Origin of the sequence: Saccharospirillum sp. HFRX-2, assembly GCF_043196805.1 — a bacterium.
GTDB lineage: Bacteria > Pseudomonadota > Gammaproteobacteria > Pseudomonadales > Natronospirillaceae > Saccharospirillum.
Window position 1 is genome coordinate 56,529 of record NZ_JBEBMU010000008.1, and the last position, 56,773, is coordinate 113,301.

The following is a 56,773-nucleotide window of genomic DNA, read 5'->3' on the forward strand; positions in this document are numbered from 1 at the left end:
GCGTCAGCGCCGCGAAGCGGGTGGTTCCATGCGAACAGCATGGAAACGAGCCCATCCTCTACTGAACAAACCAGAGGATGATGCCCGAGCAAGACAAGGTTTGTTCAAACGTTATCCGCCCGTAGCTCAGCTGGATAGAGCGCTGCCCTCCGGAGGCAGAGGTCTGAGGTTCGAATCCTCTCGGGCGGGCCAAACATAAAAAAGCCCCGCCATGTGCGGGGCTTTTTTATGTTCGCTCGTCCCGAGTCGGACGACAAAGCTGTCGGGAACAGCTTTGCGCGAAGCCCGAAGGGTGAGCATCAGGACGATGCGAACAGAACCTCAGCCAGGTTCAATAAAAGAGCACCTATCTAGCCCATCACTCAATTATGCGGCCGAATCAGAATCTTCCCCCGAGCGTGACCAGCAGCAATCTTCTCCAACGCCATACGTGCATCAGACAATTTAAAGCTGGAATCAATAACGGTTTGCAGTCGACCAGCGCTGAACTGCTGGATGGCCTCGGGCAGATAAGGCGTCGCCGTTGCGAAAAACACAAATTCACCAGGGTGGCCGTCCTGTGCTGCGATATTGAAATCCACCAGCGAGACAATGCGACCACCCGGACGCAGCGTCGACCAGGATGCGGCCAGGGTATCGCCGCCAATGGTGTCGAGTACCAGGTCGATATCGTGAACGCCATCCAGCGTCTGGGTGCGGTAATCAATCACCTCATCCGCGCCCAGGCTTTTTACCAATTCAGTGTTGTGCGCCGAGGCGGTCGCTATGACATGGCAACCTTGGTGATGAGCCAACTGAACTGCCATGCTGCCAACCCCACCCGCTCCGGCATGAATCAACACCCGTTGCTTGGCTTGTAACTGGCCGACATCGAACAGCGCCTGCTGTGCCGTGCCAAAGGAAGTTGGCAAGGTCGCGGCCTGCTCAAAACTCATCTGTGCCGGAATAACGCTGAGTTCTGCCGCGGCAATGATGAGGTTTCGGGCGAAGGCACCGCCGTTGTTCGGGCTGGTGCGTCCGACGACGCGATCACCAGGTTTCAGGTGATCCACCTGGTGACCAACGGCTTCGATTACACCGCTGAAATCGGTACCGGGAATGTATGGCAAGGTGACCGGAAAAACCGATTGCATATAGCCGGCGATGATTTTGACATCCAGCGGATTGACGCCGGCCGCTTCGACACGCACCAGCACTTCCTCGGCTTGTGGGGCGGGCAACGCAACGGCCTCGTAGGTCATCATATCGGCGCCGCCAAATTCATTAATCAAGATAGCTTGCATAAGAAACTCCAGAGTAATTTGGCTGTGGATCAGGCTTGGGCAGGGAATTGGCCGAGCTGGTTGAACAGGCCGAACCAGTCTTCCAGGTGCCAGGTGGTGGTTATTTTTCCGTCGTTGAGTGTGTGGAACTCATGAATGCGGAAACTGACCGCTTTGCCGGTGGCGGCAATGCCAAAAAATTCGCCTTGATGGGTGCCGGTTATGTCTGCGCGAACGCTGACCTTGCCGGGTTCCTGAATGATGTCATTGATGACGATCTGAACATCGGGAAAGCCTTGGGCAACGCTCTGGATGATCGGTTTTATGCCATTCGGGCCGGGTTCCTGCCCCGGACCGAGCGGAATATTATCCCAGTTCGTGGCCAGTACTTGATCGACCAGTTCAGGGTTCTTGTCACTGAAGGCCTGGTAGAACGTTTCGACGACTTGGCGTTCGTTGCGTAACTGTTGTTCACGATTAATGGTTGTCGCTGTCATGAATAATCTCGCGCTCCGTTGAGTGGGATTGCGATTATTCGGCCGCGAGATAGAATCCGTCTAACAAATAAACGATATAGATGATTATTTGATATATGGATTTTCATGGCATCGACCTGAACTTGCTAGTGGCCTTTGACGCCCTGATGAATGAACGCAATGTCACCCGTGCGGCAGCCCGGGTGGGGGTCAGCCAACCGGCCATGAGCGCTGCCTTAGCGCGGCTGCGCAAGCTCTTCGGTGATGTGCTTTTTGCTCGCAGCGCCGACGGTTTGTTGCCGACACCACGAGCCCGGGATCTGGCCTTGCCGATCTCACAAGCGCTGCGTCAGTTAGAAACCAGTCTGGTGGACAAGCCCGAGTTCGAGCCTGAGCAGGCGTCGGTGGTGTTCAAGCTGGGTTTATCCGATTACCCGGCCCATGTGCTGCTGCCGCCTTTGTTGCAGGCGCTGGCCGAGCAAGCGCCCGGCGTATCCTTGAATGTCTATGCTTTTAACGATCGCGACGATGCCGTGGCGATGCTCGACAGTGGCCAGATCGACGTCGCCGTCGGTGTGCCACCGACTCACGCTGACGGCCGAATTCTGCATCGCACTGTATTGACCGACGACTTCGTTACCCTGATTGCTCAGGATCATCCCGCCGCCCGACACGCTCTGACCCTGGAGTCCTATTTGCAGCTGCGCCACGTTCTGGTTTCTCCAGAAGGTGAATTGCACGGCCATGTTGATCACGCTCTGGTACAGCAGGGGCAACGTCGGGACCTGGCGATGACGCTGCCGCATATGTTTGCCGTGCCAGCTGTTATTGCCCGCACCCAACTGACCGCCACACTGTTGAAACGGGTTGTTACCGGCGCTTCAGACAGCCACAAACTGGTGCTGTTCCCCCCGCCGGTCACCCTGCCGCAGATTGCCTTTGATCTGATCTGGCATCGACGCGGCGATACCCATAGCGCCCAGCAGTGGTTCAGAGGTTTGATCGATAAAATTGCCGCTGCAGTGTGAGCGGCAGGTCAGGTGTAAACGCTGTCGTAATTCTTAGTCTCCAGCCAACACATCCTGCCATTCCCGATGCCGCCCAATCTGCGCTTTGGCAAAGGGACACAGCGGAATAATCGACACCCCTTCAGCCCGCGCATCCTCGACCGCTCTTTGTACCAGCCGTACGCCAACTTTCTGGCCGCGCAAAGCGTCGGGCACTTCGGTGTGATCGATGATGATCATGGTGTCGCTGACGCGGCTGTAGGTCAGTTCGGCTTCAACGCCTTCGACCACGACAAAATAGCGCCCTTTGGTTTCGCCCACCTGGCGTTGAATGGGTTCATTGCCTGTAGCCATTTTTGTTCCCTCATCAGTTGTGTTGGTTGTTATTCCGGCAGTGGAATGAATTCGTCGCGATCATCGACCGGCAGATCAAAACGGCCCTGACCCCAGTTCGCGGCTTGCCAGTCGGCCTTGGCCTGCTCGATGCGTTCTTGCGATGACGCCACAAAATTCCACCAGATATAACGCGGGCCGGGCAGGGTCGCGCCGCCGAGGATCATGATGCGCGCGCCAGCCGGGCCTGCAGCAACGCTGATGGCATCGCCAGGTCGGAACACCATCATCTGGCCTTCGCTGTAATCCTGGCCGGCCACGGAGACGGAGCCTTCAACAATATAGAGGCCGCGGTCTTCGTGGTTATCGGGCATCGGCAGGCGACTGCCGGGGCTGAGAATGGCGTCGGCGTAAAAGGTTTCCGAGAGCATCTTCGCCGGCGCCGATTCGCCGTAAGCGTCGCCCAGAATCAGCCGCACGGTAACGCCGCTGTCTTCAATCAAGGGCAGCAAGGCTTTGCCGTAATGCTCGAAGCTGGGTGCTGCATCTTCAAATTCTTCCGGCAGGGCCAGCCAGGTCTGAATGCCGAACAGGCTGTTCGGGCCGCTGCGGGCGGCTTCGCTGGTGCGTTCGGAATGAGTGACGCCACGGCCGGCGACCATCCAGTTCAGTTCGCCCGGATGAATAATTTGATCGGCGCCAGTGCTGTCGCGATGGTGAAAATCGCCCTGGAACAGATAGGTCACAGTACCTAATCCAATGTGCGGGTGCGGCCGCACGTCGACGCCCTGGCCGGTTAAGAACTCAGCCGGTCCGGCCTGATCGAAAAAAATAAAAGGCCCGACCATTTGTCGTTTCGGCGCGGGCAAGGCGCGCCGCACTTCGAAATCACCCAGATCCCGGGCGCGTGGAATGATCAGGGTTTCGATGGCGTCAGCGCCAACCTTGTCGGGGCAGCCAGGCGTTAAAGCAGGGTTCCAGCTCATAGCGGCATCCTTTGCGTCAGGGTGATAGCCGTGTCCATTGGCGTACGCTTGAGCGTGCGCCCGGACGCTAAGCCATCATCATGGAACCTGGCGGGTGCAGCCGCTAGTCCCGCAATGCGCTTATCGGTGTCGCTGAAACGGGAACGCTCAGAGCGTGCGTCCCCAGAGTTCCGGGTTGTTGTTGAAGTGTTCGATCAGCAGTTCGGTGAGCACCCGCACCTTGCGTGGCGAATGCTGGCCAGGCGGGCGTACCACATAGGCACCACCGGACCGCACCGAGTACTGCGTCAAAACCGGAACCAGAGCGCCCGTCGCCAAATGGTCGTGAGTCAGGCAGTCGGGCAGGCTGGCGATGCCCAGTCCAGCGGCCGCCGCAGCGGTAAGGGCGACGCCATTGTCGGCCTTGAAGCGCCCTTGCGGTTGCACCGTGATCAGCTTGTCGCCATCCAGTAAGTGCCAGCTTTCGGTGCCCTGCAACAAGGCTTGGTGCTGGGCAAGCTCGGCCAGGGTTTGGGGGACGCCATGCGCTTCAATATAGCTGGGGCTCGCGACCAGTTTGCCGGTAATAGGCCCAATGCGCCGGGCCACCAGGTCGGAATCCGGCAGGTGGCCGACGCGAATGGCGCAGTCGAAACCTTCGGCGATCAGATCCGCAAAGCGGTCGCTGTAGGAGGCCTGCACCTGAAGTTGCGGATGTTGATGTGCCAGCTCAGCCAACACCGGCGCAAAATGCGTCGGGCCGAACGATAACGGCATGGCGATTCTCAACCGGCCGCGCAGCTCACCGCTGGGCGAAAGGGTGTCTTTCGCTATTTCCAGCTCGGCACCAATGCGCGCCGCATGTTCGCGAAAGGTGACCCCGGCTTCGCTCAGGGCTGCGCCTCTAGTGGTCCGCACCAACAGCTGCACACCGAGTTCTGCCTCGAGTTTGAACAGCCGGCGACTGACGATCGACTTCGACACATCCAGCCGTCGCGCGGCCGCTGAAATACCCCCGGCGTCGGCCACTTCGACAAAGGTTTGCAGGTCTTCGATATCCAATTGGGTGTTCCCTGTTGCGGCACGCAGACAGTTAATAAGGTGCGCTATCGTAGCGGATTCCGGAACGGTGAAGTAGCCAAGGGTCAATCCGTCAACACCGCCGGGCAAAGCCCCGCAGATAGCAGGGCTTTCTTAGTGGGCGTTCCTCTGTGTTAGCAGCGCCTCGCCGCCGGCGGTCTTATTGATCCGTCTGCTTATCCAGAAACTCTTTATCCAGAAATTCCCGAATCACCGGAATAATCTCATCGCCGTGGGTCTCCAGCGCAAAATGGCCAGTGTCGTAAAAACGGATGTCTGCCTGCGGAATATCACGCTTCCAGGCTTCGGCACCAGGCGGCAGGAAGAACGGATCGTGCTTGCCCCAAACGGCCAGCAGTGGTGGCTGGTAGTTACGGAAATAAGTCTGAAATTCCGGATACTTCTCTACGTTGGTGGCATAGGTGAGCAGCAGGTCGAGCTGAATGTCGGCCATACCCGGCTGCGAAATCTGCGCGCCTTCCAGAGTGTAGGCATCGGGCGATACCAGGCGGGTGTCCGGTACGCCTTCAACATACTGCCATTTGATGGATTCGGGCGTCGGAAAGTCGTTTAGGGCCGCACGATTTTCCGCGCTCGGGTCGTTCCAGTATTTCTGAATCGGCTTCCAACCATCGGATAAACCTTCTTCATAGGCATTACCGTTCTGCGAAATGATGGCGGTGATTTTCTCCGGGTGATTCACCGCCAAACGCCAGCCCACGGGCGCACCATAGTCGTGCACGGCGATGGCGAAGCGATCGAGTTTTTTCTGCGCAATAAATTGTTCAACCGTTTTGGTGAGGTTGGCGAAGCTGTATTCGTAGTCACCACGCTTGGGTGATTTGGTAAAGCCGAAGGCGGGCAAATCCAGCGCAATCAGATGGTACTTGTCGGCCAGTGCCGCTATGACATCGCGCCACATATAAGAAGAAGCCGCAAAGCCGTGCAGCAGCAGAACGGTGGGCGCTGAGGGGTTACCGGCTTCACGATAAAACAGCTCTACCTCGCCGACGGTTTCAAACTGATAACGGACGGTGGTCATATCTGGGTCCTTGGTAACCATTAAAAATGAGTTTTGAAGGTTATCAAGGTTTGGAGTAACCTGTCAAAAGTGAAATTAAAGGTTACTTTTATGAGTACTGACACGACCCCTTATTTTATCGCCAGTAACCTGGCGCTCGACTTCATCAATACCCGCTTTGGCGTCGGCGATGAGCAGCAGGAATGCCTGATCGATGACGACAGCGTTGTCGATTGGCTGCAACAAGCCGGCGTGCTGGAAGCCGATTTTGCGCAAGCGCCTGCCCCGGGCCTGGTTCGGCTGGCCCGCGAATTGCGCGACAACCTGCGTGATCTGCTCGATGCAGCCCGCCGTGGTGAAGCGGCCGAGGCATCGGTGGTGAATCAGATATTGGAACGAGGTAATCCACTGGAGTCGTTGGTCTGGCAGGCACAGCAAAAGGCATTCGTACGCCAGCAACATCGGCGTGATGACCATGCCGAAAGCCTGTTACAGCCGGTGGCGCAAGCCGCGGTTCAGTTACTGACGGAAGAGAATTTACAGCTGGTGAAAGAATGCGAAGCGCCGGATTGCGTGTTGCTGTTTCACGATCAAACCAAGTCGCATCGCCGCCGCTGGTGCAGTATGGCGACCTGTGGGAATCGTATGAAGGCGGCCTCGCATCGAGCCAGAATGAACGCCGGTTGAATTTGAGCTTTTTATTTCAGGATGAGACAAGTTGTCTAGGTTATATGGCTCATAGCAGGGTTGAGAACAGAGAACGCTTGAGTGAACGTTGGGTAGCAGCCATGGGCGAAAATTTGCGCGACAGCTGAGCGATCAGGCTGGGGAAATATTTTTTTCTATGATCAATGTCTTCTCAGCCCAACGACTGTAATTGATGTAAGAACGTTAGCTCCTTACCGTTTTTACTGAGCCAGTGCCATTGGCTCTGAGTTGAGTCGATCCAACGCCAACCCAACACTGCGTTTGTCAAATATCTTCAGCTTGCGTTGGGCCGCGCTTGAGTCGCTGGGCCATTGGCTAATACCCATCATGACCGAATCGGGTTCAGCTTTGGTATCTGTGCGAACCAATAACCAATCTACAGTCGCCAGCAGTTCCATGCCAAAAGGTGATTCGAATCCATCAATCAAGTGAGTGGCTTTATCCAGTGCTGGTAAGTAATTCTTTGCTTCTGTTTTAAGGTACAATGCCAAGGTGTCGCGTTTGGAATCGTTGAACCAGATAGTATCGAAAGCATCGCAGTCGCTGATGCGTTTATTGCATTTCAAATAGCTGCCATCGAGTTTGTCGATGAGATGACGCAAGCGGTCCGCATAGGGGCCGTAGCGATTGGCTTGAAAGTCTAACCGCAGCGGATTCTCCAACCCTTCTGATTCAATAGCTCGTTCTAAAAACCAAGCCAGTTTTTGAATTTCCACCAAGCTGCATTCCATACCCAACACCCAGTAGCGACGAACCAGCTCTGCTATAAGGGCACGGGCGGGTGTAAGTTTTTCGACGCCTTTTGGCTTAGCCACGTTTTGGTATTTTTCGGTAGGCTCATAAACGATGATTTCAACACCATCAAGATCGGATAAGGCTTGCTCGATGTGCGGTTTTACTTCGCTCCAGTTAAGCCCACCGTTACCGGCGCCTAAAGGTGGCAAGGCGATGGACCGAATGTTGTTTGCTTGAATAACTTGGCGCAGGTCGTTTAGCCCGTCGATAATCCAAGACATCTTGGATTTAGTACGCCAATGCTGCTTGGTCGGGAAGTTGATGATCCAGCGTGGCCCCATTAGTTCACCAGTACTGGTAGCAAACATCTTGCCAGTGACTACCTCTCCGGCTTTACAGGCTTTGCTATAGGCATCCGTATTGGCAGGAAAGCGGTCTTTGAACATCAGCGCGATGCCCTTGCCCATAACACCAACGGTATTGACCGTATTTACCAGGGCTTCTACCTCTGCTTCCAGCAGATTGCCTTTTGTATAGGTGATCATGGTTGGTTCCTCAGAAATACCATTGCGGAATGCTACGGATATCCAGCGTAACACCTGTTTGACGGGCTTGCTGCCTTACAGCCTGTTCAATTCCTTTGGTGTAACAGACTACGCCGATTAGGGCATCTATGGGCAACTGCCGGTGTATCAACGCCTCAGCCTGATAGCGCTCGACTTTCTCCGGGTCATCCGGGTCACGCCGGAAATCGCGCTGTTGCAGCAATGGCCAGTCAATCTCGCTAAGGCAGTCTACCCTATTGTAATAGTGGGCGGTGACTGGGTAAGCATGCCGGTCTGTAAAGACAAAGGGCAGGCCCAGTGCCGAGATCTTATGCAGGCTGGATACCAAAATGACAATGTCATCATTCATCACCTGACGAACGCCACCTTGCCCGGTGTGTATGTTATACAGCATGGGCGAAAAAGGGGTGAAGTAGAACGGGACATAGTCGTTCAGGACGCCACCCGGTGCGATGGGGACGCCCCGATGAGCGCGGCGGTTAATCAGCTCTTCATTGCCAATGGTCACCCAGCTGGATGAGCGTGTAGTGGTGTTCCCAGCATGCAGGCCGTTAGCAAGAATCCACGGCAGGTTCTGGCGGTGGGTGATCCGCCAAATTAGGGCTTTATTTGGGTTTAAGTTCCTATAGACCGTCAACAGAACATTCCCCTGTTTGTAACAACATCGATGACCAGGTCTTGATCCGATACCGCAGCGGCAATGGTTGCTCTAATATTTTCTGTAGGTACAAAAAATTTGAAAAAGTCTCTTACGGAGACGACCTCGGGCGAAATACACTCAGCCATACAAACGCTTTTGCAGTTAGCATCACTGTAATCGCGGCACTGCATGGTATCCCAATCGATCAAAGCAAAACCTTCGTCGTAATCATAGACTTCTGGTGAATGGCCGGATAGTGGGTGCCTGGGAATGACTTTCCAGTTTCTCGCTTTTGCGATTGATCTTCTGACGGAGATTAAAACGAACTCTTCATCGGGTCGATCCCTTTGTACCCGCCCATCGAAAGGATTTTTGGCAAACCAGTGAAAAGGTACGTAATCCTGTAAGTGATGTATTTCTCGGCCCTGCAGAATTTCTACATTGGCAACATCGTGAAAGGTCTCAAGGGCCGATCGAGGGAGTAAACCACCCTCTAATATGGAGCTTACGTTGTTCAAACTAGTAAGATGGTAAATCAGTTTTTGTTCTTTAATTGATGGCATATCGAAAATCCTTTCTTGAGTTTTTATTGCGAAAGGTTTCTATGTCGATACTTCTTGATCATCGCTTATATCATCTACCTAAGCTTTCATCTTGCTGGCAAGTGGGTCATGCATTAGTCCGCATTTTTTCTTATTTGGTTTTTTTTCTAATATAGAACTTTTTAATCCGAAATTTCAGTTCTCGCCTATGATTTTTTGCTAGCTAACATCAAACGCTCAAACCTTTTCAGGGTTCCAGGCTTTAACGTACAGGCCTACCACTTCCCAAGGTTCGTTCCATGGGGCTCTAGGCGGTACGCAGAAACACTGCCGGAGTGTTGTCTGAATCGTTTAGTTCGATGGCGATATCGTCTTCGCTTATACCCAGAGCCGTGAATTGCTGACGTAAGGCTTCACGGTATTCGTCGAACAAGTCACTGATACGTTTCAAAAACAATATGCCAAAGATGTATTCTTTGTAGTCGCTAGCGTCCATGCTGCCACATAGGTCGTCGCCGGTGCGCAGTAGTAAGTTTTCAAGATGAAAGAGTGTGCGCCTCATTGAATGGCCTTAAGACGCGCAATGGCGGTGAGTCTCAAGCACTTGCTAGGCATCCAGACCGGTCACCCCACCCCCAAAACATCCACCTCAACCTCCAACTGATGCGCCCCACCCCCATTCATCACACCCTTCAACGGCGTGACATCACCATAGTCCCGTCCCCAGCCCAGCGTTAAATAGCGTTCGTCCGGCAAACTGCCGTTAGTCGGGTCAATATCGAGCCAGCCCCAGCCGGGAATAAAGACACTGAGCCAGGCGTGGCTGGCGTCAGCGCCGAGCAGTTTTTGCTGGCCCGGCGGTGGCAGGGTTTCCAGGTAACCGCTGACGTAACGCGCCGGTAAGCCGATGGAGCGCAGCGCGCCGATGGCAAGGTGGGCGAAGTCCTGGCAGACGCCTTTCTTTTGCTGCAACACTTCAGCGACGGGCGTCGCCAGGGTGCTGAAGCCAGGGTCATATTGGAAGTCGTTAAAGATGCGTTCATTAAAATCGAGCACGGCGTCGAGCAGCGGTCGTTGTGTAGTAAAGGATTCCAGCGCGAAGTTCTTCAGTTCCGGGCTGTGACGAACGAAAGGCGAGTCGAGCGTGTACAGTCGCGCTTCCTGGCAATCGGCGTCGCCCGCGTCGCTGGCCTGGGATTGGGGGGTTAATTGCTCGACGGCGCCTTCCCAAGGCACTTCGCAGGCGTCGCCGCCGGGCTTGGGTCGCGCTTCGGTGGTGACCAGACTGTGGGCGGTTACTTCCAGGCTGTCGTGAATATCCTGGATGGCGAAATAGGCAACGCGGTTGCCAAAAAAATCGCGCCGTTCGTGTTGGCGCAGCGGCGCTGGGCTAATGGTCAGTCGCGTCTGGGTGCAACGTTGCCAGTCGAGGTTGCGCGGCAATAGACGAGCTTCGTTATGGCTCAGGGTGACCGAGCTGCTGTAGCGATAGCGCGTGGTGTGGCGGAGTTGATATTTCACGAGGCACTTCCTTGCACGGCCACCAATTGCTTGGGTTGTTCGGCATGGCTGAAATAGCTGTTGGAAATCGCATCGGTTAACGCATAGAGCGGTGCGACCACTTCATTCAATAAATTCTCCAGCGCCCGGCGTGCTTTGGCGCTTTGTTCCAGATCGCTCAGGCTGTCTAAATCGACCAGATGCAAATGGCTGTTGGCCTGAATAATCAGCCGCGTTTCGCGCGAACGGAAGGGCGTATTTTCCGGGTGCGGCAGTTGCTCGATCTGGCGTTGCAAACGGCCCAGCATATAGCCGACGGAGCGCGGGTTGGTTTCGTCGAACAGCAGTAAATCGAGGATCGCCGTTGGGTAGAGTTGCGAACGATAACGACGCCGATAGACGGTTAAATTATCGGTTGCCGAGAGCACTCTTTCCCACAACTCGGGGCCAGGGTTTTGCGCATGTATCATCGACAGTTTCAGTAGCTCGACAGTGGCAATGCAGCGCTCGGTGATGCGCCCGATGTCCATAAAACGCCAGCCAAAATGATGCGGCATGGTTTCGTTGCACAAGCCAAACACCGCCGCCACCAGGGTGATGATTTCTTCCAGGCTGTGTTGCGCCGCACTGGCGCCTTGCAGCGTCGGCAGGTTGTGCACTTTCTGGCGCAGGGTGTTGAGGGTGCGCCAGGCATCGTCACCTAAATGATCACGTACCGCGCGGCCATTGTGCAGCAGCGAGTGAAACAGCCAGGGCAGATCGGCATCGGTTCGCGCGACATCGAGCAGCGCGGTGCGCAACGCGCTGAATTGACGAATGCCGCCGGCGGGATCCTCTGCTTCCGGTTCCTGATTGGGGTTTACATCGGTTGGCAGCGGTAGTTTTAAAGCGGTGAATAAATCCGGTAATAAGGTTTCATCAAGCCGCCACTGGCCTTGTTCGACCAGGCACACCAGACTTTCGCGTAACAACCGGGAACGGTTGTCGAGGCGTTCGCCATAGCGACCAATCCAGAATAAATTCTCAGCAACCCGGCTGGGCAAATCGGAGCCATCGCGCGTGACCAATAAACTTTTTTGGGCGCGTTGCAACAAACTGATGTGTGGCTGTACCACCGGTGACAATACCCAGACATCTTTCACCGTTCGGCTGTCCATCGGTGCGGTGCCCGGCTCGGCCACCCAGGCCAGGCCGCCGGGCATAATGCGGTGGCGTTGCGTCGAATCGGCATCGTCGCCGGGGTCGGCCAGGGCGAAGAAACGCAGACAGACGGGCTGGGGTTTAATGCTGTTGGATGTTTGGTCGTAACTGGGTGAGGTGGCCGAGATCAACGGTTGTTCGGCGACAAAAAAATGCGGCGCGTCGGTTATCGTCTGACGCAGTTGCTCACGTTCGCTGTCGTTCAAAAGATCGGGCCGGATAACAGCTTCGGCATCGCGCACATCGCGAATGCGCCAGGGCGATAAATCGCCTAGTACGGCTTCGCGCGCCTGGGCTAAACCACACCACAACAGAGGTCGTCCGGCTAGCTTCAAGGGCTCGCCTAACAGGTGACGACACAGCGCCGGCAGGAAGGCAGCGAGCGCCGGATGTTCGAGCACACCCACACCCAAACCATTGGCGATGGCGACTTCGCCGCGTCGTGCCGCCTGCATTAAACCGGGTACACCGAGCAGCGAATCACCGCGTAATTCGAGTGGGTCACACCAGGGATCGGTGATCTGCCGGACGATGACATCGACGGTTTTTAAACCGCCTAAGGTACGCATCGCCACGCGGCCATCGCGGACCACCAAGTCGCTGCCTTCGACCAAGGAGAAATTCATATAGTTGGCGAGCCAGGCGTGTTCAAAATATCCCGGACTGCCCGGCCCCGGAGTCAGCAGCACAATGTTGGGCGCATCACGATGCGGCCGCGCCAGTTCGGCCAGACAACGATGAAAGTTTTGCAGAAAACCGGCCAGACGATGCAGCGGCGCATCGCGATACAGACGCGACAAAGCCCGCGCCAACACCACCCGGTTTTCCAGCGCGTAACCGACGCCGGAACTGGCTTGGGTCCAGTCGCCCAGCACACGCCATTGACCGTGGTAGTCACGCATCACATCCATGCCCTGGAACAGCACATGCGGCCGGTCGGCATCGCTGCCGTTATCGGCGGCGGCGAATAACCAGCCGGGATGACTGAACACCAGCTCGGCCGGCAGAATACCATCGCGTATCACGCTGCGTTCGCCGTACAGATCGGCGACCAGTCGCTCCAGCAGACGGGCGCGTTGGCGCAGGCCGGCTTCGAGAATGTCCCAGCTTTGTGGGGTGATGACATAAGGAATGGGGTCGAGCTGCCAGGAGCGCATCTTGCGCACGTCGTCTTCATAGGCGTTAAAGGTGACGCCGTTTTCGTAGAGCAAATCCTGCGCTTCCAGCGCCATTTGCTGAAAGCCGTCCAGGCCCAGTTCGTTGAATTCTTCGATCAAGGGTTGCCAGCGTGAGCGCACCTTGCCTTCGGCGTTGACCAGATCGTCGTAGGTATCGTTGAGTTCACTGCGCTGGCGCTGGTAATTGGCGAGCAAACTTTCGGACAGGCTGAGGGTCTTGGCCGGACTGGACATGGCAGATAGGTTCCGCTGGACGATCGATCATCGGTTTGTGGATACTGGCTTGGTGTTGAAAGTGCTTGTGTTTGCGCTGCCAACGTCCTCATGATAGCTGATAAACCCACGGCATCCGACTGAGTATTAGATGCGATTGTTTCACTGCGAACATTGCGATCAACGACTCTATTTCGATAACACCCGTTGCGTTCAATGTGGCACTCCTCAGGGCTTCGACCCTGAAACCCTGTCCATGCGTACCTTTTCTGCCGATACCTTACGCCCGTGCCACAATCGCGATGCCGGCGTGTGCAACTGGCTGCTGCCGGCCGACTCCCACGACATCTATTGCCTGTCTTGCCGCCTGACCATGGTCATTCCCGACCTCGGTGTCGACGGCAACGTTCAGCTTTGGGCTGATATGGAAGCGGAAAAGCGCCGCTTGATCTACAGCCTGCTGCGGCTCAATTTTCGATTGGAGTCGCGTCATCAGGATCCGGTGAATGGTCTGGGTTTTCGTTTTATGGCCGATGCAGTCGACGGCGACAGCGAGCGCGTGCTCACCGGTCATCTCGATGGCGTTATCACCCTGAATATTGCCGAAGCGGATCCCGTGGTGCGTGAAACCATGCGCCGGCAGATGGCAGAGCCTTATCGCACCATTTTAGGGCATTTTCGCCACGAAGCCGGTCATTACTACTGGCAGCAGTTGATCAGCAAAACGCCTTGGCTGAACGACTTTCGGCGTCGCTTTGGCGATGAACGCCAGGACTACGCCAAGGCGCTGGAGCGTCAGTACCAGCAAGGTCCCACTCCCGATTGGCAGCAGTATTACATCAGCGCCTACGCCAATTCGCACCCCTGGGAAGACTGGGCTGAAACCTGGGCGCATTACCTGCATATGGTCGACACCCTGGAAACCGCCTATGAGTTCGGCTTAACCACGGCACCGCGTGTGGCGGCTTCTTACATGACGGAAGTGCAGTTGTTCACCGACCCCTACCAGAACTTCCAATTTGAACAGCTTATCGCCCAGTGGCTGCCGCTGACGGCCGCCTTGAACAGCCTGAATCACAGCATGGGCTACGATGATGTGTACCCCTTTAATCTATCGGCAACGGTCATCGACAAGTTATCGATGGTGCATGCCGTGATTCATCAGTATCCGCCGGGAGGTTAACCGCAAGCGAACTGGCGCAGCTCTTGCTCTGCTCTTGATATGAGTGGAGAACCCGTTCGGTGGTATCACCGAACTGGACACCAACGGCCGCTGGCAACAGATGGCGGTAGGGACACAGGAGAGGTCTATGAGCAAAATACAGTGGTCCGAATACGCCTGCGATGGCTTCTACGATGAACTGCTGGCCGGGCCCGGAGAACCGCATCCGGCGGCGGCGATGCTCTGTGATTATCTGGCAGAACTGGGTGGCCGGGAGCTGGCTGAATTAAAGAACGCCGCCGAAGTCGCCATCCAGGTGATGGGCATCACCTTCACCGTTTATTCCGAAGGCAGCATGATCGATCGCGCCTGGCCGTTCGACATTGTGCCGCGCATTATTCCGCTGGCCGAATGGAAGAAAACCGAAGCCGGTTTGAAGCAACGCGTCCAGGCGCTGAACTTGTTTATCGACGATCTGTACCACGACCAGCGCATCATCAAAGACAAAATTCTGCCCGCCGAAGTGCTTGAGCAATCGGTGAACTTCCGCCAGCAATGCGTGGGTATTAATCCGCCGAATAATATCTGGGCGCATATCTGCGGTTCCGACATCGTGCGCGACAAAGACGGCACCCTCTATGTGCTGGAAGACAATTTGCGCGTGCCGTCCGGCGTCTCCTACATGCTGGAAAACCGCAACGTCACCAAACGTATTCTGCCCGAGCTGTTCCAGACGGGACGCATTCAACCGGTCGACGACTACACCGGCCAGTTGTACGACATGCTGGTATCGATGTCGCCGCGCCCGGGCGACGACCCGCAAGTGGTGGTGATGACGCCGGGCATCTACAACTCGGCCTATTTCGAGCACTCTTATTTAGCGCAACAGATGGGCGTCGAACTGGTGGAAGGTTCGGACTTAGTGGTCGATGACGACGACGTGGTGCACATGCTCACCGTCGATGGATTGAAACGCGTCGATGTTATTTACCGCCGCGTCGACGACCTCTTTCTCGACCCCGAAGTCTTTAATCCTGAATCGGCCTTAGGCGTACCGGGTTTGATGCGCGCCTGGCGCAGCGGCAAGGTAGCGCTGGTGAACGCACCGGGTGCCGGCGTGGCCGACGACAAAGTGGTCTACGCCTTTGTGCCCGACATCATCCGCTATTACCTCAGCGAAGAACCGCTGCTCGCTAACGTGCCCAGCTATCTGTGTATGCGCGACGACGACCGCCAATACGTGCTCGATAACCTCGACAAACTGGTGGTGAAACCGGCCAACGAATCCGGCGGTTACGGAATGCTGGTCGGCCCGCATGCGACCAAAAAAGAACGCGCCGCCTTTGCCGAATTGATTAAAGCCAATCCACGCAACTATATGGCGCAACCGACGCTGAATTTATCGACCACCCCAACGTTGATTGAAGACCGCTTAGAGCCGCGCCACGTCGACTTACGGCCGTTTATTTTATCGGGTAAGAACAGTACAGAGGTGACCACCGGTGGCTTAACGCGCGTGGCACTGACCGAAGGCTCGCTGGTGGTCAATTCTTCGCAAGGCGGTGGCAGTAAAGACACCTGGATTGTCGATCTGAAATAACTATATCAAGCAATCGGGGCGCAAACCCCGGCTGGAGGAGAAGGCTTATGCTGTCTCGTGTGGCTGAAAATATTTACTGGTTGGCGCGTTACCTGGAACGCGCTGAAGACACCGCCCGGCTGATTAACGTCACCAGCAATCTGTTGCTCGATTTTCCGCGCAACACCCGGCTGGATTGGGATTCACTGGTGGTGATCAGCGGCGCCGAAGAACTCTTTGATGAACATTATGAAACCCGCAGTGCCGACAACGTTTTGAACTTTTTGTGTGTCGATCAACACTACTCCGGCTCGATCATTTCCTCCCTCGACGCTGCCCGCGAAAACCTGCGTACCACCCGCGACATTTTGCCGCGGGAAATCTGGGAAGAATTGAATACGCTCTATCTCGATATGCATCGCCATGCCGAAAGTGGTATCACCTCGCGCAAACGCGACACCATCATGAAACGCATTATCCGCAGTTGCCAAACCATCAACGGCGTTATCGAAGGCTCACTCAGCCACACCCAGGTGCACACCTTTTTAATGCTCGGCCGCAACCTCGAACGCGGCGACATGACCACACGCATTATCGACGTCCGTTCGGCGAATTTGTTACCGCGCAACACCGACGACCTCACGCCTTTTGAAGGTCTGCAATGGATGAGTGTGCTGAAATCGCTGACCGGTTATCAGATGTATCGTCAACAAGTACGGTTGCGCGTGAAAGGCCCCGACGTCTTGCGTTTTTTGTTACAGGATGAATATTTTCCACGCTCGGTGGCATCTTGTTTAGGCCAGCTTTCTTTTGAACTGGAGGACCTGCCTGGCCACGATGAAGCCCAGGCCCTGGTGGATAAAACGCTCTCACTGCTGATCAACGCCAAGCTGGTATCGCTGGCCTATGAACCCGATTTACTGCACGACTTTGTCGATGAATTGCAGATCAGCTTTAACGAACTGCATCAGGCCATTGCCGACCAGTATTTCAGTGGCGCCTATCGCGGGCAGAGTCAAAGCCAGAGTGTGGCTTAACTTGGCTGGAGGAAAGGCTGACCTTAGGTGTGCCTGCTTACATCAGTATCCAGTGACCTTGCTGACCGAAAATCACCTCGTACTGGCAGCAAGGCGTGCACCCAAGGCGACGAACAGTGCGCCAAGGCCACGGTCCATCCATAAACCAAGGCGCTGATTTTGCCGGAAGAAAGCCCCTAACTTAGAACCCGCCAAAACCAAAGGTGGCTCTATAAAGGCGGCCACAACAATGATCAACACGCCGTGTAAGAACAATTGAGCCGTTGCCGGGCCCGCACCTTCCACAACAAACTGAGGCAGAAAGGCAAGGAAGAAAACGGCTACTTTTGGGTTGAGAGCGGAAACAAGAATGCCTTGCCAATAGATCGACAGCATCTGTTGATGGCGGTTGCCTTCTTTGGATATAAAAGCGTCGCCACGAGACATCAGCATTTTTACTCCAAGCCAGACCAGATAGGCCGCACCGATCCACTTAACAACTGAGAACGCTAAGGCGGAAGTCGCAACGATGGCAGAAAGGCCTACCGCTGCCATCACAACATGCAAACCAGCACCGGTCCAAATACCCAACATCGCGGCAAACCCGAACCGACGTCCGTTGCGCAAAGTCTGCCCTAAAATAAAGGCGATATCCGGGCCGGGAGATAAATTCAGAAGCGTCGCCGCTGCAAGAAATGTCATCCAGTGAACCAGACTGTAATCAAACATAGCGCGTCCCTTTTTATTGTCATTTTTGCAACCGCAGCTAACAGTGAACTGCCAAAAGATTGTATTAGCTGCCCGTTAAGTTAGGCGATCCGTTTGCCTATTATCTAAGCACTGACACCTGCCGCAAATAGCCGATACCCAATTGGATCAGATGCGCAGTAAAGTCGTCCTGGCGTTCAATTGGCATGGCTCCCGTCAGCATCATCTGAACCGGCCCGACCATAGCGCCGGTGAAGATTGCGGCCGCTAAATCAGGCTCTTCGAACCGTGCATCAGAGCAGTGGCGCAGCAGGTTAGCAATGGCTTGCTTACCTCGTTCGTTTGCCCTGGTCACTATGGCATCGCTTTCTTCGTCGGAAGGCAGCATATAGAGCGCACGCGATACGTCTGGACGTTCCATCTTTACCGCGACAAAGGCCGAGGTGATACCGCACCCTATGGCTTCGAGCGGCTGACCATTCAGCTCATCGCAAACGCTTTCGATCGCCTGAATAATTTTTTCCAGATGCTGATTCAAAACGGCCAGCAGTAGCGCCTGTTTGTTGGGATAGTATTGATAGATAGACCCGACCGACACGCCAGCGCGCTCGGCTATTCGAGCAGTGGTCAGATAGGCAGCGCCCTGGGTTACCAAAACCTGAATAGTGGCTTCAAGAATGACCTGAACGGTCGCCTGAGAACGCGCCTGAGTCGGCGATTTCCGGGGCTTTTTTGCAACTTTAGTAACCATCTTGGAACGCGACTAATAAACCTGAAGGATTCGTCACATACTAGCTGTGAAAGCACTGTTTGGGAATCCAACGATGAAAAAGACTGCATTAATAACCGGCGCCACATCCGGTTTGGGTTTGGCCTTGGTTAAGCAACTGGTCCGTCACAAAGACATTCATTTCATTCTGCCGGTGCGCGATATAAAGCGGGGCCAGCAATTGGTGAGTACCTTCTCTGGCGCACAACAAGAACGCATCCGTTTGTTGGAGATGGACTTAGCCGATTTGGCGACTGTTCGAGCCGCTGCCGACTCACTGCACACACCCATTGATATCCTGATATTCAACGCTGGCGTGCAGTCCGCCGAGACAACCATCTACACCAAAGATAATCTCGAGCAAACCTTTGCCGTGAATCATCTGGCGCACTTTGTGCTGCTGCGAAAACTTGAGAACCTGCTGACTGACGAGGCGATTATTGGCTGGGTGGGAAGCGGGACTCATCATCCTGAACTCGCCAAAGCATTCGGTTTTACCGGGGCGCATTACCGAGATCCAGAACTGCTTGCCAAAGGGCAGTACCACAGTGAAGCCAATACCAGACAATCGAGCCGAGATGCTTATGCGACATCGAAAGGTTTGAATATTTTTATGGCCCGATACTTAGCGTCGCGCGGCTCATCGCGCTCTTACTTTGCCATTGATCCGGGCTTAATGCCGGGTACTGGCTTGGCTCGTGAAGGCAGCTTGGGTTTGAGGTTGGCATGGAAGTATGTGTTACCCATGGCGGCCAAGTTTATGAAGGGCACCAGTACACCGAAGCGGTCAGCGGCAATGCTGGCGCGAGTTCTGCTGAAGGACAAAAAAATCACCTCCGGCGACTATGTGGAATACACAGGTCATTTGCTCGAACCCTTTATGCCGCAGGACGAAACTGCTTATGGTCAGCGTTTGTTCGACTACAGTGATGGTTTTGTCGCGCCGGGGAGTTAATGATCTGGTTGATCCTGGCGCTGTCTTTCTGCTCGATGGTTTTTATCGAAGCATTAAGTATCACCCCAGCTCCCGCCGGTAATGCACAGCAATGGCACCATTGCGCAGTGGCTTCGCCGAGATCAGCGTCAGTTTGCGCGTACTGGGTAAGCCACTTTGGAACAGCGTTGGACCATGGCCGGCGATTCTGGGATGGACCAGAAAAATGTACTCGTCAATCAGGTCGAGCCGGTCCAATTCGGTGGCCAGTTGACCGCTGCCGACGAGAACGCCCGCCGGGGTTTCGTCTTTCAGCTTTTGCACGCTCGAACCCAGGTCGCCACTGATGTGGTGACTGTTGGTCCAGGGGAAATCTGAGCGCGTTTTGGACACCACATACTTTGGCTGCTGTTCCAGTTTCACCGCCCATTGGTGTATGGCTGGCGGCGCTTCAACGTCGCCACGCGCCACTGCTGGCCAATAGCCTTCCATCATCTCGTAGGTGAGCCGACCCCACAGCATGGCACCGCTGTCATCCATCATCTGGGTGAAGAAGGCGTGCGTTTCGTCGTCGGCAATGCCCTCAAGATGGTCGACGCAGCCGTCCAGAGTGAGATTAAGGCTGAAGGTTAAAAGTCCCATTTTAATAACTCCGTATTAGGCATTTCGGTATCAATTTTCCGGCTGCGCCTACTGGTCTTTAGGCCTGATTATAGGCTTCTTCAAGCGGTGCAATTTCGAGCTTCACCATGGTCATCATGGCGTCCATAACGGCCTGGACTTTCTTGGGGTTGGTGTCGTTGATCAGTTCCATAAAACGCTTGGGCACGATCTGCCAGGTCACGCCGAAGGGGTCGGTAATCCAGCCGCACTGCAAAGTCGTGGCGCCGGCATCGAGCAGCTTGTTCCAGTACTCGTCCACCTCAGCCTGGTCTTCGCAATTCACGTACAACGAAAACCCCTGAGAGAATTGAAAATAAGGCCCGCCGTTATAGCCCATAAAGGACTGTCCACCAACCACGAACTCGGCAGACGTCACCGGGCCGTCATCGCCGGTACGCGCCATGGTGGTGACTTTGGAGTCTGGAAAGGTCGCCGTATAAAAGGCGATGGCGGCCTCGAGTTGGTCGTTGAACATCAAAAAAGGAGTGACTTTCGACATGGCGTTTAATCCTATGCTTAGGCTTCCAAGTTGGAAACGACGCAGCATAGTCGAACGGAAGGCAGAGAAATCGACATCAACGAAACCCCGGACTAATGTGTGCCTAAAGAGCGCGGCTTTGCACGCAAGGGGATTGTGATGACAAGAGTGACCGGAATTGGCGGCATATTTATCCGCGCCGAAGACCCAAAAGCCTTAGGTGACTGGTACAAGACGCACCTGGGTATCGATGTTCAAAGCTGGGGCGGCACCGCTTTTCGTTGGGTCGATGCCGATGGCAAACCCACGGCAGGAACGACCACCTGGTCCGTCGGCGATGGCAGCTACTTCTCCCCCAGCCATGCCAGCTTTATGGTGAATTATCGGGTGGCCGATCTGCATGCCTTATTGAACCAATTGCGCGCGGAAGGTTGCCAGGTTATCGACCAGACGGACGAATCTGAATTCGGTAAGTTCGGTTGGGTGATGGACCCGGAAGGTAACAAGGTAGAGTTGTGGGAGCCGCCGGAGGGGCAGTAAGCCAATGCCTCTGCCTTAACCTACTTATTCCCGGCAGGCACTTCAGCAGACGCTATTGTTATTGGAGCTTGAGCAACGAAGTATTTACTATCCGCGCTCGGTTTGGCGCGGCGTAAGTCGAGCTACCTTTAATAACCATTCCAATAAGCGTTCTATCACAGTGAAACCAGAAACCATGACGTTGTCTCGATCTCCTTTGGCGTTAGTGCCTTTGTTATTGTTCCTGCTGCTCTTTGTCGGCAGTGGTCTTTGGTATCAGGCGCAGGGCGTCGACATGCCTTTCTATCAGATCAGTGCACCGGTGGCGATTCTGCCTGCCATTGCTCTGGCGTTGCTGTTGGCGCACGGGCGTTTCAGCGAACGGCTCGATGCCTTTGTTGCGGGCGTGGCCGACAACACCATCATCACCATGGTGTTGATCTACCTGCTCGCCGGCGCCTTTGCCAGCGTCACAGCGGCCATTGGCGGTGTCGATGCCACCGTAAACTGGGCTTTGAGCGTGGTGCCGCCGGCGTTAATTCTGCCGGGGCTCTTTGTCGTTACCGCCTTTGTTGCCACTGCCATGGGTACCTCCATGGGCACTATTTCAGCGATAGCGCCTTTGGCGATTGGTGTGGCTGGCGCGACCGAATTGCCGCTGCTGCTGACCGTCGGCACCGTGGTCGGCGGCGCCATGTTTGGCGATAACCTGTCGATCATTTCCGACACCACCATCGCCGCGACCCGCACCCAGGGTTGCGATATGCGCGATAAATTCCGCATGAATTTTAAGATTGCCTTGCCGGCGGCCTTAGTCACCCTGGTTTGGTTATTTGCCTTAAGCAGTCGCGCTCAGTTGGGCGAATTGCCCGAGCCCGAGCTGATTAAAATGCTGCCTTATCTGCTGGTATTGGGTTTGGCCGTGGCCGGCGTGAATGTTTTTCTGGTGTTGTTCAGCGGCCTGCTGGTATCGGGTGTGATTGGACTGGCGAGTGTCGAGGGATTTAGCGTCGCCACCTGGTCCGCGAAGATTTACGACGGCTACAGCGGTATGCAGGAAATTCTGATTCTGTCGTTGCTGATCGGTGGCCTGGCGGCGCTGATGAAACGCGAAGGTGGTTTGGATTGGTTGATCGGTCGCATCGAATGGATCAGCCGCGCCCTGGGTGCCAAAACCGATTCACAGCGCGCAGGTGAACTGAGCATCAGCGCCTCGGTTGCGCTGACTAACCTGTGCACCGCCAACAACACCGTTGCGATTTTGATCAACGGCTCGGTCGCCAAAGAACTGGCGCAACGCTACAAAGTCGACCCACGCCGCAGCGCCAGCTTGTTGGATATCTTCTCTTGTGTGGTCCAGGGTCTGTTGCCATACGGCGCACAGATTCTGTTGGCAGCGTCGCTGGCGGGCGTCTCGCCCTTGGCGCTGGTGACCGAGGTTCGTTACAACTGGGTGTTGGCACTGGCGGCGTTGTTGTCGATTGCCTTTGCCTGGCCGAAGGCGAAAGCGAAATAGGCGTTATAATTAACTCATTATACCGAGTCATCCCGGCCTTGAGCCGGGATCTTTATTTCATAACAACCACCCTTGCTACCGGTTGCTTTCTTACTCGGCACTCATCCACAAATATTAATATCGGCTAAACTGTCACTGCCCTTATAAAAATACCAAAGGCAGCCTATGAAACGCCTACTAACCCTTCTTGCGCTGGCAATACCAATGGTTGCGCTGGCTGATTGGCCGCTCGACGTGACGCTTGGTTTTGAATCTCATACCGGTGGTGATCGCTGGGACAGCATTGAGCGTTCAGGTGAACCGGATCGGGATATAGACCTGGGAGATGGGCTTTATTTCTATGGCGGTGCGGTTGCCTTGCTACCCGAGTTACCCATTGATGGCCGTTTGGAGCTGCGCTCGCGTTTAGGGGTAAAAACGGTGATGGGCGAAAGCGATAACGACCGTTACTCCAAACTGTCATATCCATTGGAGCTGGGCATTCGTTATACCAACGACTGTGCCTTGTTCAGCGCCTTAGGCTGTGGCTTTTATGTTGAGGCGGGCGCCGTCAAAGAGTTGTCTGCACAATACACTGTTCGTGGTGGCCAACACCGCGATGATGAGTTTGATACACCGCCGGCGTTTAGCCTTCGTACAGGCTGGTTTATTTTTTACCTCGGTTATTGGTTTCAGACCTACGAGATCAATGGCGAAAGTCACGACGCTTCATCGCTGAATTTCGGAATCGAAGTGCCAATAACAGGTTATTAAAACGGATCTTCTTTATCGGGGAGGTCAACAACAATTTTCCGGCTGCCACAAAGCCGGCAGTGGGTCTCGATTATCAGCTTGTAGTCCACAAAGAATGTCAGCACCCGTAGAAAAATCGGTATAACGATGACAAGAGCCATAAGTCCAGTAATGAGGCCGGAGCCGCTTCGTAAAATGAAAATGCCATAAACGCGCCGGTGCTCTCCAAACTCGCCCGATAACATAGAAGACCAAAGCGCTGCGGTTAAGCCCCAGGCAATTAACAAAAGTACGACCAGAAAAAAGCCACCAACAATAGCAATACCAAAGACGTCAGCCGGATTCGCCTTAAAGTGGACTTTCGGTCTGCTGATCTTGCCACAGCATCGATAATTCATGTTTTACCAACCAAAGGTGGTCTCGACAATTCGCCAGCGTTGATGCGGCCGCCGACATCAGTGCCACCAAACAGGGCGACCCAGAGTTGCACCGTTAACCGCTCTATTGAGTCAGGTTTACTGATCAAAATGATCGGTATCTACTGACCCATACACCTCATTGATACGTGGCTGAATGAACCAAATGCCGAGTGGTAAAATCCACAGCAGTATCAAAGTGCCGAGTTGCGACCGGAATTTTATCGGTTCGCCTTTCTCGAAAGTAACGAGGTTCTTAGCAATAAAATAAGAGCCATAGAGTATGCAGTACGAACCAAACATCTGGAGCAGGAACAATAATCGTCCGATTCCTCCCCCATTTTCATTAGTCAGAGCTAGGACCGTCAGCAACGGATAAGTGATGAAAAGAGCGGCGCTATAGATGACGCTAAACTTGAAGAATTTAACCTTGGGGCGGATCTCGGATTGAATGCGCTGGTTGATACCGACACCCAATGTCCAAATCCAGAACAGATACGCGACGCCACCGATCAGCATGGCACCCAAGAAGATAATCAAAAATAGTTTGGGGTCGCTATAGATAAGACCCAGAAAAAATTTAAACATTACCAACTGAGTAACAATGGGGATACCGACTAGAAAGGAAAACACCTGCCATGCTTTTGCTTTAAGAAAAAAATCCATCATTGCTCCTTGGATCTGCACTCAGCCTGGACGCGGCTGAACAGTAAGCGACTTGTTTCAGTCATCTATTCTTGCCCATTCTTCAATACCCCGTCTGAGTTAAAAGCAACCAGCAGGTAAAGCAAAGAATAGCTAAGGCCTGAAATAATACTGCATATTTTGCGATTGGATATGAGTAACTGTGCCACGTATAGAACAGTAAGCTAAGCGGCAGTCCAACAAATACTAGCAATTCCCCAAAACCGGGCGTACCTGTTGAAGGGGTTAATGGCGATACCAGTCCAACTCCGTACAAGAACCAGGCGAGGGCATTGCTTACTAATCTTAGTGCTTTGCTTATTTGACTGGCCATTATTTAGTCCGATGCATTAGCCCGATGTCTGGTGGCCTGGTCAAAAACCGGCAATTATTGGTTTGTCTTTGCTGGTGTCATTGTGCACCGATTCCAGCTTTAAGAATTTTTGATGCGCTTGTTGGCTCTGCCACACTTCGGCGACCCAAAAGGCATCTTCGTCGCTCGAAACTTTGGCAACCACCTAGTTTAGGCAAGCTGGCATGCTTACAACGCCATTCAGCAATATACCCGACAAAGCCTCACCCTGGCCCGGCTGGGCTAACAGTTTTCCGATCAAGCCGTACATTGTTCTTTCTCCTAGAGTTTTCGTGGTGAGTAAACGGCTAACGTTCACCTTCTAATTCATGCCATACCCGAAGAATGATAATCGTGGTGTTATGCACTGAGTAGCGAACAATGTATTTACCGAAAACAATGTCTCGAATTGAACCATGGACGGGGGCCAGCTCAACTGGCGTTCCTATATCTGGAAAGTCAGGCAGTGACGTGACTTTCTCAAGCAACTCTGTAGCGATTCTTGAAGCAGCAGACGGATGATGAACGGCGATGAACTCTCTAAGTCGTTTCAAATCTGCAATGGCTACATCCGTGTAAACCAATTTCACTGATCGACCTCCGGTGCATCCTGCTCGCGGTCGCTTCCCCAACTATTCAACCAAGTATGAACCTCGCCGGCATCAACGACCTTTCCTTGGGCAGCGGATTCCATTGCTTCCAGTGTCTGCTGCCAGCGCGCCTGCTCCAGTTGCTGTTTTTCGATGTACTCCGACAATGCTTGGTTTATGACCCAGCCTTTACTGCGATGAAGCTGTTTAGCGATGGTTTCCAAATGCTGTTCAATCTCAGCCTGAAGGCGAACAGTGGTGACGCTCATAAGGTACCCTCCCATTAGGTAACTACAATGTATTACATCATAGTGTGACTGGGGAGCAAAGCATAAGAGGTGGTTGGTATAGCTGTGGGAAGTGGGCCCCGCGCCACCACAGAAACTCCGGCCCACAACATTATGAATGAAACTAATAATGACGTGATATTTCCTCACTTTTGTTCAATATGGATTCCGCCTAGACTTCCTCTCCTTCTGAAGGCAATTCACCTAAGAGTCGCTCGGCCAAAGCCGGGCAACTGACCAAGCCCCGCAGCGAGCCGTACCTTCAGCGCTTAACACCAGTATCAGGATGACTATTGCAATGAGCAGTGAGTTTGGGTTCACCATCAACAGCCTTCGTTTCGATGAGAACTACCAACCAGCGGACAGCACCCGCATGACCACCAATTTTGCCAACCTGGCCAGAGGCGAGCGTCGTCAGGAAAATTTGCAGAATACTCTGCGCATGATTAACAACCGCTTCAACGCGCTGGCGCACTGGGATAACCCAACCGCCGATCGCTACTCGGTCGAGCTGGACATCATTTCCATCGATATCGATGTGGAAGGCAATGGCAAAACCTTTCCCACCATGGAAGTGCTGAAAACCAATATCGTTGATCACAAAACCAACTCGCGTATTGACGGCATTGTCGGCAATAACTTCTCGTCCTACGTGCGCGACTACGATTTCAGTGTCTTGCTGCTGGAGCACAATAAAGACAGACCAAAGTTCAGCGTGCCGGAAAACTTTGGTGACCTGCACGGCAAGATGTTCCAGTCGTTCCTGAATTCCGCCGTTTATCAAGAAAACTTCAGCAAGCTGCCGGTTGTTTGCCTGAGCGTTTCAACGACCAAAACCTATTTCCGGACAGATAACCACCACCCGGTACTGGGCGTTGAATACAAGCAGGATGAGTATTCGTTGACCGACGAATACTTCGGCAAAATGGGCATGAAAGTGCGCTACTTTATGCCGCCTAACAGCCAGGCACCGCTGGCCTTTTATTTCTGTGGCGATTTATTGAGTGACTATTCCGATCTGGAGCTGATCAGCACCATCAGCACCATGGAATCATTCCAGAAGATCTATCGCCCGGAAATCTACAACGCCAACTCGACAGCGGCACAGACTTATCAGCCGAGCTTAAAGTACCAGGATTACTCGCTCACACAGATTGTTTACGATCGGGAAGAGCGCAGTCAGTTGGCGGTGAAGCAGGGGAAATTCGCCGAAGAGCACTTTATTAAACCCTACCAGAACATTCTCGATCACTGGGCCGCGAACAAAGCTGCCTGATTAACTGAATAGATAAGACGACACCTATGAAACGATTACTACCAACCTCAACCGCCGGCAGTCTGCCGAAACCTTCCTGGCTCGCCGAGCCCGAAAAACTCTGGTCGCCCTGGAAGCTGGAAGGTGAAGAACTGGTCGATGGCAAACTGGACGCGTTGAAAATATCGCTGCACGAACAACAGCGCGCCGGTATCGACATCGTCAGCGATGGCGAGCAAACCCGCCAACACTTTGTAACCACCTTTATTGAACACCTCGATGGCGTCGATTTCGAAAAGCGCGAGACCGTACGAATTCGCGACCGCTACGATGCCAGCGTGCCATCGGTCGTCGGCGCGGTCAGTCGGCAAAAGCCGGTCTTTGTTGAAGACGCCAGGTTCCTGCGGAAACAGACCGACCAACCGATTAAGTGGGCACTGCCGGGCCCGATGACGATGATCGACACGCTCTACGATGGTCACTACAAAAGCCGCGAAAAACTGGCCTGGGAATTTGCCAAAATCCTTAACCAGGAAGCCAAAGAATTAGCGGCCGCCGGCGTTGATATCATTCAGTTCGATGAGCCGGCGTTCAACGTCTTCTTCGACGAAGTGAATGACTGGGGTATTGCTGCGCTGGAAAAAGCCATCGAAGGGCTGGAGTGCGAAACCGGCGTTCACATCTGCTACGGTTACGGTATTAAAGCCAACACCGACTGGAAGAAAACGCTTGGCTCCGAGTGGCGCCAATACGAAGAGATCTTCCCCAAGCTGCAGGCGTCGAATATCGATATCGTTTCATTGGAATGCCAGAACTCGCGCGTTCCTATGGATTTAATTGAATTGATTCGCGGTAAGAAAGTGATGGTCGGCGCTATCGATGTGGCGACTAACACGGTCGAAACGCCAGAGGAAGTCGCCGCGACCTTAAGAAAGGCGCTGCAGTTTGTCGATGCCGAAAACCTCTACCCCTGCACCAACTGCGGCATGACGCCGCTGTCTCGCCAGGTCGCTCGCGGCAAGCTGGAAGCTTTAAGCGCTGGTGCTGCCATCGTTCGCCAAGAGCTTTCCAGCTAAGCGCGCTTGCCGCACCCTTTGGCGCTCTGCCGTTCCTACACAGGTGCAACAAACGGCCGTCGAACACCGGCGGCCGTCTCATCCCAAACTCAATCGAACGGCACCGACGATTCAGGAGTTACCATGTCCCTTCTCAGCGCAGCGGTCGAGCCACTGCAATTTCGTGAAGCGCTCGGGCACTTTGCCTCGGGCATTACCGTTATTACCTCACAGCATGAAGACGAGCCAGTCGGCTTCACTTGTCAATCTTTCTACAGCGTATCGATGGAACCGCCTTTGGTGTCATTCAGCGTCATGTCGCGTTCGCTCAGCTATCCGAAAATCCGTCGCGCCGGTCGCTTTGCCGTCAATATTCTCAGCGGTGATCAGCAAAGTATTTCCAACCAGTTTGCCCAGCGAGGCAACGACAAATGGCGCGATGTGGACTGGCAAAGGTCGCCTCTGGGTAATCCGCTGATTGCCGGCAGCCTGCATTGGCTCGATTGTGAAATTCACACCGAACACGCCGCCGGCGATCATCTGATTGTGCTGGGTGAAGTCAAGGCGCTGAATCTGAATGAGCCCGCATCCGAGCCACTGCTGTATTTTAAAGGGCAATATCGCAGTTTGGCTGGTTAGAGTGTGAGCTAAGTATTGGGTAATCCGTTAGCTCTTAGCTGGCGTTATGACGGCTCAATGTAATGACCAGGCAACGCCTAATCTGCAGTCCGCGCAAAATTGAAGTTTGCTCTTCTTTTAACAGTGCGCTTAACAGTGCGCTGATAAAAGCCGTCTTATTATCAAAATCTGTTTTAAGTGAAGCTCAGCGTGATCAGAGCACTGTAAAATGGTAGCCGGTGACCGAGGCAAGGGTAAGGGAGCGTGTTGCAAAAAGGCTGTCTGCAGCCCGCTAAAAGGCCGGCACCAGTATCATCCAGTGCCGGCGTTGACCGCTGCTCACTTTAAACGCGCGAACTGGAAATGAGGGTGGATTGAATGTCTGGCAAGTCCTTCACGACTTTTGCGTAAGCCAGCGACATGCTGCCCGCATCGATGTTGGAAACTCGCCATTGACCATCGTTCAGCGTGAGAGACCAGATGGTGTTGACCTCTTTGTATCGCTTGCTGCCTTCAACCACTTTTCCCGTGTTTATATTCTGCAGATAGTCTTTCATCCTGGCTCGAACGGATATCACAACCATTGAATCTTCGTGTTCCTGACCACGATTGCGGTGCACAAATAGCAAAGGCTTGATATATGAGATCTTCTTCACATCGCACACATTTTTAAGGCCATCTCTTTTCCAGCGTTCAAGATGTACCAATTGTTGGTTCTGCCAGTACCAGTCCGTCATCCATTCCTTGGCGCTGGATAAATCTTCGTCGTCCCAGCCGGAGTGGATGCGGAAAAAACAGTCCTTCAACCGTTCCTGTATTTTCAGCCATTCAAAATCGGAACTGTGCATAGACATAAAGCGAAGGTCTTTTCGGGTACGTTGCTCCGCACGTTTCTCCCGCATATAGACATAAATAATGATCGGAAGAAAAATGATCGTCAGGATGAAAAGCCCAATACGGCCCCAAAACGACTCGAACGCAGCGCTGGCTATTTTTCCGCCCGGTCCGGCAAAGGCTGGTTCAGAGAGTACTAATATAGAGAGCACGACCAGAGCCACGAGGGCCAGTTTGTTTTGCTTCATGTCGGTTCCTTCTGTTTCACCGCGCATTGCCAATGGTCCAAGCCAGGCAATATAGACGATATACGCTGGCAGTGCCGTTTTGTGGTTCTGAAAGCATAGAATATTTACCGGGTCTGGCGGCATTCGTCTAGGGCTAACCAGGCTGGGTTAGAGTGGAACAAGTGAACGGCCTGTTGGCGATTTAAAACGAATGCTAAGCCGGGTGCCCGCTTAAACAACCGGAGCCCCTTCCGGATATTGCGGCAAGCCATCAGAAAGAGTGACCCAGCTCTGTTTGGACGACACCCAAAAATGCATATCCGGTTTAAACAGCGACGGGTCATCGAGGCTGCCCACCGTCAGGCCCATTACCCCAGCGGCCGCTCGCCGGGAGAACACACTGGCACCACATTGTGAACAGAAGCCGCGCTCTAAGGTTTCAGATGAATGGTAGGTGCTCACAGAGCCGGTGATAGAAACGTCTTCAATACGCATCAGCACGCGAGCATTAAAGGCTGCGCCGATGGCTTTCTGGCACAGACGGCAATGACAGATTCGCTGGTTTAACGGCTCCGCCGTGGTTTCGTAGCGAATGGCGTTGCACAAACAGCCGCCGGTAAATTTGCTCATTATTAAGCCTCCTCACTGTTGTTTGGTACTGTGATCAGTGACTTAGATTGGATGGGTTCGGTGGTCACTGATGAGTCGCAGAGTTGATCAGCTTATGGACTTCTTCTACAGCTTGATCACCAAGTTCTAACGGGCAACCCCAATAGTCAAAAATACCGTCTCGATTGGTATTCTGGCCACACACAACAAATAAACCCGTTCCCAATTCTCGTTTTAGATGGTTTGCCAACCAGCCTATGAAACCACTATTGTCCGAGCAGCCATCAAAATGAAAAGAGAAAATTTTAAACAGTTCTTTCGATGGCTCAGTTGTTGGGACGAGCTGACTCCAAACTTCATCGTCGCGAACCAAACATAGAGCATCCTGGTTGGCCTTATCACGAAAATCGGATAACGGAAATTCTTCGAAACTGTAGGCGCCGGGATATACTTTAAAATCTGTTTCAGAAATGACGGCTCGAAGTCGCTTCTCGGTCTGTTCTGGAGTCTCTTTGCTGATTTGGACCATTGTTTACCTGCTGATCGTTACTCGCTGGGTGTTTGCCGTGCCTGATCTAACTTAGGCGCACTGGAAAAATAGGAGCGGAAGGCATCATAGCACTACCGTGGCCAAGGTGAGCATACGACGCTCGTGAGCTATAGTCATCGATAACACATAGCAAGGCCGGATTAACCAGATACCATCCGAGATTTTGGATTAAAGGCGTTTGCGCGTTTGCGTGGACATTCACCGTAAGCCTTTCTTAGAGTGGGTGCCTTGTTAACTCTCGCCTTTATCCTCTCGAATTGCTCACCTCAATAAGCATGTTTTTAGCCTTGGCGTTATTTAAAATTTTCCCAGCCAGACCCATTCCAAAAATAGCCATCAATGCTGTTACCGTGCATTTCGTCGTACCAATTGCAGGCGACGGCGATCATGTTGGTGAGAGACTCCGGCGGCCAGTGCTCTGCTGTCTTTTTCATCTTATCCAGGCATTTGCGTTTGTTGTCTGGGCTGGTATAGGCAAAGACCATCACTTTAATGGGCGCCGCCATATTCAGTACTTTTTTAAAGTCGTACAACACCATCTCTATAGTTGTATCAGGCGATAGCTGCTTGCCCCATTCGCACTCAAGAGCGAGGAGAATGCGTCCATATTCATCGTGGTAGGTATAGTCACATAAGAACTCACGCTTTGAATCGGGCTCGCCTTTCGCACCCTTGTTCCAAAACGATTGATCTGTTTCAGGAGAACTCCTTCTTTGGTTCTTGCACGCTTTGTCGGCTGCCTCGAATATTCGATGCGTATCGACTTGGTTCGGTGTTTTTCCCTGGATGACCTTCGCTTTGGAGTTGTCTAGGTGGTCTCTGAAATCGGCGTAAAAGGTGGTTTTGTTAAATGCCAAAACGGGCCTCGCTGAGCGATGTGTTTGTGTGAGCTGACCGGGCAGGCGTACTAAAGTGAATCGCCCGGATGAATGGCTTAATGGGCGTTTCCAGCCAGGCAGCGAACCTTTTGTCAGATATATGCAGCACGTCACACTTTTTAACGATATTTCTAAAAAGTCAAACGGATAGTCAAACGAAAATTCAAACGGCCACCCCTTAAGCTTCGGTTCTGGAAAGAGCGAGGTAACATCCTCTGTTTCTCGCTCTGTTTATCTACTTAAAAGGAACGGCGAGGCCAACCCATGATCACTCACCCAAAACGGTCGTTTTACTACGGCCTGATGACCCTGCTGTGTGCCGTTGTAGCACTGGCTGGTTGCAATGAAAGCACCACACCCAAACCGACTCCCAAACCCCCGGCCGAGCTGCGCTTTTTCATTATCGGAACGGTCTCCGGTTTAGCACCAGACGACCAATTAACTGTCAAACTGAATAACGATGAAGAGCTCCCGATCACCGAAAACGGTGAATTCAAATTCAAAACCCGTTTGGAAACCGGCGACGATTACAGCATAGAAATCGCCCAACAGCCGGCCACTCAGGAATGCAGTCTTGAGGAGGAGCATAAGCAAGGCCAGGTCGGCAATGACAACGTCACCGACATTCGCATCGAGTGTGTCGATGTTCCAACTTTCACCATCAGCGGCAGCATCGATAATTTGTTGGGCACACTCGAACTGCAATTGAACGACGGTGAACCGCTGGCAATCACTCAGAATGCTGAACCCGCCGGTGAGGCCAAGTTTCATTTTTCCACCCAGCCGTTAAAACAAGGCGTGGACTATTCCGTTCGCATCGCTCGTCAGCCGGAAAGCCAAAGCTGCACCTTCATCGGTGAACACAGCGGCACCATTGAAAGTGACGACATCGACAATCTGTCCATCGCCTGCGCATTCGTAGCAACCTTTGATATCGGCGGCCAGGTGAACGGCCTGGGTGACAGCAGCAACACAGTGAGGTTGAAACTGAGCATTGCCGACGAAGGCGAGCCCAGCCAAACACACGACATTACCGGCAACAATGAAGCATCCATCGGCTTTACGTTTGCTAACCCAATCAAACAGGGCGCTCAGTATTCGCTCAGCGTTGAGAAACAGCCGGACAACAAAATCTGCACCCCGACCCTGGCAACCAGCTCCGGCCAAATGGGAGCACAGGCCATTGATGATCTGTCGGTCGAATGCATAACCCCGCCTACCTACAACGTGGGTGGCAAGGTGTATGGGTTAGGTGGAAACAGCAACCAACTGACACTGAAACTCAGCTATGGCGATAACAAAAGCGAAACAAAAACACTCACTGGCAACGGCAATGCCTATTTCACCTTTGCGTTTAACACCAAGCTCAGAGACAAAGTTCAGTACAGCGTTAGTATTGACGGAAAACCGGAGAGTAAAGCTTGCTCCATAAAAAATAACGTAGGTGCCATCGATGGCAAAATGGTGGATGACCTGCTTATCGAATGCGCAACCACTTACAGCATCGGCGGAACGGTCCAGAACCTCCTTGGCTCACTGACACTGCAATTAGTATCAGGCGAAAATGCCAAACCAGACACACTCACCCTAAACACCGGTGAGACTGAATTTACCTTTTCCCGCAGACTGCACGCAGGCACCGAATATACCGTCAGCGTAGCCAAACAGCCGGATAACCAGCAGTGCATCATCGACGGTGGAAACAACGTCGTTCAAAACAGCAATCAACTGAGTATTACCAGTGTCAAAGTAACCTGCGCTGCACTTCAGGCCGCTGAATTAAATTTAACGCCCGCTGCCACCAAAATAAAAACCTTTAACTTCTCTTGGGACCACGTTAACGGTGCCGACTATTACCGACTGGAGGAAAGTTTGGGTTCGGCAGACTATGTACCCATAACCGACGAGGATATTCCGGCCAGCCAAGCGGACGCGAATGGTAAAATAGAAAGTCGCCAACACAGCGTACCGCTGTATGCGCTGACCAACGCTCGATACTCACTCAAAACCTGTTACCAACGGACTAACCAGAACGACGCCTGCGTCAGCCAAGTTCTGCCTTTTGACTACACGAGTCAGAAATCCCTGGTCCCTGCCATTGGCTATGTGAAGGCGAGTAATACGCAGAGTGAAGACCGGTTCGCTTCCAGCGTCAGTCTGAACAAAGCTGGCACGGTGATGGCGGTGGGGGCAACGGGGGAAGACAGCGGGCTGAGCGATAACCAAGCAGACAACAGCAAACCCGATGCCGGCGCCGTCTATATCTACATAAAAGACGATCAGGGCATTTGGCAGTATTCCACTTATTTGAAAGCGGGCGATATTCGGGCCAGCGCTCAATTTGGCAATTCAGTCAGCCTAAACGCAGACGGTACACTCTTGGCCGTGGGAGCATATCGCTATAGTGGGAGTACGGCGTCCGGGGTAGGTGCCGTCTATCTATTCCAATACAGCGATGGTAAATGGCAGAAAATAAAAGATTTAACCTCCGGTTCGCCCACGAGCAGTGGCCATTTCGGCTTCTCAGTCAGCCTGAATGCCGCGGGCACGGTGCTGGCGGTGGGCGCGAAAGAGGAAAACAAGGTTTACATTTTTAAACCAAAAGAGGGCACGGGTTGGACACAATTTGGAGACGCGCTCTCGGTTGCCGGTACGGGCCAATTCGGTTTCAGTGTCAGTTTAAACGACGCAGGCACGGCGTTGGCCATTGGTGCACCAAAAGCAAATAATTTGGCGGGTACTGCTTACCTGTTCAAAGAAGTCAACGGCAGTTGGTCGCAACAAGGCGAGGCGATTACAGCTCGTTTTCCTAATGAGCGTGACCTCTTCGGAGATGCCGTCAGCCTGAATGCGGCGGGCAATTTGTTAGCTGTGGGCGCCCCTTTGGAGGACGGCGATGCCATCGGATTACAGCAGCCCGAAGTCGGCAATACAAACACCAGCGAACAATCTGGCGCGGCGTATCTCTTTGCCATTGACAGCAATGGTCAACATGAGCAAGTGGCCTATATTAAAGCGAGTAATACCGACAAAGAGAATATGTTTGGAGGAACGCTAAGCCTCAGCGATGACGGGACCCGTCTGGTTGTTGGTACAAACTCTTTCTATAGGCATCTTTATGGCACTACAGACGGCCGAGCCGGTTCAGAGTCCGGCCTCGGTACCGGTCTGAATGGCAATAGCCAGCAAAACCCGGTCCCTTCTGATGAGAGCTATTGGTCAGGCGCTGCCTACAGCTATGTTCTGCGCAATAACCAATGGCAGTTTGAAAGTTATATAAAAGCAAAAAACCCTGGAAAACTGGATCTCTTCGGCAGCGCGGTTGACCTCAGCGGCGACGGCCTAACCTTGGGCGTTGGTGCAATGTTTGAAAGTGGAAGTGGTAAAAACGTCAACCCGAGTAATGATGACCTGGCCATCGGCGCCGGCGCTGTTTACCTCTACTAATACCCAGCTCAACCCAACCGGGTCCGCCTAAAAAGCGGAGCCGGTTTTTTTGTTTCCGTTTGGCTGTTCCCAACTACCAGGACATATATGTCCTGTTAACTGCCATCCTATTAGCTGCCAGCAGGTTCTCGCTTACAGCGAATGGACAGCCATCCAGACATGGCCGTCCAGATCCTTGAACGTGGCCGAGTATCCCCACGATTCCCTTTCCGGACCGGCGGCAATTTCTCCTCCAGCGGCTCGAACTCTACTCACGAGTGAATCCACTTCTGCCTCAGAGCTGGCGGGAAGTGACAGGATGCACTCGGAGACTTCCTTCGGCGCGACTTCGTGAACTACCTGGACACCCACCTTAAGCCTTGACACCTAGGCTCTACAGCGCCAACATCAGACTACTGTATATTTATCAGGGTCGATGGATATGCCTAAACCAAGGAAGAGTCTCATCTCACTCGAAGCAACACCCTATTACCACTGCGTCTCCCGCTGTGTACGGCGAGCGTTTCTGTGTGGTCTGGATCAGCAGACAGGCGTGGACTACGAACACCGGCGCGGCTGGATCGAAAATCGAATACTAGAGTTGGCCCAAGTCTTTGCGCTGGATGTTTGTGCCTATGCGGTGATGTCCAATCACTATCATATTGTGCTCCATATCAATGCGGATAAGGCTAAAGCTTGGAGCACGAGTGAAGTGATTGGCCGATGGCACACCTTGTTCAATGGAACCACCCTGACACACCGGTATTTAACCCGTTCCCTTCAAACGGAAGCCGAAATCGAAGCTGTAGAAAGCCTGGTTGTACAGTGGCGCGACCATCTGATGGACATCAGCTGGTTTATGCGGGTATTGAACGAAGGCATTGCCCGGCAAGCGAATGCGGAAGATCAGTGCACAGGCCGCTTCTGGGAAGGTCGTTTTAAATCTCAAGCGCTACTAGATGAAAGGGCGCTAGCCGCTTGCTTAGCGTATGTCGATCTCAATCCCATCAGAGCCAAAATGGCCAATAGCCCGGAACGGTCAGACTATACCTCAGCACAACAACGGATTAGGAAAGTACAAACCAGTGACAACTCAACTCGACCGGAGCAACCGAAAGAACTACACCCTTTTGCTGGGTACCACCGCCAGGATATGCCGGCAGGCTTACCTTTTCGGCTTCAAGATTACCTGGAACTGTTGGATTGGACAGGACGGCAAATTCGCAAAAATAAACGAGGCCGTATGGATGATTCGCTTCCGCCGATTTTGGAGCGACTCAATATCGATACTGACAAATGGCTCTATACTTCAACGCACTTCGAAAGCTCATTTAAGAATTTAGTTGGCTCAACACATTCGTTGATCAGTGCATGCCAAAAGTTAGGGTACCAACGAACGCCAGGGCGCTCTGCTTCGGTACTGTTGACTCAATAATACAAGCCTTAAAACTTCCGCCTACTGATCTTCTTCAGTGTTTCGTTGTGCCTGAAATCCGGTAATAACGCTGCGTATACACTCCACATTAGGATTGGACGAATTAACCATTAATACGGCAACTGAAACGTGTTGCATGTTTGAAGTTTTAAGCGCCGTCTACGCTATGTTGGGTTGACCTGCCCCCAAGATTCACTCCAGCGGCGTCCTAGTAATGTCCGTTACGTTTGAACCTTTTGTCGCCTTTCGAACCATCGCTGCAAACTCCAAAGGCGTTTGATAATCCAGCGATGAGTGCGGTCGGCATTCATTGTAATCCAGTCGCCAACGGTTGATTTCGTCCCGCGCATGCGCCAAGTCTCGGAACCAATGTTCATTAAGACATTCGTCCCGGAACTTCCCATTAAAACTCTCGATGTAACCATTTTGCGTGGGCTTTCCCGGCTGGATCAATTTCAGCTCTACGCCGTTGTCATACGCCCATTGATCCAACGCCTTGCCCGTAAACTCCGGACCTTGATCGGTTCTGATCGCCTTCGGATAGCCTCTGAAAGCGGCAATGGCATCGAGTGTTCGAACCACTTGGTTACCGGTTATTCCCATGGCAACCGGAATATCCAGGCACTCCTTGGTGAAGTCATCCACGATGGTCAGGCATTTGATGCGACGACCCGTGGCCAACGCATCCATGACAAAATCCATTGACCAGGTGTGGTTCGGCGCTTCAGGTAATATCAGCGGCTGTCGCTCAACCATCACGCCGTGACGGCGCTTGCGTTTGCGAACCGCCAGTCCGGCTTCGCGATACAGTCGGTAGACCTTCTTGTGGTTCACCTCCGTTCCCTCTCGACGCAACATCTGATGGACCCGCCGGTAACCGAGCCGGCGACGCTCATAGGCAATGGATCGAATGCGATCTGACAACACCCGATCCTCTACAGACAGCCTGGGCTGATACCTTAAGGTGGCGCGGGATAACCCGACGAGTGAACAGGCTTTGCGCTCCGATACCTGGGTTTGTAAGAGCATGGAGCGTACCGCCTCGCGCTTGTTCTCGACGGTCAGTACTTTCGGTTCAGCGCTACCTTCAGGGCTTCGGTATCCAGCATGGACTCGGCCAGCAGCTTTTTAAGCCGGGCGTTCTCGTCTTCCAAGGCTTTGAGGCGACGGGCCTCAGAGACTTCAAGGCCGCCGTACTTCTTCCGCCAGGTATAAAAGGTGGCATCCGAGATACTGTACTTCCGGCACAGCTCTTTGACGGGCAAACCCGCTTCGGCTTCCTTCAGGATGGGGATGATCTGTTCTTCGGTGAATCGCTTCTTCATGTTCATCGTCCTCTCTGGTGATGAACATTACTAAGTTCGCTTTGGATTAGAAAGTTGGGGGCAGGTCAGGGTGTCCTTTTAGCTTTTTATCCTTTTAGCTTTTTATAATGGCAGTGACAAAATAAAACAAAGGCGTTGGGCTTTCGCCCAACCTGAAGGGCTGCTATGCCTTGACTATGGTCGGGCGTCCATATATGTCCAGTTAGCTGTTAACTGCACCAGCATCGATAAGCTTGTCTCAATAGTTGTCCAGTATCGTCTGGTGGTCACAATTAAAATCGGGCTAAAAACTTGGGAAAACTGGAAGTAGTGGGTTAGTTGGAGTGAATCTTAGGAGTGATCATAGGCCTTTAGTAGTTTTCCAATGAGTTCAGGTATTCATTAAATAATGTTATGAAAATCTCATCTATCAGTATCAATATAGAAAAATAGACGAAGTAGTTGTCGTACTTGTAATCGATATCTACTAAGGTATTTAACGTTGGTAGGTTTTGCTGATAAGATAATGTGTTGTGTGCAATTTTATTTCGATGGCGATACAAGTGTTTGGTATACATGTCGACAAGTGAGTTTCGATTACTAACAGGACTGGGTAGCTGGCTTTTGTCAGTGAATAAATTAGATTTGTCTTTAATGAAAAAGACTTCGGATACTAGACTCCAAATTGCTCTGTAATCATTGAAACTTCTCTGTGCCCAAATCATTAAGTTTGAGTTAAAAAATGAATTTTCTACCTGCATAGTGGTATCGGATAAGATTTTTGATTTATTGATGGATGATGGATTAAAAGATCTATTTTTTACTTTTTCTATTTGATCGATTAGGTCTTTGTATACGCTTGTCTTCTCTTGGTAGCTAGAACATTCGCCTAGAGGTTTTTTGGAATATCTTTTATATCGATATTCGTAATTGTTTGTTGCCATCTCCCAAGTGATAGATTTCATTTTCTGCTCTAGTGCACCTGTCATTTTCAAAAAAACCGACTGCATAATGTAATCACATAAAGGGAATGTCTCGATTCCGTCGCTTGTACTATTTGTAGCAGAGGCGGCATCTTCAAGCATGGTTGATATTGAGGATAAAATGAAATTATTATTAGTCATTGGTTAGGTAGTATCCATATATTTTTATTGATTCTTTGATTCGATTTCTTAGATGGCCCAGGTTGTTCGGGTTTTTCTGATGAGATGGATCATTTTTGAATTTTGAAATGGAGTTTTCTAGGTCTTTTGCTAGTTTACTTGAGTTGGATGTATCTATATTTTCATTGAGAAATAGAGCGTAATAGACTATCCCAAACAAATGCATGTCCATTTCGATTATAGAAGAGAAGTTTCTGAAATAACCTAGATCCTGGAGGTAGACCTCTAGTTTGTGAAGCCCGGTGTGATAATTTTTATTCGGAAATATATCTGAGAATTTTCCGAATATAGATGAAACTTCGTCATTGATTGAAGTATAAATATATTCTTCGTAGTATTTTTCCATTCTTTGTTTGTAACTTCTGGCTACTTTCTTTTCATCTCCATTTTCGTGGTACTGTGCCAGCAATGATAGATATCTTATGAAATCTGATTTCGTTGTGTTGTTGAATATTTTTATTGATATTTTTTTAGAGAAATCAGGGGAAAATAGGTTAACCAAGCTCTGGTCGAGAAAGTATAGTGAAGCTCTGCTTTCCTGTGGTAGCAATGGTTCGCCTTGGATATTAATATTCCTGAAAACTGAGGAGTAGTATCTTTGTTGTTCGTTTTCATCAAGTGTTTTTGGAACAAGGTATGAAAATCCTAAGAAATTATTGTCAAGAAAATCATCGGTCAAATTTAATGTGGTTGATTTGTAGTTGTTATCTAATATGTTGCTTAGTATTTCTTCCTTGCTTTTTCCTTTTTCTGTTAAGGAATTGATATTCCATTCCAAAATGTTATCAAATTGTTCCTCTTCATTGGGATTGTCATTGTCATTAGCAAACTCCTCTATGGCCTTTCTGTATGTGCTAATGTCAGGGTATAAACCCAGATATGCTAGTACGATGCTTGTGATTCTCTGTTGTCCATCGAGAATTAAATTAGTATTTTCTCCATTTGAATTAAAAGATCCAATCGTGATTGGAGGTACAAACTGGTTTTTTCTGAATGTATCAATCAAGGTTTCTACTTTATTTTCACTCCAGACAAAATACCGTTGGTAGTCGGGGAGGATGATGTTTCGCTTCAGTATAAGTTTAATCCAATGTTTCAGGGAGTACTCCCCATAGTAAACTCTGTTGTTCATTAAATTTCCTTTTGGTTTTGGATTTGGTTTCTACCTGAATTATTACCTATTGTTATAGCTGATCTTATAGTTTGGTGTTATCTAGGTGTATTCGCTTGGCCGGCTATAGATTAATGAATATTTTATTTTCATATAAAGGCGTAGCCCGTAAGTAAGGAGTTTTCAATCTCCTAATGCACTCATTTAATTTATAATTCAGTGACGACGCTGAAAACTAAATAATTTTGCTTTAAAACGCTACCGCCCGGCCAGCTACAAGGCACACCAATTCCTCGAGTTGTAACCGCATACAGCAGTTTCGACAGAATGCCTTCACTCTGTGATGAGGTTCAAGAAAGACAGGCGCGTTTGTGTCCGCTTTTGGGAAGGGAATTGCTTGGAAGAGGTAGCGGGAGTTATCCAGAATCAGGCATTTCCGAATAAAACTCCCACTAATACAACAACTTATAAAGCCACTTATAGATCTGGTTCAGCCCGCCCTCTAAACCGCCGCCGAATGCCTCTGTTCGCTCTGCTCCAAATACCCATCAAAAGCCGCACACACCGCTCTAACCAACGGGCGCCCAGTCTCGGTCAACTGAATCCGCCAACCCTCTACTTCCACAATGCCGTCACCGGTCATTTCGCGAACTCGGTCTAACTCCGGTAGAAACCGATCCGGGAAGCTGTGGTGTTGGGCGCAGACGTCGTTTAGGTCTACTGATAGGTCGCACATTAGGCGGTTGATGATGTCGCGGCGCAGGGTGTCTTCGGCATCGACAGCGACGCCTTTGGCGAGGGCGCTTTGGCCTTGGGCGATGGCTTTGCGCCAGTCGCCGACGCCGGTGAGGTTTTGGGCGTAGCCCTGCGGCAGTGAGGAAATGGCTGAGGGGCCAAAGGCGATTAGGGCTTCGGCGTTGTCGGTGGTGTAGCCCTGGAAGTTGCGGTGCAGTTTGCCGTTGCGCTGGGCGATGGCGAGGCTGTCGTTGGCGTGGGCGAAGTGGTCGAGGCCGATGGCCTGGTAGCCGTGGGCGGCCAGGCGGTTTTGGATGGCTTCGTATTGCGCCCAGCGGTCTTCTACGCCCGGCAGGCTGTCGGTGGCGATGACTTGCTGGTGTTTCTTCATCCAGGGGACGTGGGCGTAGCCGAATATCGACAGGCGGTCTGGGCGCAGGCCGATGGTTTGGTCGACGGTGTCGATCAGGGTTGCGACGCTCTGGTTGGGCAGGCCGTACATCAGGTCGACGTTGATGCCGTTAATACCTTTGGCGCGCAGTTGCTCGATGATGGCGGCGACTTCCTCGAGGCTTTGTTCGCGGTTGACGGCTTTTTGTACCGCCGGGTTGAAGTCCTGGATGCCGATGCTGGCGCGGTTGAAACCGTTGGCAGCCATGGCGTCGATAAAGGCCTCGGTCGAGGTGCGCGGGTCCATTTCCAGAGCGACTTCGGCGTCCGGCAAAATATCCAGTCGGCTGCGCAGCTGGTCCATGATGCGGGTTAAATCGGCGGCGGAAAGGATGGTCGGGCTGCCGCCGCCGAAGTGCAGATGGGCGACTTTAAAGCGTTGGCCTGGCGGCAACAGTGACAGGCGCTGGTCGATTTCTTCGAGCAGTAAGTCGACGTATTGGCCGACCGGTTGGTAGCGATGGGTGATCTGCGTATTGCAGCCGCAAAACCAACACATTTTTTCGCAGTAGGGCACGTGCAGGTAGAGCGACAGCGGTTGTTCTGGGTCCAGTTCGCCCAGCCATTGGCTCAGCTGTTCGCCGTCGATTCCAGAGTGAAAATGCGGCGCAGTGGGGTAGCTGGTGTAGCGTGGCAGGCGCAGATCGTATTTTTCGTAGAGGGCGAGTTGCATGGCGAGCGGACCGGCTTCTGTGAGTTCAGTAATGGAATGGCGGCAGTGTGCCGCCTTCCGCTCGGTCGCGTTTTGATATGGGTCAAGGTTGGGATGGCCGCCCGGTCAGGCGGGCCAGTCTTGCTGGAAGCGCAGCGTTTGTTCCAGTGCTTTGTAGCATTCACATACTTGGCTGACAAAGTGGCTGTCTTGGGCCAGGGCGGTGGGGAAGACAGCGCTTTGTGCGAAGAAGGCTGCAACCAGCGCTGCCACCTCGCTGTGTTGCTGATGCAGTTGCGCCAGGTCGTCGGCCAGCGGGTCGCTCACCGGGTAGCTTTGGCCGGCTAAATCGACACCCTGGCAGTAGCGAATCCAGGCGGCGATGCCGAGCGCGGTGCAGGGCAGGTCGGCGTCTTTCTGGCGCTGCTCTTGAGCACCGCTTAACCAACGTTGCGGCAGCTTCTGCGAGCCGTCCATAGCGATTTGATGCAGCCGGTGGTTCAGGCTGTCGTTGGCAAAACGTTGCAGCAGTTTATCGCAGTAGTCGTGCAGGTCGGTGCCTTCGGGCATGGACAAAGTCGGCGCGGCTTCGCTCAACATATAGCGACGCAGGAAGTCGCGAATGGTGGCGTTGCCCACGGTGTCGGCGACGGTTTCGAAACCGGCCAGGCTGCCCAGATAAGCCAGCAACGAATGGCTGCCGTTGAGCAGGCGCAGTTTCATGGTCTCGAATGGCGCTACGTCGGCGACCATTTGCACGCCGTCTTCCTGCCAGTCGGGGCGGCCGCTGGGGAAGTGATCTTCGATAACCCATTGAGTAAAGGCTTCGCTGACCACGGCGTTGTGGTCGTCGATGCCCAGGGTTTTCAGGCGCTCGAATTCGGCGTCGGTCATGGCCGGTACGATGCGGTCGACCATGCTCGACGGAAAGGCGACTTCGTCGGCAATCCATTGCGCCAAATCGGCGTCGTGCAGCGCAGCCAATTGCATAACGGCGCTGCGCGTACGTGCGCCGTTATGCGGCATGTTGTCGCAACTGAGCACGGTGAAAGGCGCGGTGTCGGCGGCACGACGGCGGCGCAGTGCTGCCACCAGAATGCCCGGCGCAGTGCGTGGTTGTTGCGGGTTTTTAATGTCGGCGGCCAGGTCGTCGGCGTCGGTTAATAAACGGCCTTCGGCAGGGCTTAAAAAGTAGCCCTTTTCGGTGACCGTTAAGGTGACGATGTGCACCGACGGGTCGCTCAGTTGTTCGAGCAATGCATCCAGGTCGCGGCCCCAGTTGCCGTTACTGTCGCGGCCGCTGAACAGGGTGCGCTGAATGCTGTCGATGCTGTTGATCTGGTAATGTTCGCGGTCGGAAAACGCCACCAGATGATAGCGATAATCGGCCGTTGCCAGGTCGTCGACCAGCGTTGCGTTGGAGCGTAAGTTAGCCGCGCAAATACCCCAGCCGGTATCGCCGGTGCGGTCGCAATAAGCCTGCACATAGGCCGCCTGATGGGCGCGATGAAAAGCGCCCAGGCCCAGATGAACGATGCCAATATCTGAAGTCATAAATCCGAACTCACCAACCGCTGTTACCAATGCCAGAGCGTGCCGTCTTCCAGTCGGTTGACCGGCAGGCTGGCGCGTTTGTAGGGGTATTGTTTGGCTTTTTCTTCGTCGATATCGACGCCATGTCCGGGCGTTTCACCGACAATAAAGTGGCCGTCTTCAAAACGATAATCGTGCGGGAAGACTTCATCGGTCAGCGCTTCGTGTGGCATGTGTTCCTGAATGCCGAAGTTGGGCACCCAGGTATCGAAATGCACGGCAGCGCCGAGGCAAACCGGCGACAAGTCAGTGGCACCATGGAAGCCGGTACGGATGTGGTACAGCGACGCCAGATCGGCAATGCGGCGCACATGAGTAATGCCGCCGGCGTGGCTCAGCGGCGCGCGCACGTAGTCGATCCATTGGTTAACAATGAGTTCGCGGTAATCGTGAATGGTGTTGAACACTTCACCGAGCGCCAGCGGTGTGGTGGTGTGTTCGCGAATCAGTTTGAAACCTTCGGGGTTTTCGGCGGCAACGCAGTCTTCGAGCCAGAATAATTTATAGCGTTCGACTTCTTTGCCCAGACGCGCCGCTTCGATGGGCGTGAGGCGATGGTGAACGTCGTGCAGCACATGCAGATCGTCACCGAATTTTTCCCGCACCGCAGCGAACAACTTGGGCGCGTGGTTCAGGTATTTGGAAGTGTTCCAAACGTGCTCGGCCGGCAGGTCGGCATCGGCTGGCTCGTAACGTTCGCCGGCTTTTTTGGCGACGCCGTAGGTGGTGGCAATGCCGGGTACGCCGGCCTGAACGCGTACCGCCAGGTAGCCGGCATCGACTGCCTTTTGCACTTCGGCCAGGCAACCGTCGATGTCCTGGCCGGTGCAGTGGGCGTAAGTCATCACACGCTCACGGCTTTTACCGCCAAGCAATTGATACAACGGCATTTGCGCGGCCTTGGCTTTGATGTCCCACAGCGCAATATCGACCGCGGAAATGGCGGCCATGGTGACCGGACCACGACGCCAGTACGGGCCGCGATAGAGGTATTGCCAAATGTCTTCAATCTGGCTGGCGTCACGACCGATCAAAGCCGGAATAACGTGCTCTTCCAGGTAGCCGACCACGGCCATTTCACGGCCGTTCAAGGTGGCGTCGCCAATTCCATAAATGCCCGACTCCGTGACGATCTTGAGCGTGACAAAATTGCGTCCCGGTGCCGAGACGATCAAATAAGCATCGCTGATTCTCATGTGCTTTCCTTTCGTTGTCCGCGTTAAAAAGAACGCTTAACGTTCGAATAAATAACGCTGGACGTTGTCGTAACAAACCGCACGTACCATTTCACCGATGCGGTCGATATCGTTGGGCAATTCGCCGTCGGTCATTAACTGGCCGAGGCGATTGCACAGAATGCGGCGGTAATAATCGTGGCGCGAAAACGACAGCAGCGAGCGCGAATCGGTGAGCATACCGACGGCGTGGCGCAGCAACCCGAATTGCATTTGCGTCATCAGTTGGCGTTCGATGCCATCGCGTTGATCGTTGAACCACCAGGCAGCACCGAACTGCACTTTGCCGGCGATGCCGTCGCTTTGATAACTGCTCGCTAGGGCAGCCAGCATTTCGTTATCGCGCGGGTTGAGGTTGTACAAAACGGTGCGCGGCAGCTGGTTGTCGGCATCGAGCGCGTCCATAAACTGCGCCAGCGGTTCGGCGTAGGTGACATCGCCAATGGCGTCGAAACCACTGTTAATGCCGACGTTTTTTAGACCACGCTGACTGAGGTTGCGTTGCGCGCCGAGGTGCAATTGCATCACCCAACCGCGTTGCGCGTATTGACGGCCGAGCCAGACCAAAACGGCGCTGGTAAAGCCGACGCTTTCATCGCTGGACAGTGGCTCGCCGCGACGGGCTTTGTCGAGAATGTGGTTCAGTTCGGTGGTTGACGGCGGCGTCATAAACACCGGTTTTTCCAGGCTGTGATCGGACAGACAGCAGCCGTGGTCGGCGAAGAAATCGAGCCGCTGATGCAGCGCTGCCGTCAGGTCGTCGAAGCCTTTGATATCGATGCCGCTGGCGGCTTCGAGACGTTGCAGGTAGGCATCGAAATCCGGGTGTTCGGGCTTGTAAACGGTGTCCGGACGGAAGGTCGGCAACATGGTCGGGCCGTTACCGCTTTTGGCGTGCTGGCGGTGTTTGGCCAGGTCGTCGACCGGATCGTCAGTGGTGCACAGTTCGCGCACATTGAACTGTTTCAAAATGCCTTGCGGGCTGAGTTCCGGCTTTGCCAGCGCGGCGCGCGAGCGTTGCCACACATCGTCGGCGGTTTCTGGCGACAGCAGTACATCATCAATGCCCAGCGGAAAACGCAGCTCTAAATGCGTCCAGTGATAGAGCGGATTGCCCAGGCAGTCGGGCACGGTTTCGGCCCAGGCCTGGAAGCGTTCGCGGTCGCCGACATCGCCGGTAATGCGCTGCTCTGCAATGCCGGCGGTGCGCATAGCGCGCCACTTGTAATGGTCGCCGGCGAGCCACAGCGGCGTCAGGTTGTCGAAGGCCTTGTTGTCGGCAATTTCCACCGGGCTTAGGTGCGAGTGGTAATCGCAGATCGGCATGTGCACGGCGTGATCGTGGTACAGCCGTTTAGCTGCCGCGTTGCCGAGCAAAAAGTCCGGGCCGATGAAAGGGGGTTGCGATTGTGCAGTCATGTCAGCTCCAGAATACCGCCTAACCCATTAACCAGTTGGGTAAGAACAGCACCAGGTTGGGAACAAAAATAATGGTCAGAACAACGGCGATAACCGCCAGCGCCAGAGGCAACAATTCACGACTGTAGTCGACAAAGGAACAGCCGAGGATGCCGCAGACGGCGTACATGGAAATACCCACCGGTGGCGTCATGCCGCCGAAGGTCACCAGAATCATCATCACCAGGCCGAAGTGCACCGGATCGATGCCTGCGGCAGTGATGACCGGTACCAGAATCGGCGTCAGCAACATGACCACGACGGTGGCTTCGAGCAGCATGCCGAAGAACACCAGCAACAAGGCCAGCGTCAGCAGCAGTGCCCACTGGCTGGAGAACACGCCGACGGTCAATTCGGCGATGCTTTGCGGTACGCGTTCGAACGACACGACGTAACCGATGACACCGGAAAACATGATGATCAGCATGATCACGCCGATGTCGCGCACACCAGCTTGCAGGGCTGCCAGCACTTGCTTGAGCGACATTTCGCGGTGAATCAGACAGCCAACAATCAACGCATAGGCGACGGCAAACGCACCGGCTTCGGACGGGGTGAACAGGCCGTAACGAATGCCGATCAACAACCACAGCGGAAACAGCAGCGCCCAGATGCTTTCGCGCAACGCGACCAGCACTTCGCGGCCGGTCGGGCGGCTGTCGAGCACCGGTTTATAGCCGCGTTTTTTGGCGACAAAGTAAGTGGTCACCATCAGCGCGACCATCAATAAAAAGCCGGGTACGACACCGGCGATAAACAACCGGCCGATGGAAACCTCACCCAGATAACCGTACAGAATCAGCCCGATGCTGGGTGGAATCGTCGCGGTAATCAGACCACCAATAGACAACACAGCGCCGGTAAAACCGGGCGCATAACCTTCACCGGTCATGCCTTTGCCGAGCACGCGCGATTGCATGGCGGCATCGGCCACGGCCGAACCAGAAACACCACCCATCAGCGTACTCAACACCAGACTTGCTTGTGCCAGGCCGCCGGTCATCCAGCCGGCGAGCAGCGTCGACAGCCGAATCAGTCGCGGCGTAATGCCGCTGGCGTTCATTAAATGGCCGAGCAAAATAAACAGCGGCACGGCCAGCAACGGAAAAGATTGCGTCGCCGAGACAATACGCTGGGCGCCGATGTTCACCGGCAAAAAGGTGTCCGGCAGCAGAAAATAACTGAAGCCGGCAATGCCAATGGCAAAGGCGACCGGCATACCGATGGCCATCAACAGCAGGCCGAAACACAGAAGCAGAGTGGCGGTCATGGGGTTTCCTCCGGATCGGGAGTGAATACCCGCATCAGGCCTTCGCGCCACAGACGACGCAGCAGGGAAATCATCATCAGAACGGCGCCGGCAGGTAACGCCAGAGTGACATAGCCGTAACTTAAATCAGCGACGCCGAGCGGGCGTTGCCAGTTGGAGAAGGCGAGCGGAAAGCCGTACCAGGCCAGCAGGCCGAGAAAGGCAAACATCATTAACAGGCACAGCACGATGACCGGACGCAACAACAGCGGCGGCATCATGGTGGTAAAAATATCAACGCGGACCTGAGAGCCGTGGCGCAAGGTAATGTCGGCGCCCAAAACGGTGGTCCAGATAAACAATAATTGCGACAACTCGGCACCGCCCGCAAACGGCTGACCGATGGCGCGCATGGTTGAGCTGGCAAGCATGGTGAGTGCGGTGGCGCTGAGCAGAATTACGGCCAGCCACTGCTCAATGCGGTCGTACCAGTGCCACATAGAGGTACCTCGAATGCAAATGGAAAGTGGCGCTTGCGCCTTCGTGACGCAAGCGCCGGTCGGCTTAGTTGCCGAGCAGTTGATCGCGATATTCGCTGTAACCCAGTTCGTCGTAGACGCCGCTGACGGCATCGCGGAAGACGCTGGTATCGACTTCATTAAAGGTCACACCGGCCGCTTCCATGGTGGCGCGAACGGACGCTTGTGCATCGATGGTGGCCTGGCTGGCTTCGGCGCCGGCCTGGAACAGTTCTTCATCGACGATGGTGCGCAGGTTTTCTGGCAGGCTCTGATACCAGGCTTCGGATGTTGCCAGGCCGGTCATCAGATGGATGTGCTTGGTCAGGGCGATGTTGGTAACCACTTCTTGCAGGTTCTGGCCGTTGGCGGCGGTCAACTGCGCTTCGGCGCCGTCGATCACACCCAGTTGCAGCGCCGAATAGACTTCGGTCCACGGCAGCGGAGTCGGGGTGGCGCCCATGCCGGAAATGGTTTTGATCCAAACCGGAGAGTTGATGGTGCGCACGCGCACGCCGTTCAGGTCAGCCGGAGTGTTGACCGGTTTTTTGGTCAGCATCTGACGCGAACCCTGGAACCAGTTGTAGTTCAACAGGCGCAGACCGGAGTTTTCGGCCAGCTGATCGACCCAGGACTGGTACAGATCGGATGAGGTGATCTGGTCGTAATCAGCCGGATCTTCGACCAGGTAAGGCGCGCTCAGAATACCCAGTTCCGGTTGGTATTCAGACAGACGACCGGCATCAACCAAAATGGCGAAGTTGGCACCGCTGCGGATCTGCTCCAGGACGTCTTCATCGGAACCCAACTGGCTGTTGGGGAAGATGCGCAATGTCAGTTCACCGTTGCTGCGCTCTTCAATACGCTCTTTGGCGGCCTGCATGGATTGCACGATCGGGTCTTGCATGCTCAGAGCGGATGACAGGTTCAGTTCGTAATCGGCCAGCGCCTGGCTGCCGACCATTGCCAGCGCGATGGCGGGCAAAAGCTTGCTGATTTTCATAGGTACTCCAAATCTTGTTGTTGTGGCTGAAGCTGAAAGTAAAAAAAACCAGTGGTTGTCACCCAAGGGTTGCAACCGCTTCGTGAAGATGACCGCACAGGCGGTCGGTTACGCCGGACAACAGCAGGGCAGGTACACCCTCAGCCGAATGCCCGTTTCCGGGTGGTGCCGGATTCGCCGGCAAACATCTGCGGAAAGCGTTCGGTCAGATCGGGCAGCGAGCGCAAAATTTCGCGCAGGTGTGCCTGCATATGGCCGCGCGTGGCTTTGACGTCGCGTGCGGCAATGCTGTCGATAATATGGCTGTGTTGCTCGATCAATTTGGGCAGCGGTGTGGTTTCCGGCAGCGACAGATAACGCACTCTATCCAGTTGCGCTTTGACTTCCTGGGTCACGCGCCAGGCGGCATCGTGACCGGAACCGAGCGACAGCGTGCGGTGGAAGGCTTCGTCGAGCTCGAAGAAACGATCGTGATCGGCCGGTTCGATGCAACGCTTCTGACGTTCAATCAGATCGCGCAATTCATAGAGCACCTTGTCATCCAACCCTTGTTCGGCGGCCGAGCAGGCCACCGCCACTTCAACGGCTTCACGCACGAAGCGCGCTTCGGTGACCGCCGTTTGTGAAATCTGTACAACATAGGTGCCGCGCTGCGGACGAATTTCCACCAGCCCGGCTTCAGATAAACGAATAAAGGCTTCACGCACCGGTTGGCGGCTGACGGAAAAGGCGTCGGCGATTTCTTTTTCCGATAACGCCTGACCCGGGGCCAAGGTCATACGGATGATCGATTGGCGCAGCACGTCGTAGATACGCTGGCGCATATTGCTTTCGGATTGGGCGTCATCCCACAGGGCGATCAAGTCGGCAGTCATATTTGTTGTTATCTTCCATTCTTGTCTAACTAGTATGGTAGTGAGACCATTCGTGGCCTGTCAAACAAAAAAAATGAGCCTGTGATATGTCGATACCTGCGAATTTGTCTGCCCCGGAAATCCTTTGTTTTGGCGAAGCCATGGCGCTCTATGTGGCGCAAACGCCGGGCGATCTGGCCACCGTTGAACACTTTCAGCGCCGTCTGGCGGGGGCCGATAACAACGTCGCCATCGGTCTGTCGCGGCTGGGTTTTGACGTTCAGTTTCTGAGCCGCGTCGGCACCGACAGCCTGGGCCGCTATGTGCGCGCCAGCCTGGAAGCCGAAGGCATCGATTGCCGCTCGCTGATTGAAGATGCGCAGCACCCGACCGGTTTGATGTTCAAAGAAAAGGCGCAAGACGGCCGCGACCCCAAGGTCGAATATTTCCGCCGTGGCAGCGCTGCCAGCCATATGAGCCCGGCCGATGCGCAAGCGCTGGATTTATCCGGCCTGCGCCATCTGCATCTGACCGGCATTACCGCGGCGCTGTCGGACAGTTGTCTGGCCTTGTGTGAAACCTTGATTGGTAAGGCGCGTGACGCCGGCGCGACGATTTCTTTCGACCCCAACCTGCGCCCAAGCCTGTGGCCGAGCGAGACGGTGATGCGCGACACCTTGAATGCCTTGGCGCGCCAGGTCGATTGGGTGTTGCCGGGTCTGGCTGAAGGTCAGTTGTTGACCGGGAAAAACAGCGCCGAGGCGATTGCCGATTTTTACCTCGATGGCGGCGCCAAAGCCGTCGTCATCAAGCTGGGACCGGAAGGCAGTTTTTATCGCGGTGAGCTGGATGGTCAGCGTCATAATTTGCAGGTAGCGGGTGAAGCGGTGGCCGAAGTGGTCGATACAGTGGGTGCCGGCGATGCGTTTGCCGTGGGTGTGATCAGCGCTTTGCTCGATGGCCGCCCCGTTCAGCAAGCGTTGCAACGCGGTAATCGTCTGGGCGCGCGTGCCGTTCAGGTGGTCGGCGATATGGAAAGTCTGCCCGACCGCCGAACCTTAACGACTCTGGAAGCGGACAACAGCGCCCTTTAGTTAGTGGCGCATTACTGTCCGTCTTGCAATGGCGGTTAAGCCCCGGCGGCACTACTTTTAATGTTGATGACAATAACAAAGGGCCGCCCGCATGACGCTCAAGCGACGTCTGATAGTCACCTTGCTGGCAGCAGGGCTGCTACCGGTGTTGATACTGGCCGTACTCAGCACGCGCGATGCCCGCATGGCGTTGGAAAATCAGGCCTTTGCGCAGCTGGAATCGGTACGGGCAATCAAAAAATCCGCCATTGAACGCTATCTGGTCACCATCGTTGACCAGGCCTCAAGCCTGGCCCGCAGTCAGGCGGTGGTCGATGCCATGGTGGAATTTGCCGAGGGTTATCGGCTGTACGCCCGTGAATCGGGACGCTCACTGTCATCTTTGCGCTCGCGCGTGCTGCCTTATTACGCCGAGCAATTCCAGCCGCGCCTGCTCGAAGCCCATCCGCAGGCGCAAATAGACCCTGAAGCCATGCTCGAACCACTGAGCCTCAGCGCCTTGGCCATGCAATACGCCTACATCGTCAACAACCCCAATCCGCTGGGTGCCAAAGATGAGATGACCTCGCCCAATACCTTCTTTGGTTACGATCAGGCGCACAGTCGCTGGCATCCCTATTTCCGCGATTTCCTGCGCCGCTTCGGCTTTTACGACATCTTCCTGATCAACAACAACAGCGACGTGGTTTATTCGGTGTACAAGGAAGTCGATTTCGCCACTTCCTTGAATGAAGGCCCTTATGCCGAATCCGGTCTGGGTGAGGCCTATCGGCGGGCGCTGGAATTACCCGCAGACGCAGATGCCGTGCTGTTGGATTTCAGCGTTTACCGGCCGTCCTATGATGCCCCGGCCGGCTTTATGGCGGTGCCGGTGTTCGCTAATGGTGAACGCGTCGGTGTGCTGGCGTTGCAGTTTCCCGCCGAACGACTGGGCAGCATCATGAATGAACGCGCCGGGCTGGGCCAAACCGGTGAGACTTATCTGGTCGGCAGCGACGGCCTGATGCGTTCCGATTCAGTGATGGACCCGGAACATCACAGCGTGGAAATGTCGTTTCGTCATCCCGACACTGGCAGCGTTGATACCGCCGCCGTGCGCGCTGGTCTGGCGGGTGAAACCGGCAGCCTGATCGGCATCGATTACAGCGGCGGTACGGTGTTGTCGACCTATGCGCCCATCACCACGGCCGGGCTGGACTGGGTGTTGGTGGCCGAACAGGACCAGGCCGAAGCCTTCGCGCCGGCCAATCAACTGTTGACCAGTGCGGCGATCATTGTCGCTGGGCTGGTGGTGATTGTCGTCGGCATCGCGCTCTATACCGCGCGCAGCATTCTCAAACCTCTGGGCCGTGAACCGGCCGATTTGCAGCGCGTGGCGGTCGCCATTGCCGATGGCGATTTGCGGCTCTACGACGCGGAAAACCAGGCGACCAGCGGCGTTTACCGGTCGATGCAGGACATGGTGAATGGCCTGCGTGCGCTGGTGCAGCACATTATCGAAGCGGCCGATCAGCAGGCGTCGTCGGCGCAGCAGTTAACGGCGATCACCGGTCATACGCTGGCAAACGTCAATCGGCAAAACGAGCAGACCGAACAGGTGGCGACAGCCATCGAGCAGATGAGCAGCGCCATCAACGAGGTGACGCGCAATACCAACGAATCGGCGCAGGTGGCGAAAACCACGCATCAGGCGGTGAATCAGGGGGTTGATGATGTGGTGCAGATGTCCGCCGACATTAACCAGATGTCCAGCGACCTGCGCGATGCCAACGCCCGCATTCAGGCGTTGCGTGAAGAAATGAAAGGCGTCGATGCCATCCTGGAGACCATCAAAGGCGTTGCCGAGCAGACCAACTTGCTGGCGTTAAACGCGGCCATTGAAGCGGCGCGAGCCGGTGAACACGGTCGGGGTTTTGCCGTGGTGGCCGATGAAGTGCGCAGCCTGGCGCAAAATACCCAGACGGCGACTGATGAAATTGCCGCCACCGTCGATTCGTTGCTGGTGTCGTCTCAAGACGCCGCCAACCTCACCGACGAATGCAGCAGCTCGGCGCAAGCCATTGCCGAACGTTCCACCAAGACCGCCGAACGCTTGCGCGATACGCTCAAAGAAGTGCAGCAGATTGTGGATATCACCTTGCAGATCGCCAGCGCTTCGGAGCAGCAATCGACGGTCGCCTCGGAAGTCACCGCTCATATCTCGCGCATTTCCTCCATGGCCTCGGAAACCGAAACCGCAGTACAGGAAATCAGCGTCGCCAGCACGGGTCTGACAAAGTTGGCGAGTGAACTGCAAAGCAGCGTCACCCGTTTTCATCTGGACTGACAGGACTGAGCGGCTGGAACGCTGTGTTCGGTATAATTGGCCGTCGGTATTTTGGCGGAAAAATTGTTCTTTTGAACGATAAACCCAGCACTTAAGGTTATTTGTGTTGCGACATCACTCAGCCGATCACCTCCCCAATGCTGACTAAAATTCGCTCCCTCTGTCGTTAATTTGACGCTGAAATAATTCCCGACCAACGTTTCAATTGACTCCGCAAAAGTTGATCACAATCAAGCTTCGTTGACTTTGGCCGACATCCCTAGATGATGGCACACGGCTGGATTGAGTGAAAAACGACCACCGGCCGATTCGCGCACTAACACTAGAAACCGTATCGCACTGCAAAAACAACAGGGATCACCCTGACTCCATCATGCCCGCTATCACCGATTTTCGGTGAGCCAGTCTCATCGAACAGGGTGGCTGTGTCTGGTGGATATTCGATGTGTAAAGGAGTAATGGATGTCTTTGAATATTCGCGCCCGCATTCTGGTGCTGGCGATCGTACCTTTGGTCTTGGTGGCGGCATTGCTGACCGCCATTAACCTGCGCCAGGCGTCGATCATGGGCACGCAATCGGTGACTGCCTTTGAGCGCAGCCTGTCGCAAACCTACGGCACCCAACTGGACAGTTATCTGTCGCTGGCACGCACCGCCATTATTGATCTCTACCAGGGCAACGTTGCCGGCAGTGAAGCGCAACGCCAGCAGCGGGCGCTCGATATTATCCGCAAGCTGCGTTACGACGATTCCGGAGCACCGGGTTATTTCTTCGTCATGGACGATAAGGTGAACATGCTGGCGCATGGCGCGAATTCAGCGCTGGATGGCCAGAACCACGCCAACCTGGAAGATGTTAACGGCGTGCGCTTTTCCAAAGCGATGGTCGATAAAGCCACCTCAGGCGTCGATGAACCGACCCGCTATTGGTGGAATAACTCCGCCGGTGTGCCAGCGCCGAAAATCAGTAAGGCGATTTATCTGCCGGACTGGAACTGGGTGATTGGTACCGGCTTCTATATCGATGGTCTGGAAGCGCAATTAAACGTCGCCCGCGACGAAGTTCAGGAACACCTGACCCGTGCCACCGGTATTTCCTTAACCGCAGCGGTGCTGGCGGTGTTGGGCATTGCGGTGGTGGCTTTAGTGGTGGCTCGCGGTATCAGCAACCCGTTACGCCGGGTGGTCGATGCCATGGATGATATTGCCAATGGCGATGGCGATCTGACGCAGCGACTGGACATCCACAGCCGCGATGAGATCGGCGCGCTGAGCCGCAGCTTCAATGCCTTTGCCGATCAGGTAACGGCGCTGGTGCAGCAGATCCACCGTTCTTCCGGCGACATCAACGGCTCGGTCGCCAAGCTCGATGCCATCCTGAGTCAGACCGAAACCGGCGTTATCAGCCAGCAGGAAGAGAGCGATCAGGCGGCGGCGGCCATCAACGAAATGGCGGCGGCGTCTCAGGAAGTTGCGCGTTCGGCCAACGAGGCGGCCATGGCGGCCAACGACGCCGAGCAACAGACCGAAGATGCGCAGTCCAAGCTGGGCCGCGCCATAGCGGTGATTGACGGCATGGCCAATCGCGTCAGCGAAGGCGTTGCGGCGACGCAGAACCTGAGCAAAGAATCGGACGCCATCGGTGCGGTGCTGGATGTGATTCGTGATGTCGCCGAGCAAACCAACCTGCTGGCGCTGAACGCAGCCATCGAGGCAGCGCGCGCCGGTGAGGCCGGTCGGGGTTTTGCCGTGGTTGCCGATGAAGTGCGCAAGCTCGCCAGTCGCAGTCAGCAATCGACCGAAGAGATTGAAGCCATTGTTACCCGCTTGCAAAACGGCTCCAGCGAAGTGACGCGGATGATTGAATCGATTCGTGGCAGCAGTAACGACACCGTAGCCGAAGCGCACGAAGTGGAAACAGCCTTGCAAAGTGTGTTGGCGGCGGTGAATACCATCAACGGTCAGAATGCTCAGATCGCCAGCGCGGCGGAAGAGCAGAACTCGGTGTCGGAAACCATCAACGAGAACATGCAGCGCATCGTTACCGTTTCCAGCGACACCGCCACCGGCACCAAGTCGGCGCGTGATTACAGCCGGCAGCTGTCGAAGGCTGTTCAGGATCTGGACGCCATCGTTAAAGGTTACCAAGTGTAATCGTCATTCAAAAAGCTCCGAGCCAGCCTGGCTGGTTTGGAGCGGGCTACTTTTTCGCGCATTAAAAAAAATGTCCGGTTCAGCGGTCCAATCTAAACTGCTCTGCGTATTAAATGTTTCTAATATTCAAAGCAGGAAAATGGCAATGAAGTTCGGTATCACCTCTGATGCGGATGCAGTCTTAAAGGCCATCGACAGCTCTCAAGCAGTTATTCAGTTTAAGCCCGACGGCACCATTATTAAGGCGAATGACCTGTTTCTCGATTTGATGGGTTATCGGCTGGATGAAGTGGTCGGTCAACATCACCGCCTGTTCGTAGAGCCTGGCATGGCGGCCAGTGCTGAGTATAAAAAGTTCTGGGCCGATTTAGGGGCGGGCGATGCTAAGACAGCAACCTTCAGTCGCCTGGCCAAAGATGGCAGTGAAGTTTGGATTCGCGCCACCTATACGCCGGTGATCCGTGGTGGCAAGGTGCAGCGCATTATTAAGTTTGCAACCGATGTTACCGCTCAGGTCACCGCAAAGGCCGAGGCCAAATCGCAGCTTGATGCCATCCGTCAGGTTCAAGCGGTGATCGAATTTAATCTCGACGGCACCGTCATTAATGCCAATGATAATTTCCTGCAGCTAATGGGTTATGGGCTGCATGAAATAAAAGGTCAGCATCACCGTCTTTTTGTTGAAAAAGCCGAAGCCGACAGCGCTGAGTACCGGGCGTTTTGGGAGGCGTTACGCCAAGGTGAGCATAAGACGGCGGAATTTAAGCGCGTTACAAAAGATGGCAGCGAAGTTTGGATTCATGCCACCTATAACCCGATTCGCGACGCCCAAAACCGGGTCGTGAAAGTCATCAAGTTTGCCAACGACATTACCGCCGAAGTGCGCAAGCGCGAGCAATTCCGGATGCTGTCACTGGTGGCCGATGAAACCGATAACGCTGTAATCATCACCGATGCTCAGCGTCGCATTCTCTATGTGAACCCGGGCTTCAGTCGGATGACCGGTTACAGTCCGGATGAATCGCTGGATCGCAAACCGAGTGAAATTCTGGTCGGTGCTAACACCAATGCCGCCACTCGAGAACGTATTCGCGGCGAACTGAACAGCCGTCGTCCGTTCTATGACGAGGTGGAAGTGCACCGCAGTGACGACAGC

Annotated in this window: 53 protein-coding genes, 1 tRNA gene and 1 pseudogene (1 of these 55 running past the window's edge); 19 read left to right on the top strand and 36 right to left on the bottom strand. The window is 53.8% G+C overall.

Annotated features, from left to right (window positions below; translation table 11 throughout):
• Nucleotides 1–115 precede the first annotated feature (115 nt).
• A tRNA-Arg gene (locus tag ABMA60_RS15305) sits at nucleotides 116–192 on the top strand.
• 170 nt (nucleotides 193–362) lie between these two features.
• Here the strand turns inward: ABMA60_RS15305 and ABMA60_RS15310 are convergent.
• Both ABMA60_RS15310 and ABMA60_RS15315 read right to left on the bottom strand, forming a co-directional pair.
• A complete protein-coding gene (locus ABMA60_RS15310; RefSeq protein ID WP_392804755.1) occupies nucleotides 363–1,283 on the bottom strand; it encodes an NADP-dependent oxidoreductase in 921 nt (306 codons plus the stop codon).
• 29 nt (nucleotides 1,284–1,312) lie between these two features.
• Entirely contained in the window at nucleotides 1,313–1,759 is a 447-nt protein-coding gene (locus ABMA60_RS15315; RefSeq protein WP_392804758.1) for an ester cyclase, read from the bottom strand.
• A gap of 95 nt (nucleotides 1,760–1,854) precedes the next feature.
• Between ABMA60_RS15315 and ABMA60_RS15320 the strand changes: the two genes are divergently transcribed.
• Nucleotides 1,855–2,766 (top strand): LysR family transcriptional regulator, encoded by a 912-nt coding sequence (locus tag ABMA60_RS15320; RefSeq protein WP_392804761.1) that lies wholly within the window; start codon nucleotides 1,855–1,857, stop codon nucleotides 2,764–2,766.
• A gap of 33 nt (nucleotides 2,767–2,799) precedes the next feature.
• Here ABMA60_RS15320 and ABMA60_RS15325 read toward each other — a convergent pair whose 3' ends face one another.
• The 4 genes from ABMA60_RS15325 to ABMA60_RS15340 form a co-directional block, all read right to left on the bottom strand.
• On the bottom strand, nucleotides 2,800–3,099 hold the full coding sequence (locus ABMA60_RS15325; protein WP_392804764.1) for a GNAT family N-acetyltransferase: 300 nt from the start codon (nucleotides 3,097–3,099) through the stop codon (nucleotides 2,800–2,802).
• 29 nt (nucleotides 3,100–3,128) lie between these two features.
• Entirely contained in the window at nucleotides 3,129–4,064 is a 936-nt protein-coding gene (locus ABMA60_RS15330) for a pirin family protein (protein WP_392804767.1), read from the bottom strand.
• Nucleotides 4,065–4,211: 147 nt separating this feature from the next.
• Nucleotides 4,212–5,105 carry a LysR family transcriptional regulator gene (locus tag ABMA60_RS15335; RefSeq protein ID WP_392804770.1) on the bottom strand — a complete coding sequence of 298 codons (894 nt, stop codon included), beginning with the start codon at nucleotides 5,103–5,105 and terminating at the stop codon, nucleotides 4,212–4,214.
• Between the two features lie 178 nt (nucleotides 5,106–5,283).
• Complete coding sequence (locus ABMA60_RS15340; RefSeq protein ID WP_392804773.1) at nucleotides 5,284–6,165, bottom strand: alpha/beta fold hydrolase; 882 nt, start codon at nucleotides 6,163–6,165, stop codon at nucleotides 5,284–5,286.
• 90 nt (nucleotides 6,166–6,255) lie between these two features.
• Here ABMA60_RS15340 and ABMA60_RS15345 point away from each other — a divergent pair, with 90 nt between their 5' ends.
• A complete protein-coding gene (locus tag ABMA60_RS15345) occupies nucleotides 6,256–6,831 on the top strand; it encodes a CGNR zinc finger domain-containing protein (RefSeq protein ID WP_392804775.1) in 576 nt (191 codons plus the stop codon).
• 221 nt (nucleotides 6,832–7,052) lie between these two features.
• On the opposite strand, the gene ABMA60_RS15350 is transcribed toward ABMA60_RS15345, so the two are convergent.
• From ABMA60_RS15350 to ABMA60_RS15375, 6 genes are all read right to left on the bottom strand, one after another.
• Nucleotides 7,053–8,132 (bottom strand): macro domain-containing protein, encoded by a 1,080-nt coding sequence (locus tag ABMA60_RS15350; protein WP_392804778.1) that lies wholly within the window; start codon nucleotides 8,130–8,132, stop codon nucleotides 7,053–7,055.
• 10 nt (nucleotides 8,133–8,142) lie between these two features.
• On the bottom strand, nucleotides 8,143–8,790 hold the full coding sequence (locus ABMA60_RS15355; protein WP_392804780.1) for a DUF4433 domain-containing protein: 648 nt from the start codon (nucleotides 8,788–8,790) through the stop codon (nucleotides 8,143–8,145).
• Complete coding sequence (locus tag ABMA60_RS15360; protein ID WP_392804782.1) at nucleotides 8,787–9,356, bottom strand: DarT ssDNA thymidine ADP-ribosyltransferase family protein; 570 nt, start codon at nucleotides 9,354–9,356, stop codon at nucleotides 8,787–8,789. The genes ABMA60_RS15355 and ABMA60_RS15360 overlap by 4 nt, the downstream gene beginning before the upstream one ends.
• Nucleotides 9,357–9,642: 286 nt before the next feature.
• The gene (locus ABMA60_RS15365) at nucleotides 9,643–9,897 is read right to left on the bottom strand and encodes a type I restriction-modification system subunit M N-terminal domain-containing protein (RefSeq protein WP_392804785.1); all 255 of its coding nucleotides are present in this window, start codon (nucleotides 9,895–9,897) and stop codon (nucleotides 9,643–9,645) included.
• 62 nt (nucleotides 9,898–9,959) lie between these two features.
• On the bottom strand, nucleotides 9,960–10,856 hold the full coding sequence (locus ABMA60_RS15370; RefSeq protein WP_392804787.1) for a transglutaminase N-terminal domain-containing protein: 897 nt from the start codon (nucleotides 10,854–10,856) through the stop codon (nucleotides 9,960–9,962).
• Nucleotides 10,853–13,447 carry a circularly permuted type 2 ATP-grasp protein gene (locus ABMA60_RS15375; RefSeq protein WP_392804790.1) on the bottom strand — a complete coding sequence of 865 codons (2,595 nt, stop codon included), beginning with the start codon at nucleotides 13,445–13,447 and terminating at the stop codon, nucleotides 10,853–10,855. Before ABMA60_RS15375 ends, ABMA60_RS15370 begins: the two co-directional genes overlap by 4 nt.
• Before the next feature lie 130 nt (nucleotides 13,448–13,577).
• Here ABMA60_RS15375 and ABMA60_RS15380 point away from each other — a divergent pair, with 130 nt between their 5' ends.
• The 3 genes from ABMA60_RS15380 (at nucleotide 13,578) to ABMA60_RS15390 (ending at nucleotide 17,204) form a co-directional block, all read left to right on the top strand.
• The gene (locus tag ABMA60_RS15380) at nucleotides 13,578–14,609 is read left to right on the top strand and encodes a putative zinc-binding metallopeptidase (protein ID WP_392804792.1); all 1,032 of its coding nucleotides are present in this window, start codon (nucleotides 13,578–13,580) and stop codon (nucleotides 14,607–14,609) included.
• A gap of 127 nt (nucleotides 14,610–14,736) precedes the next feature.
• On the top strand, nucleotides 14,737–16,188 hold the full coding sequence (locus ABMA60_RS15385; RefSeq protein ID WP_392804794.1) for a circularly permuted type 2 ATP-grasp protein: 1,452 nt from the start codon (nucleotides 14,737–14,739) through the stop codon (nucleotides 16,186–16,188).
• Nucleotides 16,189–16,235: 47 nt separating this feature from the next.
• Complete coding sequence (locus ABMA60_RS15390; protein ID WP_392804797.1) at nucleotides 16,236–17,204, top strand: alpha-E domain-containing protein; 969 nt, start codon at nucleotides 16,236–16,238, stop codon at nucleotides 17,202–17,204.
• A gap of 72 nt (nucleotides 17,205–17,276) precedes the next feature.
• On the opposite strand, the gene ABMA60_RS15395 is transcribed toward ABMA60_RS15390, so the two are convergent.
• Entirely contained in the window at nucleotides 17,277–17,912 is a 636-nt protein-coding gene (locus ABMA60_RS15395; RefSeq protein WP_392804800.1) for a LysE family translocator, read from the bottom strand.
• A gap of 100 nt (nucleotides 17,913–18,012) precedes the next feature.
• Nucleotides 18,013–18,642, bottom strand: a complete 630-nt coding sequence (locus tag ABMA60_RS15400) for a TetR/AcrR family transcriptional regulator (RefSeq protein WP_392804802.1) — start codon at nucleotides 18,640–18,642, stop codon at nucleotides 18,013–18,015.
• A gap of 73 nt (nucleotides 18,643–18,715) precedes the next feature.
• On the opposite strand from ABMA60_RS15400, the gene ABMA60_RS15405 reads away from it, so the two are divergent.
• The gene (locus tag ABMA60_RS15405) at nucleotides 18,716–19,615 is read left to right on the top strand and encodes an SDR family NAD(P)-dependent oxidoreductase (protein ID WP_392804805.1); all 900 of its coding nucleotides are present in this window, start codon (nucleotides 18,716–18,718) and stop codon (nucleotides 19,613–19,615) included.
• A 60-nt stretch (nucleotides 19,616–19,675) separates the two neighbouring features.
• On the opposite strand, the gene ABMA60_RS15410 is transcribed toward ABMA60_RS15405, so the two are convergent.
• Complete coding sequence (locus ABMA60_RS15410; protein ID WP_392804807.1) at nucleotides 19,676–20,236, bottom strand: dihydrofolate reductase family protein; 561 nt, start codon at nucleotides 20,234–20,236, stop codon at nucleotides 19,676–19,678.
• A 58-nt stretch (nucleotides 20,237–20,294) separates the two neighbouring features.
• Nucleotides 20,295–20,756, bottom strand: coding sequence for a VOC family protein (locus ABMA60_RS15415; protein ID WP_392804809.1), 462 nt, complete (start codon nucleotides 20,754–20,756; stop codon nucleotides 20,295–20,297).
• Nucleotides 20,757–20,894: 138 nt separating this feature from the next.
• Between ABMA60_RS15415 and ABMA60_RS15420 the strand changes: the two genes are divergently transcribed.
• From ABMA60_RS15420 to ABMA60_RS15430, 3 genes are all read left to right on the top strand, one after another.
• Nucleotides 20,895–21,275 carry a VOC family protein gene (locus ABMA60_RS15420; RefSeq protein ID WP_392804811.1) on the top strand — a complete coding sequence of 127 codons (381 nt, stop codon included), beginning with the start codon at nucleotides 20,895–20,897 and terminating at the stop codon, nucleotides 21,273–21,275.
• A gap of 175 nt (nucleotides 21,276–21,450) precedes the next feature.
• Complete coding sequence (locus tag ABMA60_RS15425) at nucleotides 21,451–22,770, top strand: Na+/H+ antiporter NhaC family protein (RefSeq protein WP_392804813.1); 1,320 nt, start codon at nucleotides 21,451–21,453, stop codon at nucleotides 22,768–22,770.
• A 165-nt stretch (nucleotides 22,771–22,935) separates the two neighbouring features.
• Nucleotides 22,936–23,523, top strand: a complete 588-nt coding sequence (locus ABMA60_RS15430; RefSeq protein WP_392804816.1) for a hypothetical protein — start codon at nucleotides 22,936–22,938, stop codon at nucleotides 23,521–23,523.
• Here the strand turns inward: ABMA60_RS15430 and ABMA60_RS15435 are convergent.
• The 4 genes from ABMA60_RS15435 to ABMA60_RS15450 all read right to left on the bottom strand — a co-directional run bounded on the left by ABMA60_RS15435 (nucleotide 23,520) and on the right by ABMA60_RS15450 (nucleotide 25,813).
• The gene (locus ABMA60_RS15435; protein WP_392804819.1) at nucleotides 23,520–23,900 is read right to left on the bottom strand and encodes a hypothetical protein; all 381 of its coding nucleotides are present in this window, start codon (nucleotides 23,898–23,900) and stop codon (nucleotides 23,520–23,522) included. The two genes, ABMA60_RS15430 and ABMA60_RS15435, sit on opposite strands and share 4 nt — an antisense overlap.
• Before the next feature lie 117 nt (nucleotides 23,901–24,017).
• Nucleotides 24,018–24,584: a hypothetical protein gene (locus ABMA60_RS15440; RefSeq protein ID WP_392804821.1), complete on the bottom strand. Its 567-nt coding sequence runs from the start codon at nucleotides 24,582–24,584 to the stop codon at nucleotides 24,018–24,020.
• A 678-nt stretch (nucleotides 24,585–25,262) separates the two neighbouring features.
• Complete coding sequence (locus ABMA60_RS15445) at nucleotides 25,263–25,544, bottom strand: type II toxin-antitoxin system RelE/ParE family toxin (RefSeq protein ID WP_392804823.1); 282 nt, start codon at nucleotides 25,542–25,544, stop codon at nucleotides 25,263–25,265.
• Entirely contained in the window at nucleotides 25,541–25,813 is a 273-nt protein-coding gene (locus tag ABMA60_RS15450) for a CopG family ribbon-helix-helix protein (RefSeq protein WP_392804826.1), read from the bottom strand. Before ABMA60_RS15450 ends, ABMA60_RS15445 begins: the two co-directional genes overlap by 4 nt.
• A 316-nt stretch (nucleotides 25,814–26,129) precedes the next feature.
• Between ABMA60_RS15450 and ABMA60_RS15455 the strand changes: the two genes are divergently transcribed.
• The 3 genes from ABMA60_RS15455 (at nucleotide 26,130) to ABMA60_RS15465 (ending at nucleotide 28,780) form a co-directional block, all read left to right on the top strand.
• Nucleotides 26,130–27,107, top strand: coding sequence for a DUF1852 domain-containing protein (locus tag ABMA60_RS15455; protein WP_392804828.1), 978 nt, complete (start codon nucleotides 26,130–26,132; stop codon nucleotides 27,105–27,107).
• Nucleotides 27,108–27,133: 26 nt separating this feature from the next.
• Nucleotides 27,134–28,162, top strand: coding sequence for a methionine synthase (locus ABMA60_RS15460; RefSeq protein ID WP_392804831.1), 1,029 nt, complete (start codon nucleotides 27,134–27,136; stop codon nucleotides 28,160–28,162).
• Nucleotides 28,163–28,285: 123 nt separating this feature from the next.
• A complete protein-coding gene (locus ABMA60_RS15465; RefSeq protein ID WP_392804833.1) occupies nucleotides 28,286–28,780 on the top strand; it encodes a flavin reductase family protein in 495 nt (164 codons plus the stop codon).
• 323 nt (nucleotides 28,781–29,103) lie between these two features.
• Here ABMA60_RS15465 and ABMA60_RS15470 read toward each other — a convergent pair whose 3' ends face one another.
• The 4 genes from ABMA60_RS15470 to ABMA60_RS15485 form a co-directional block, all read right to left on the bottom strand.
• Nucleotides 29,104–29,841: a Tim44-like domain-containing protein gene (locus tag ABMA60_RS15470; protein WP_392804836.1), complete on the bottom strand. Its 738-nt coding sequence runs from the start codon at nucleotides 29,839–29,841 to the stop codon at nucleotides 29,104–29,106.
• A gap of 210 nt (nucleotides 29,842–30,051) precedes the next feature.
• Nucleotides 30,052–30,450 (bottom strand): GFA family protein, encoded by a 399-nt coding sequence (locus tag ABMA60_RS15475; protein WP_392804839.1) that lies wholly within the window; start codon nucleotides 30,448–30,450, stop codon nucleotides 30,052–30,054.
• 64 nt (nucleotides 30,451–30,514) lie between these two features.
• On the bottom strand, nucleotides 30,515–30,958 hold the full coding sequence (locus tag ABMA60_RS15480) for a DUF6196 family protein (RefSeq protein ID WP_392804842.1): 444 nt from the start codon (nucleotides 30,956–30,958) through the stop codon (nucleotides 30,515–30,517).
• Between the two features lie 314 nt (nucleotides 30,959–31,272).
• A complete protein-coding gene (locus ABMA60_RS15485; protein WP_392804845.1) occupies nucleotides 31,273–31,836 on the bottom strand; it encodes a hypothetical protein in 564 nt (187 codons plus the stop codon).
• A 285-nt stretch (nucleotides 31,837–32,121) separates the two neighbouring features.
• Between ABMA60_RS15485 and ABMA60_RS15490 the strand changes: the two genes are divergently transcribed.
• Entirely contained in the window at nucleotides 32,122–35,304 is a 3,183-nt protein-coding gene (locus tag ABMA60_RS15490; RefSeq protein WP_392804848.1) for a hypothetical protein, read from the top strand.
• Nucleotides 35,305–35,436: 132 nt separating this feature from the next.
• Here ABMA60_RS15490 and ABMA60_RS15495 read toward each other — a convergent pair whose 3' ends face one another.
• Nucleotides 35,437–35,670, bottom strand: coding sequence for a VOC family protein (locus ABMA60_RS15495; RefSeq protein WP_392804850.1), 234 nt, complete (start codon nucleotides 35,668–35,670; stop codon nucleotides 35,437–35,439).
• Nucleotides 35,671–35,836: 166 nt separating this feature from the next.
• On the opposite strand from ABMA60_RS15495, the gene ABMA60_RS15500 reads away from it, so the two are divergent.
• Nucleotides 35,837–36,718, top strand: coding sequence for a transposase (locus ABMA60_RS15500; RefSeq protein WP_392804853.1), 882 nt, complete (start codon nucleotides 35,837–35,839; stop codon nucleotides 36,716–36,718).
• 192 nt (nucleotides 36,719–36,910) lie between these two features.
• Here ABMA60_RS15500 and ABMA60_RS15505 read toward each other — a convergent pair.
• The 11 genes from ABMA60_RS15505 to ABMA60_RS15555 all read right to left on the bottom strand — a co-directional run bounded on the left by ABMA60_RS15505 (nucleotide 36,911) and on the right by ABMA60_RS15555 (nucleotide 50,064).
• Nucleotides 36,911–38,043 (bottom strand): IS3 family transposase gene (locus tag ABMA60_RS15505; RefSeq protein ID WP_392805021.1). Its coding sequence is split into 2 segments (ribosomal slippage): nucleotides 36,911–37,800 and nucleotides 37,800–38,043, totalling 1,134 coding nucleotides; the frame shifts between segments, so codons are not numbered across the junction.
• Between the two features lie 350 nt (nucleotides 38,044–38,393).
• Nucleotides 38,394–39,146, bottom strand: a complete 753-nt coding sequence (locus tag ABMA60_RS15510; RefSeq protein ID WP_392804856.1) for a hypothetical protein — start codon at nucleotides 39,144–39,146, stop codon at nucleotides 38,394–38,396.
• Nucleotides 39,139–40,317, bottom strand: coding sequence for a DUF262 domain-containing protein (locus ABMA60_RS15515; RefSeq protein WP_392804859.1), 1,179 nt, complete (start codon nucleotides 40,315–40,317; stop codon nucleotides 39,139–39,141). The genes ABMA60_RS15510 and ABMA60_RS15515 overlap by 8 nt, the downstream gene beginning before the upstream one ends.
• Nucleotides 40,318–40,798: 481 nt before the next feature.
• Nucleotides 40,799–42,154: an oxygen-independent coproporphyrinogen III oxidase gene (hemN, locus tag ABMA60_RS15520; RefSeq protein WP_392804861.1), complete on the bottom strand. Its 1,356-nt coding sequence runs from the start codon at nucleotides 42,152–42,154 to the stop codon at nucleotides 40,799–40,801.
• Between the two features lie 105 nt (nucleotides 42,155–42,259).
• On the bottom strand, nucleotides 42,260–43,687 hold the full coding sequence (locus tag ABMA60_RS15525; RefSeq protein WP_392804864.1) for a mannitol dehydrogenase family protein: 1,428 nt from the start codon (nucleotides 43,685–43,687) through the stop codon (nucleotides 42,260–42,262).
• 23 nt (nucleotides 43,688–43,710) lie between these two features.
• The gene (gene manD, locus ABMA60_RS15530; protein WP_392804867.1) at nucleotides 43,711–44,922 is read right to left on the bottom strand and encodes a D-mannonate dehydratase ManD; all 1,212 of its coding nucleotides are present in this window, start codon (nucleotides 44,920–44,922) and stop codon (nucleotides 43,711–43,713) included.
• A 36-nt stretch (nucleotides 44,923–44,958) separates the two neighbouring features.
• Nucleotides 44,959–46,380, bottom strand: a complete 1,422-nt coding sequence (uxaC, locus tag ABMA60_RS15535) for a glucuronate isomerase (RefSeq protein WP_392804870.1) — start codon at nucleotides 46,378–46,380, stop codon at nucleotides 44,959–44,961.
• Between the two features lie 19 nt (nucleotides 46,381–46,399).
• On the bottom strand, nucleotides 46,400–47,689 hold the full coding sequence (locus tag ABMA60_RS15540; RefSeq protein WP_392804872.1) for a TRAP transporter large permease: 1,290 nt from the start codon (nucleotides 47,687–47,689) through the stop codon (nucleotides 46,400–46,402).
• A complete protein-coding gene (locus ABMA60_RS15545; RefSeq protein ID WP_392804874.1) occupies nucleotides 47,686–48,168 on the bottom strand; it encodes a TRAP transporter small permease in 483 nt (160 codons plus the stop codon). Before ABMA60_RS15545 ends, ABMA60_RS15540 begins: the two co-directional genes overlap by 4 nt.
• A gap of 64 nt (nucleotides 48,169–48,232) precedes the next feature.
• The gene (locus ABMA60_RS15550; protein ID WP_392804877.1) at nucleotides 48,233–49,189 is read right to left on the bottom strand and encodes a C4-dicarboxylate TRAP transporter substrate-binding protein; all 957 of its coding nucleotides are present in this window, start codon (nucleotides 49,187–49,189) and stop codon (nucleotides 48,233–48,235) included.
• 140 nt (nucleotides 49,190–49,329) lie between these two features.
• Complete coding sequence (locus ABMA60_RS15555; protein WP_392804879.1) at nucleotides 49,330–50,064, bottom strand: GntR family transcriptional regulator; 735 nt, start codon at nucleotides 50,062–50,064, stop codon at nucleotides 49,330–49,332.
• 86 nt (nucleotides 50,065–50,150) lie between these two features.
• Between ABMA60_RS15555 and ABMA60_RS15560 the strand changes: the two genes are divergently transcribed.
• The 4 genes and pseudogenes from ABMA60_RS15560 to ABMA60_RS15575 all read left to right on the top strand — a co-directional run.
• A complete protein-coding gene (locus ABMA60_RS15560) occupies nucleotides 50,151–51,137 on the top strand; it encodes a sugar kinase (protein WP_392804882.1) in 987 nt (328 codons plus the stop codon).
• Nucleotides 51,138–51,228: 91 nt separating this feature from the next.
• Nucleotides 51,229–53,463, top strand: coding sequence for a methyl-accepting chemotaxis protein (locus ABMA60_RS15565; protein WP_392804884.1), 2,235 nt, complete (start codon nucleotides 51,229–51,231; stop codon nucleotides 53,461–53,463).
• 462 nt (nucleotides 53,464–53,925) lie between these two features.
• A complete protein-coding gene (locus tag ABMA60_RS15570) occupies nucleotides 53,926–55,617 on the top strand; it encodes a methyl-accepting chemotaxis protein (RefSeq protein ID WP_392804887.1) in 1,692 nt (563 codons plus the stop codon).
• Between the two features lie 145 nt (nucleotides 55,618–55,762).
• A pseudogene (locus tag ABMA60_RS15575) lies at nucleotides 55,763–56,773 on the top strand (PAS domain S-box protein); its annotated part runs 87 nt beyond the window's last position; the annotation flags it as partial.

What these genes read in the sequence shown, in the direction of transcription:
- ABMA60_RS15360 (WP_392804782.1), bottom strand. Translation starts at nt 9,356, where the DNA reads ATGCCATCAATTAAAGAACAAAAACTGATTTACCATCTTACTAGTTTG.
- ABMA60_RS15455 (WP_392804828.1), top strand. Translation starts at nt 26,130, where the DNA reads ATGAGCAGTGAGTTTGGGTTCACCATCAACAGCCTTCGTTTCGATGAG.
- ABMA60_RS15420 (WP_392804811.1), top strand. Translation starts at nt 20,895, where the DNA reads ATGACAAGAGTGACCGGAATTGGCGGCATATTTATCCGCGCCGAAGAC.
- ABMA60_RS15550 (WP_392804877.1), bottom strand. Translation starts at nt 49,189, where the DNA reads ATGAAAATCAGCAAGCTTTTGCCCGCCATCGCGCTGGCAATGGTCGGC.
- ABMA60_RS15310 (WP_392804755.1), bottom strand. Translation starts at nt 1,283, where the DNA reads ATGCAAGCTATCTTGATTAATGAATTTGGCGGCGCCGATATGATGACC.
- ABMA60_RS15460 (WP_392804831.1), top strand. Translation starts at nt 27,134, where the DNA reads ATGAAACGATTACTACCAACCTCAACCGCCGGCAGTCTGCCGAAACCT.
- ABMA60_RS15465 (WP_392804833.1), top strand. Translation starts at nt 28,286, where the DNA reads ATGTCCCTTCTCAGCGCAGCGGTCGAGCCACTGCAATTTCGTGAAGCG.
- ABMA60_RS15435 (WP_392804819.1), bottom strand. Translation starts at nt 23,900, where the DNA reads ATGAATTATCGATGCTGTGGCAAGATCAGCAGACCGAAAGTCCACTTT.
- ABMA60_RS15560 (WP_392804882.1), top strand. Translation starts at nt 50,151, where the DNA reads ATGTCGATACCTGCGAATTTGTCTGCCCCGGAAATCCTTTGTTTTGGC.
- manD (WP_392804867.1), bottom strand. Translation starts at nt 44,922, where the DNA reads ATGAGAATCAGCGATGCTTATTTGATCGTCTCGGCACCGGGACGCAAT.
- hemN (WP_392804861.1), bottom strand. Translation starts at nt 42,154, where the DNA reads ATGCAACTCGCCCTCTACGAAAAATACGATCTGCGCCTGCCACGCTAC.
- ABMA60_RS15315 (WP_392804758.1), bottom strand. Translation starts at nt 1,759, where the DNA reads ATGACAGCGACAACCATTAATCGTGAACAACAGTTACGCAACGAACGC.
- ABMA60_RS15390 (WP_392804797.1), top strand. Translation starts at nt 16,236, where the DNA reads ATGCTGTCTCGTGTGGCTGAAAATATTTACTGGTTGGCGCGTTACCTG.
- ABMA60_RS15350 (WP_392804778.1), bottom strand. Translation starts at nt 8,132, where the DNA reads ATGATCACCTATACAAAAGGCAATCTGCTGGAAGCAGAGGTAGAAGCC.
- ABMA60_RS15440 (WP_392804821.1), bottom strand. Translation starts at nt 24,584, where the DNA reads ATGGATTTTTTTCTTAAAGCAAAAGCATGGCAGGTGTTTTCCTTTCTA.
- ABMA60_RS15395 (WP_392804800.1), bottom strand. Translation starts at nt 17,912, where the DNA reads ATGTTTGATTACAGTCTGGTTCACTGGATGACATTTCTTGCAGCGGCG.
- ABMA60_RS15340 (WP_392804773.1), bottom strand. Translation starts at nt 6,165, where the DNA reads ATGACCACCGTCCGTTATCAGTTTGAAACCGTCGGCGAGGTAGAGCTG.
- ABMA60_RS15345 (WP_392804775.1), top strand. Translation starts at nt 6,256, where the DNA reads ATGAGTACTGACACGACCCCTTATTTTATCGCCAGTAACCTGGCGCTC.
- ABMA60_RS15385 (WP_392804794.1), top strand. Translation starts at nt 14,737, where the DNA reads ATGAGCAAAATACAGTGGTCCGAATACGCCTGCGATGGCTTCTACGAT.
- ABMA60_RS15525 (WP_392804864.1), bottom strand. Translation starts at nt 43,687, where the DNA reads ATGACTTCAGATATTGGCATCGTTCATCTGGGCCTGGGCGCTTTTCAT.
- ABMA60_RS15325 (WP_392804764.1), bottom strand. Translation starts at nt 3,099, where the DNA reads ATGGCTACAGGCAATGAACCCATTCAACGCCAGGTGGGCGAAACCAAA.
- ABMA60_RS15450 (WP_392804826.1), bottom strand. Translation starts at nt 25,813, where the DNA reads ATGAGCGTCACCACTGTTCGCCTTCAGGCTGAGATTGAACAGCATTTG.
- ABMA60_RS15540 (WP_392804872.1), bottom strand. Translation starts at nt 47,689, where the DNA reads ATGACCGCCACTCTGCTTCTGTGTTTCGGCCTGCTGTTGATGGCCATC.
- ABMA60_RS15405 (WP_392804805.1), top strand. Translation starts at nt 18,716, where the DNA reads ATGAAAAAGACTGCATTAATAACCGGCGCCACATCCGGTTTGGGTTTG.
- ABMA60_RS15410 (WP_392804807.1), bottom strand. Translation starts at nt 20,236, where the DNA reads ATGGGACTTTTAACCTTCAGCCTTAATCTCACTCTGGACGGCTGCGTC.
- ABMA60_RS15470 (WP_392804836.1), bottom strand. Translation starts at nt 29,841, where the DNA reads ATGAAGCAAAACAAACTGGCCCTCGTGGCTCTGGTCGTGCTCTCTATA.
- ABMA60_RS15515 (WP_392804859.1), bottom strand. Translation starts at nt 40,317, where the DNA reads ATGAACAACAGAGTTTACTATGGGGAGTACTCCCTGAAACATTGGATT.
- ABMA60_RS15415 (WP_392804809.1), bottom strand. Translation starts at nt 20,756, where the DNA reads ATGTCGAAAGTCACTCCTTTTTTGATGTTCAACGACCAACTCGAGGCC.
- ABMA60_RS15510 (WP_392804856.1), bottom strand. Translation starts at nt 39,146, where the DNA reads ATGACTAATAATAATTTCATTTTATCCTCAATATCAACCATGCTTGAA.
- ABMA60_RS15555 (WP_392804879.1), bottom strand. Translation starts at nt 50,064, where the DNA reads ATGACTGCCGACTTGATCGCCCTGTGGGATGACGCCCAATCCGAAAGC.
- ABMA60_RS15320 (WP_392804761.1), top strand. Translation starts at nt 1,855, where the DNA reads ATGGATTTTCATGGCATCGACCTGAACTTGCTAGTGGCCTTTGACGCC.
- ABMA60_RS15475 (WP_392804839.1), bottom strand. Translation starts at nt 30,450, where the DNA reads ATGAGCAAATTTACCGGCGGCTGTTTGTGCAACGCCATTCGCTACGAA.
- ABMA60_RS15545 (WP_392804874.1), bottom strand. Translation starts at nt 48,168, where the DNA reads ATGTGGCACTGGTACGACCGCATTGAGCAGTGGCTGGCCGTAATTCTG.
- ABMA60_RS15490 (WP_392804848.1), top strand. Translation starts at nt 32,122, where the DNA reads ATGATCACTCACCCAAAACGGTCGTTTTACTACGGCCTGATGACCCTG.
- ABMA60_RS15565 (WP_392804884.1), top strand. Translation starts at nt 51,229, where the DNA reads ATGACGCTCAAGCGACGTCTGATAGTCACCTTGCTGGCAGCAGGGCTG.
- uxaC (WP_392804870.1), bottom strand. Translation starts at nt 46,380, where the DNA reads ATGACTGCACAATCGCAACCCCCTTTCATCGGCCCGGACTTTTTGCTC.
- ABMA60_RS15365 (WP_392804785.1), bottom strand. Translation starts at nt 9,897, where the DNA reads ATGAGGCGCACACTCTTTCATCTTGAAAACTTACTACTGCGCACCGGC.
- ABMA60_RS15380 (WP_392804792.1), top strand. Translation starts at nt 13,578, where the DNA reads ATGCGATTGTTTCACTGCGAACATTGCGATCAACGACTCTATTTCGAT.
- ABMA60_RS15330 (WP_392804767.1), bottom strand. Translation starts at nt 4,064, where the DNA reads ATGAGCTGGAACCCTGCTTTAACGCCTGGCTGCCCCGACAAGGTTGGC.
- ABMA60_RS15400 (WP_392804802.1), bottom strand. Translation starts at nt 18,642, where the DNA reads ATGGTTACTAAAGTTGCAAAAAAGCCCCGGAAATCGCCGACTCAGGCG.
- ABMA60_RS15430 (WP_392804816.1), top strand. Translation starts at nt 22,936, where the DNA reads ATGAAACGCCTACTAACCCTTCTTGCGCTGGCAATACCAATGGTTGCG.
- ABMA60_RS15480 (WP_392804842.1), bottom strand. Translation starts at nt 30,958, where the DNA reads ATGGTCCAAATCAGCAAAGAGACTCCAGAACAGACCGAGAAGCGACTT.
- ABMA60_RS15375 (WP_392804790.1), bottom strand. Translation starts at nt 13,447, where the DNA reads ATGTCCAGTCCGGCCAAGACCCTCAGCCTGTCCGAAAGTTTGCTCGCC.
- ABMA60_RS15425 (WP_392804813.1), top strand. Translation starts at nt 21,451, where the DNA reads ATGACGTTGTCTCGATCTCCTTTGGCGTTAGTGCCTTTGTTATTGTTC.
- ABMA60_RS15570 (WP_392804887.1), top strand. Translation starts at nt 53,926, where the DNA reads ATGTCTTTGAATATTCGCGCCCGCATTCTGGTGCTGGCGATCGTACCT.